This is a genomic window from Candidatus Polarisedimenticolia bacterium (assembly GCA_036001465.1).
In the GTDB taxonomy this organism is placed as follows: Bacteria; Acidobacteriota; Polarisedimenticolia; order Gp22-AA2; family Gp22-AA2; genus Gp22-AA3.
Map to the genome: position 1 here is coordinate 57672 of DASYUH010000060.1, position 57671 is coordinate 115342.

Below are 57671 nucleotides of genomic sequence, written 5' to 3' on the forward strand. Positions count from 1 at the left end.
CCTCCTGATGTTCCCGCAGGACGACGGCACGGCGGCTCTGTCGTCCCACCTCGATCTCCGTCTCCTGGCGTTCAACTTCGGCGTGGCGCTCCTGACCGGACTGGGGTTCGGCCTGCTGCCGGCCCTGCGGGCGACCCGGCCCGACCTGGTCTCGGCGATCAAGGACCAGAGCGCCGGGGCCGGGACGGGGGCCGGGCACGTCCGTTTGCGCAAGGGGCTGGTCGTGGCCCAGATCTCCCTCACCGCGGTCCTTCTGATCACCGCGGGGCTCTTCACCCAGAGCCTCCGCCGGCTCAAGCAGGTCGACCTGGGGTTGTCCATCGACAACCTGCTGGCCGCGTCCATCGAGCCGCAGCTGAACGGCTACACGCCCGAGCGGACGATCGCCCTCGTCGATCGGATGAGCCGCGATCTCGCGGCCCTCCCCGGCGTCACCTCGGTCTCGGCCGCGAAGATTGCCCTCCTGACCGACAGCAACGAGGGCTCGAACGGGACCATCGAAGGCCTCACGCCCCAGGAGAACGAATCGTTCCATCCCCTCAAGAACTGGGTCGGGCCGGGCTACTTCGCGACCCTCGGCATTCCGCTTCTCGCCGGCCGCGAGTTCAGCGAATCCGATTCCGCCGGGAGCCCCAAGGTCGCTGTGATCAATCAGACCATGGCCCGGAAGTTCTTCGCGGGCCGGGATCCGATCGGCGTGCGGTTCGCCTTCGGCGCGGGAAACGGCGTCAAGCCGGACATCGAGATCGTCGGCGTGGTGCGGAACAGCAAGCACAGCACGGTGCGCCAGGAGGAGCGCCCCTTCGTCTGCATGCCGTACGCGCAGCATCCGGGCCTCGGGGAGGCGACCTTCTACCTGCGATCGGCGCTCCCCGCCACAACGCTCGCCCCGGCCGTGCGGGAGGCGGTGCGCCGGATCGACGCCAATCTCCCGGTGTTCGACGTGCGGACACTGGCCCTGCAGCTCGACCAGTCGCTCTACGGCGAGCGGCTGCTGATGGCGCTGTCGATCAGCTTCGGTCTCCTGGCGGCCCTCCTGGCCTCGATCGGGCTCTACGGGATGATGGCCTACAGCGTGGCGCGGCGCACCTCCGAGATCGGCCTGCGCATGGCCCTCGGGGCGAGCGCCCGGCACGTCCGGGGCCTGGTGCTGCGCGAGGCGATGACCATGGCCGCGATCGGCCTTTCGATCGGCCTCCCGGCGGCGTTCGCGGCCGGACGCCTGGCCCGCTCGCTGCTGTTCGGCGTCGAACCCGGCGACCCGCTGCTCCTGGCCGCGGCCGGCCTGCTTCTGATCGGCGTCATGCTCCTGGCGTCGTACGTGCCGGCGCGGCGCGCCACGCGGATCGATCCGATGGCCGCTCTGAGGAGCGAATGAAACCCTCGTGAAGGAGGCTTCATGGAGAGCTTGATCCAGGACGTGCGCTACGGCTTGCGGATGCTCGTGAGGAACCCCGGCTTCACCCTGGTGGCGGTGGTGTCTCTCGCCCTCGGGATCGGGGCCAACACGACGATCTTCACCCTGGTGAACACCGTCCTGCTCCACCCGATTCCGGTGCGCGATCCGCAGCGCCTGGTGTCCGTGTTCATGACGGACGAAAAGAACAAGGACAACCAGTTCAACCTGTTCCAGATCTCGCACCTGAACTACAACGACTACCGCGACCAGAACACCGTGTTCGAAGAGACGACCGCATACCTGGGATCCGCCATCAACCTCTCGGGCGGCGGGGAGCCGGAGCAGATCGGCGGCGATCTCGTCTCCTGGAACTTCTTCTCCCTCCTCGGCGTCCGGCCGGCCGTCGGCCGCGCCTTCCTGCCGGAGGAGGACAAGGTGGACGGCGCCAATCCGGTCACGGTCCTGAATGATCGGCTCTGGCGGCGCCGCTTCGCCGCGGACCCGGCCATCCTCGGAAAGCCGATCACCCTGAACGGGCACAGCTTCACCGTCGTCGGCATCGCTCCGCCCGGCTTCGAGGGGGTCAACACCCTCGGCGGGCCCGACCTGTGGGTCCCGCTCGCGATGCATGATCAGATCCTGACTGGCTTTCTGGCCGAGAACTTCAACGACCGCCGCGCCCTCCTGTTCAACGTCGTCGGCCGCCTGAAACCGAGGGTCACCATCCAGCAGGCCGAGAGCGAGCTCCGGACGATCGCGTCGCGGCTCGAGAAGGAGTACCCGGCGCCGAACGCCGGCCGGAGCATCACGCTCATCCCCATGTCGCAGGCCACGGTGAACCCGAACATCAGGCGCGTGTTCGTCGTCGCCGGCGGCCTCCTGATGACGGTCGTCGGCCTGGTCCTGCTGATCGCCTGCGCCAACGTCGCCAACCTGCTCCTGGCGCGCGCCACCGGCCGCCGCAAGGAGATTGCCATACGCCTGTCGATGGGGGCCGGCCGCTTCCGGCTGGTGCGGCAGCTCCTGACCGAGAGCGTCGTCCTGTCCCTCCTGGGGGGGGCCGCCGGGCTCCTGGTCGCCTTCTGGGCGCGCGATCTGCTCCTGGCCTTCAGGCCGCCGCAGTTCTTCTTCGGCGAGTTCGGGCTCAACCTGGACGCGCGCGTCCTGCTGTTCACCCTCTTCGTGTCGCTCGCCACGGGGGTGGTGTTCGGACTGGTGCCGGCCCTGCAGGCCTCGCGGTCCGATCTGGTCGTCGAGCTGAAGGAACGGACCGGACAGCCCGGTCACGCGGGGCGCCGTGTGAACCTGCGCAGCATCCTGGTGGTCGGCCAGGTGGCGCTGGCGCTCGTGTCGCTCATCGGTGCGGGGCTGTTCCTGCGCAGCCTGCGCAATACCGAGCGGATCGATCCCGGCTTCGACGCGAAGAACCTCCTCACCCTGAGGTTCGACGTCGGCGCCCTGGGGTTCGATCGGGTCCGCGGCGAGGAGTACATGCGGAACCTGCTCGAGACCGTGCGGGCCATTCCGGGGGTGCGGGCCGCCGCCCTGTCGGCCAATCTCCCGATGGGAGGGGGGATCGGGCGGACCGTGTTTCCCGAGGGGCAGGAGGCGGCGGCGGGGGCGGTCGGCCAGTTCACCACCGCCAACGAGATGAGCGTCGGCTATTTCGACACCGTCGGGATCGCGATCCGGCGCGGCCGGGACATCACCGAGATGGACCGCGAGGGGGCGCCCCTGGTCGTCGTGATCAACGAGGCGATGGCGAAGCAGTTCTGGAAGGACCAGGACGCGATCGGCAAGCGCTTCAAGTTCTTCGGCGACCAGGAATTCCGCCAGGTCGTGGGGGTCGTCGAGGACACCAAGATCTTCACCCTGGGGGAGGAGCCGCAGCCGCAGGCCTACATCCCGGTGCTCCAGTTCTACAACTCGGGGATGACCTTGAATGTGCGCGCCGCGGCAGACGGCGCGACGCTCCTCCCCACCGTGCGGCGCGCCGTGCAGGCGCTCCAGCCGACCATGCCCCTGACCAACGTGCAGACGACCGAGGAGCTGATCGGGCAGGTCCTCTGGGCCCCGCGCATGGGGGCGGCCCTGCTCGGGATCTTCGGCCTGATCGCCCTGACCCTGGCGGCAATCGGGATCTACGGGGTGATGTCCTATTCGGTGAACCAGCGGACCGTGGAGTTCGGGCTGCGGATGGCGCTGGGGGCGAGTCCCCGGGACGTCCTGCGGATGGTGCTGCGCCAGGGGATGCTGATGGTGGCGTGCGGGCTCCTGATCGGCATCCTCACGGCGCTTCTCGCCACCCGCCTGGTCGGCGCGCTCCTCGTCGGCCTCAGCGCCACCGACCCTCTCACCTACGCCCTGATCTCCGCGCTCCTGGCCGCCGTCGCCGCCCTGGCCGGCTACGTCCCCGCGCGCCGCGCCACGCGCGTCGATCCGATGGTGGCGCTCCGGAGCGAATGAGGAGGTTGCGATGATCGACAAGACCGCCTTGATCCTGATCCTGATGGCGCTGCTCATCCTCTTCCTGCTGGGACACTGACGATGGACACGCTCGTCCAGGACATGAAGTACGCCCTGCGCGCGCTGGTGCGAAACCCCGGCTTCACCCTGGTGGCGGTGGTCGCGCTGGCCCTGGGGATCGGCGCCAACAGCGCCATCTTCAGCGTGGTGAACGCGGTCCTCCTGCGGCCGCTGCCGTATCCCGAGCCCGACCGCCTCATGTCGGTCTGGCAGAACAACCGGGTGCGGGGCTGGCACCAGGACGTGGTCACGCCGCTGGACTTCATCGAGTGGAGGGACACCAGCCGCTCGTTCGCCTCCATGGCGGCCTACTTCGGCGCCGGGTTCAACGTGAGGACCGGCACCGAGGTCGAACGACTGCGCGGGGCCGACGTCTCGGTCGATTTCTTCCGCGTGCTCGGCGCCCCCCCGGTCACCGGGCGCGATTTTTCCGCCGCGGACGAGGGAAGCTCCGGCGGCCGCGTCGTCGTCCTCGGCCACGCCCTCTGGCAGCGCCGCTTCGGCGGCGATCCGCACGCCGTCGGCTCCTCGGTGACGCTCAACAGCGAGAGCTTCACGATCGTGGGGATCGCTCCACCGGGGCTCCAGTTCCCCGAGAAGTCCGATCTCTGGACCCTGGCGAAAAACCGCATCCCGACGAACCCGTTCGTGCCGGCCGACACCGACATCACCAAGATGAGGGGCCTCCACTACCTGTACGCCATCGCGCGCCTCAAGGACGGCGTGCCTATGACCCAGGCCCAGGCGGAGATGGACACCATCGCCGCGCGCCAGGAGAAGGAGAACCCCCAGACCAATTCCGAGACGGGAGTCGAGATCATTCCACTGCACGAGTCGATCGTCGGCGAGGTCCGGCCGGCGCTCCTGATCTTCCTGGGGGCCGTCGGGCTGGTCCTCCTGATCGCCTGCGCCAACGTCGCCAACATGTCGCTGGCGCGCGCCGCGGCGCGCCGGCGGGAGATCGCCGTCCGCACAGCGCTCGGCGCCTCTCGCCGGCGGATCGTCCGCCAGTGTCTGACCGAGAGCGTCCTTCTCTCCCTCGTCGGAGGCGCCGCCGGGCTCCTCTTCGCGCTGTGGGGCACGGACCTCCTGGCGGCCCTCGCCCCCGAGGCGATCCCGGGGGGCCAGTCGGTCGGCATCGACCTGTGGGTCCTCGGCTTCACCCTGGCCCTGTCGGTCCTGACCGGCGTCCTGTTCGGCCTGCTGCCGGCCCTGCAGGCCTCCGCCGCCGAGCCCCAGGACGTGTTGCGCGAGGGGGGACGCACGTCGTCGGCCGGACGGCGCGCGCGCCTCATGCGCGGCTCCCTGGTGGTTTCCGAGATGGCGGTCGCGCTCGTCCTCTTGACGGGGGCCGGGCTCCTGGTGAAGAGCTTCCTGCGGCTGCAGCGGATCGACCCGGGGTTGGCGATCGACCGGCTGCTGACGCTCCGCATCCGGATTCCCGACGCGCGCTACAGTCAGCAAGAGAAGCAGATCCGCTTCTACGACGACGTCCTGCGACGGATCCAGGGACTACCCGGCGTCACGGCGGCCGGTCTCACCAGCGATCTTCCGCTCGGCGGCACCGACTCCTTTCTGGGCTTCGGGATCGAGGGAAGACCCCAGGAAAAGCTGGGCCAGGGGCCCGAAGGGGGATGGCACCAGGTCAGCCCCGACTACTTCCGGACCATGGGCATTCCGCTGCTGCGCGGGCGCGGGTTCGATGCGCGCGATCTGCGGCAGGCGCCGGGGGTCGCCGTCGTGAGCCAGACGCTCGCCAGGCGCTACTGGCCCGGAGAGGACCCGATCGGCCGGCGCATCACCTTCGGGACCGACGACAAGGGGGAGTCCTACTGGACCACCATCGTCGGTGTTGTGGCCGACGTGCGCCAGAAGGGCCTGCACGCGGAGCCCCGGCCCGAGATCTACGTGTCGTCCATGCAATCACCGTCGCGCTACGCCACTCTGATCGTGCGGAGCGGCCTCGACCCGGCGGGCCTGGCCGCCTCGGTGCGCCGCGAGGTGCAAGGGGTCGACCCTGACATCCCCCTGTACGACGTCAAGACCATGCGCGAGGTGCTGGACGGATCGCTCGCCGCGCGGCGTTTCAACATGGCGCTTCTGGCCTTGTTCGCCGCGGTGGCGGTCCTTTTGGCAGGCGTGGGGCTGTACGGCGTCCTGGCGTACATGGTCACCCAGCGCACGCACGAGATCGGGGTCCGCATGGCGCTCGGCGCGAGGCCTCGCGACGTCCTCCGGCTGGTCGTCGGACAGGGGATGGCGCTGGCCCTCGGAGGCGTTCTCCTCGGGATCCTGGGCGCCCTGGCCCTGACGCGCGTCCTGTCGACCCTCCTGGTCGGCGTCGCGGCGACCGATCCGTGGACGTTCGGGATCGTGGTGCCGCTCCTGTCGGCGGTGGCCCTGCTCGCCTGCTACGTCCCGGCCCGCCGGGCCGCGCGGGTCGATCCCTTGATCGCGCTTCGTTACGAGTGAGGACGCTCCGATGAGCGGCCTGCTCAGGGACCTGCGCTACGGACTTCGGACGATGCGGCGGAGCCCCGGTTTCGCGGCCGTCGCGATCCTGACCCTGGCGCTCGGCATCGGCGCCACGACGGTCATCCTGAGCGTGGCGCGCGGCGTCCTGTTCCGGCCGCTCCCCTTCCGCGAGGCCGATCGCCTCGTCCTGATCTGGGACCACCAGCCCCCCTCGTCCGACACGCCGGTCTCCTACAGCGAGTTCCTGGAATGGCGGGAGCACATCTCGTCCCTCGAGAGCGTGGCGGCGTACTTCGGCACCTCCTTCACCCTGACGGGGGAGGGCGAGGCGGAGGAGATCTGGGCCGAACGAGTCTCGGCCGCGCTCCTGCCGATGCTCGACATCGAGCCGGTCCTCGGCCGGCCGTTCCGCCCCGAGGAGGATCGCCGCGATTCGGAGCCGGTGGCGATCATCAGCCACGCCCTCTGGAAGCGCCGCTATGGCGCCGATCCGGGCATCTGCGGCCGCACGATGAACCTGAGCGGAAAGGTGTTCACCATCGTCGGGGTCCTGCCGCCGCGCGTGGCGGGGGTCCTGCCCCAGGACTCGCTCCTCGGCCAGCATCGCGACATCTGGGCGCCGCTGCGGCTGGATTCGACCGTGGCGCCGCCGGACACGCATTTCCTCAGGGTGATCGGCAGGCTGCGACCCGGAGTCCCCGCCCCGCGCGCCCTCGAGGAGGCCCGGGCGGCCGTGGCGCGCCTCGAGCGCCCCGCGGGCGCCGATCACAGCGTGAGTTTCGTGCCCCTCCAGGAGCACGTCGTCGGCCGCCTTCGTCCCGCCCTCCTGGCGCTCCTGGGGGCCGTTTCGCTTCTCCTCTTGATCGCCTGCGCGAACGTGGCCGGCCTCCTCCTGGCGCGCGCCACCGCCCGGCGGAAGGAGATCGCCCTGCGCATGGCTCTGGGGGCGGGGCGGCCGCGTCTCGTCCGGCAGCTCCTCACCGAAAGCCTGATGCTGGCGGCGCTCGGAGGGGGCGCGGGACTCCTGCTCTCCTTCTGGGGGCTCGACCTCCTCGTGGCCGCATGCCGCGACTTTCTGCCGCGGGCCGACGAGATCGCCATCGACGGCACCGCGCTCCTGATCACGATCCTGATCACCGTGGCGACCGGCATCCTGTTCGGCCTGGCGCCGGCCGCGCAGGTCGACGGCGCGGGATTGGAGCGCAGCCTGCGGGAAGGCGGGCGGTCGGCCGGGTCCGGCGGCGTGCGCCAGAGGCTCCGCGGTGCGATCGTGGTCGGCGAGATCGCCCTGTCGCTCGTCCTCCTGGTGGGCGCGGGGCTTCTGGGAAAGAGCTTTGCCCGCCTGCTGACAGCGGACAAGGGGTTCGATCCTGAAAATGTCCTGTCGTTCTCTCTCTTCCTCCCGTTCCCGTCCTATCCGCTGCCCGAGCAGCAGACCCGCTACTTTCAGCAGGCGCTCGAGACCGTCAGCGGTCTTCCCGGCGTGACCGGCGCCGCCGCCATCAGCGAGCTGCCTCTCAGTGGAGCGGGCACCAACGGGGGGATCCACATCGAGGGGCGCACCGACCCCCCGGGATCGGAGCCTGTGGCGGAGAAGCGCATCGTCACCCCGGATTATTTCGGTGTCCTGAAGACGCCCCTGTTGAAGGGGCGGGCCTTCCTGGAAGAGGACCGCGCCTCCTCCCCCGCCGTCGCCATCGTCAACGAGGCCCTGGCGCGGCGTTTCTTTCCGGGGCAGGATCCGATCGGCCGGCGGATCGATTTCAACTGGGAGACGAAGGGCTGGCAGGAGATCGTCGGGGTGGTCGGCAACGTCAAGCAGTACGGGCTTCAGGAAGACGCCCTCCCGGCCATCTACGTCCCGCACGCCCAGCGCCCGGAGCCGGCCATGACCGTCGTCGTCCGCTCGACTCTCCCTCCGGCCGATCTCGTCCCGGCGATCCAGAGGCGGCTGGCGGCCATCGATCGGGACCGGCCGATGGTCGAGGTGCGCACGCTGGACCAGGTGGTCGCCGACTCGGTGGCCGATCGCCGCCTGCCGATGCTCATCCTGGGAGGCTTCGCCGCGGCGGCGCTCCTGCTGGGGGCGATCGGGGTCTACGGCATCGTCGCCTACTCGGTGGCCCAGCGCACCCAGGAGTTCGGCCTCAGGATGGCGCTCGGCGCGCGCCGCGGGGACGTCGTGCGCCTGGTGCTGGGACAGGGCCTGAGGCTGGCGCTCTGGGGGCTCCTGATCGGCCTTCTCGGCGCGTTCGCCGCGGCCCGTCTCATCGCCGGGCTCCTGTTCGGAACCGGCCCGTCCGATCCGGTGACTCTCGTGGCGACCTCGTTCGTGCTGCTCGCGGTCGCCCTGCTCGCCTGTTACGTGCCCGCCCGCCGGGCGGCCCGCGTCGACCCGATGGTCGCGCTCCGTTGTGAGTAGGAGCGTGTCCGGGCATCCGGTCTGTGCACCCATCGCGCTGTCGGTTGCGGCCGGCGTGTTCCTTCTCGCCTGCGCGCGGCACGAGCCCCCCGTTTCCCGTGAGGCGGAGCGCGCCGTCATCGGCGCGCAGGCGGTCAGGCGTCACGTCGAGACGCTCGCGAGCGACGTCTACGAGGGGCGGGGGGCGGGCTATCCGGGAGAGGAGAAGGCCGCGGCGTACATCGAGGCGCAGTTCATGGAGATCGGCCTCGTCCCCGCGGGGGATTCCGCTCCCGACGGGCGCTCCTTCCTTCAGAAGTTCCCGTTCCCTCCGCGCGGACCGGAGGTCCCGGGCCAGATTCTGACGTCCCGCAATGTCGTCGGCCTCCTGGACGGGGACGATGCGTCCCGGCGCGACGAGATCGTCGTCCTGGGGGCGCACCACGACGGGCAGGGCCTCGCCGGCCAGGCGGACACCGATCGCTATCCCGCCAAGGATGGTCCGGCGGACGATGCCATCTGGAACAGCGCCGACGACAACGCGTCGAGCGTCGCCGCCCTCATCGAGGTGGCCCGGTCGATCGCGCGGGACCGGCTCCGCCACCACCGGACGCTCCTGTTCGTGACGTTCGGGGCGGAGGAGCATGCGCTCAACGGCTCGGTGCGCTTCGTGGCCCATCCACCCGTCCCGCTCGAACGGCTCGTCGCCATGGTGAACCTCGAAAAGATCGGCCGGGCGGTGGATCAGGACCTGGCCGCCGCGGCGACCGGAACGTGCGCCTGCTGGGATGCCATCCTGGCCGGGGCGAACGCCGCGACCGGCTTCAAGGTCGCCTCCGCCATCGCGGAGGTCGTCCCGGACACGGACCACTATCCCTTCGCCGCCCGGGGGATTCCCGCCATCGTGCTCGGGACGATCCACGAGGAGGACACGCACCGCCCCTCGGATTCTTCCGACCGGATCGACTACGACAGGCTGGCCGCGCGCGCCCGGTACGCCCGCGCCGTGATCCTCGATCTGGCGAACCGGCCCGAGCCGCCGCGCTTCGCGGTCGGGAAGGGGCACGATCTGGGACTCGTCCCGGTCGTCGCGTCGGAGTCGGAGCTCCGGGTCCTGGACCTTCCCGCGGGATCGCGGGCGCTCAAGATCTCGGCGGTGATCCCGGGCCTGCGGGCCGACCGCGCGGGGCTGAGGCCCGGTGACGTGGTCTTCGGGATCAATGGCCGGGCCATGCCGAAGGATGCGGACCGGGAGGCCCTGCAGCAGGCGGCCGACGCGTCGGCCGCTGGCGTCCGCGTCTCGGTCGCGCGGCAGGGACGGCGGGACGTGGTCGACCTCCCGCGCGGAGGCGCCTGAGGCCCGCGTCGGCCATGGGGTAGAATGACGCCGCCGCATCGACGATGACCATGACGACCCGTTCAGCGAGCGCCCGCATCCTGGTCGCCGACGACCAGCAGGACGTGCGGGAGGCGTTGCGACTCCTCCTCAAGGGGGAGGGGTATGCCCTCGACGTCGCCTCGTCCCCCTCGGCGGTCCTCGACCAGGCTCGCACCCGGGACTACGACGCCCTCCTGATCGATCTCAACTACACCCGCGACACCACATCCGGACGCGAGGGGCTCGATCTTCTGGGGCGCCTCCAGGCCCTCGACCCGACCCTGCCGGTCGTGGTCATGACCGCCTGGGGGAGCGTCGAGGTCGCGGTCGAGGCGATGCGGCGCGGGGCGCGCGACTTCGTGCAGAAGCCGTGGGACAACCAGCGTCTCCTGTCGATCCTGCGCACCCAGGTCGAGCTCGGCCGCGCGCTCAGGCGGGGCCGGCGCCTCGAGGCGGAGAACCTGGTCCTGCGCGGCGACGGCGGGCCCCGCCTCATCGCCGGATCGGCCGCCATGCGGCCGGTCCTGCAGATGATCGAGCGCGTCGGCCCCTCCGACGCCAACGTCCTGATCACCGGCGAGAACGGGACAGGGAAAGGGGTCGTGGCGCAGGCCCTGCACGCCGTGTCGCGCCGCTCGACCGCCCCCCTGGTGACGGTCAACGCCGGCGGGTTCTCGGAAGGGGTGTTCGAGAGCGAGCTGTTCGGGCACGTGCGCGGGGCGTTCACCGACGCCAAGGCCGACCGCGTCGGACGCTTCGAGATGGCCGACGGCGGGACGCTCTTCCTGGACGAGATCGCCAACCTGCCATCCGGCCTCCAGGCCAAGCTCCTGCGCGTCCTGGAGACGGGCGAGTTCGAGCCGGTCGGATCGTCGCGCACCCGCAAGACCGACGTGCGCATCGTCTCCGCCACGAACGCCGACATCGGCGCCGAGGTCGCTCAGGCGCGTTTCCGCCAGGACCTCCTGTTCCGTCTCAACACCATCGAGATCGCCGTCCCCCCCCTGCGCGACCGGCGCGAGGACCTGCCGCTCCTGGCCGCGCATTTTCTTCAGCAACACGCGGCGCACTACCGCAAGACGATCACCGGATTCGACGAATCGGCCCTGCGGGCGCTTCTCGAGCACCGCTGGCCCGGCAACGTCCGCGAGCTGGATCACGCCGTCGAGCGGGCCGTCCTGATGAGCCCCGGGCCCCTGGTCCGCGTCTCCGACCTGGCGCTGCGGCCCTCCGCCGACGGCCAGCCGAGTCTCGAGGAGATGAGCCTCGAGGAGGTGGAGTCCTTCCTGATCCGCAAGACTCTGGCGCGCTGCGACGGCAACGTCAGCCAAGCCGCCGACGCCCTCGGCCTGAGCCGGAGCGCCCTCTACCGCAGGTTGCAGCGGTACGGGTTGTGAACGGCAGGACCGGCCCGCCAAGACGCCGCCGGGCGCGCGATCCGGTCCTCTCCCACGAGCGTCGCGTCCTCCTGCAGGCCTTCCTGACCGGGGCGGCCGGCGTCGTCGTGTCGCTGGCGATCCTCTGGACGGGCGATTTCAGCGCCAAGGTCCAGTGGACCCTCTCGGCGATCATCCTGGTGGCCTGGATCGGCTTCGCCTTCGCGGTGCGCGAGCGCGTCGTGCGGCCGCTCCAGATCGCCAGCAACCTCCTGGCGGCCCTGCGCGAGGGGGACTTCTCCATCCGCGCGCGCGGCGCGCGGCACGACGACGCCCTCGGGGAGGTGATGCTGGAGGTGAACGCGCTCGCCGAGACGCTGCGCCAGCAGCGCCTCGGCGCGCTCGAGGCGACGGCCCTCCTGCGCAAGGTCATGGAGGAGATCGATGTCGCGGTCTTCGCCTTCGATGGCGACGACCGCCTGCGGCTGGCCAACCGCGCGGGCGAGCGGCTCCTGGCGCGGCCGATCGAGCGGCTGATCGGCGCGGACGCCGCCGAGCTGGGGCTCGGCGCCTGCCTGCGCGCCAACGCGGAGCCGATCCTCGACCTGGCGTTCCCCGGGCGCACCGGGCGCTTCGAGGTCCGCCGCGGCACCTTCCGCCAGGGAGGGCTGGCGCACCAGCTCCTGGTGCTTTCGGATGTCAGCCGCGCCCTGCGCGAGGAGGAGCGCCAGGCCTGGCAGCGGCTGATCCGCGTGATGGGGCACGAGCTGAACAACTCCCTGGCGCCGATCAAGTCGCTCGCGGGGAGCCTCGAGCAGCTGATCGGCCGCGACCCGAAGCCCGCCGACTGGGAGGACGACATGCGGCGCGGGCTGGGGGTGATCGCCACGCGCTCCGAGTCGCTCAGCCGCTTCATGGACGGCTACGCCCGCCTCGCCCGCCTGCCGCCCCCGCGCTTCCAGAGCGTCGAGGTCGGCCCGCTCGTGAGGCGGGTCGCCTCCCTCGAGACGCGGCTGAGCGTCTCCCTGGTCCCGGGGCCCGAGACGACCCTCAAGGCCGACGCCGACCAGCTCGAGCAGCTGCTGATCAACCTGGTGCGAAACGGCGTGGACGCCGCCCTCGAGACGGGCGGTGGCGTGCGCTTCGGCTGGCGCCGGGTGAACGGCGCCCCGGCCACCCTCGAGGTCTTCGTGGAGGACGACGGCCCGGGCGTGCCGAACAGCTCGAACCTGTTCGTGCCGTTCTTCACCACGAAGCAGCAGGGGTCGGGGATCGGGCTGGTGCTGAGCCGCCAGATCGCCGAGGCCCACGGCGGCACCCTGACCCTGCTGAACCGGGACCCCGAGCCGGGCTGCCGTGCCCGGCTGCGGCTGCCGCTCTAGAATGGGTGGACGGGCTCCCGGCCGCACGGGACCCTGGGACGAGGGAGACATGGGCGGACTGAACCGGCGCGAGGCCCTCTGGCGGATGGGATCGGGCGCGGCCGGCCTGTTCTGGCTCTCCGGAACGACGGCCCTGGCGGGCGCGGCCGGCGGCCTCGATCGCGGCGGGGCCGATTCTTCCGGACTGGCCGAGCGGCTGTGCGCTTCATCCGCCTCGGGGGCGTTCGATGTGGCCGCCGGGGCCATCCGGTCGGGGGCGGACCATGGCGCCCTCCTGGGGGCGATCTTCCTCTGCGGCGTGCGGGACATACGGCCGAGACCCCATGGAATCCTGCATGCCGTGATGATGGTCGCATCGTCCTTCCAGCTGGCCGAGTCCGTCCCGCCTTACGAGGCCTGGCTTCCCGTCCTCTACAACCTGGACGATTTGAAGCGGGCGCAGGAGGGCGACCGGCGCGACGACGGCGACTGGTCGCTCAAGCCGCGGCCGGCGCCCCGCGGCCCGGGCGCCGGCAGCGCCCGGCGCGAGTTCCTGGCCGCGATGGAGGCCTGGGACGCCGAGCGCGCCGACCGGGCGATCGTCGAGCTCCTCCCCTACCACGACCGTGCGTCGCTGTACGAGATCCTCTGGCCGCTCGCCGCGCGTTGCTACGCCTTCATCGGGCACAAGATGATCCACGCCGCGCAGATGGAGCGCGTGGTCGGGCGCATCGGATGGCGGCACGCGGAGCCGGCGCTGCGGTCGCTCGTGATGGCCTCCCTGGTCAACCGGGATACGGCGGCTTTCGAGAGGAGTCGCGAGCTGGCGCGGGCCCTGCCCGACCGCTGGCTGGAGGGGAAGGAAGAACCGGAGCAGAGCAGGCTCCTGCTCCGGGAGCTCGCGGTCCGCGGGCCGCGCGGCGCCCAGGACCTGGTCGTCGATTCTTTCAAAGATGGCCTGGGCCCTCGGACGGTCTGGGACGCCCTGCGTCTCCTCGGATCCGAGATGATCCTGAGGCGCCCCGGACGGTCGGCGTCCGCCGGCCGCACCGCCCTTCTGCCGGTGCACGCCCTCACCGTGACCAACGCGCTCGGGCACGCCTGGCGCTCCACCAGGCTCGAGGGGACCAGGCGCCTCCTGATCCTGCAGGCGGCCGCCTGGCTGGCTGCGATGCGGGATGATCTCATCGATCTCGTCGGGCTCTCGATGGCCGGACCGGGCATCGACGCGCTCGGCGCATCCTCTGAAGAAGATGTCCCGGATCTCGCGCAGATGCTGGAACGTGCCTCCCCCGGGCAGGTACGGGCCTGCCTCGATCGGGAGCCTGCGAGACGGGCCGGCTACCTGGCCGGGCTCCGGACCGCGCTGTTCCATAAAGGACAAGAACATCATCAGCACAAGTATGCCGCCGCCCTGGAGGAGGAGAGTCGCCTGGTCGACGCCCGGTGGGCCTCCCGCATCCTGGCCCCGGCCGTCGACTATCTGGCCCATCCGGCGGACGCCGAGACGGAGACGTACCGCCGCTCGGTCCGCGCGCTGCAGAAGGCGGGCCTCCGCCCGTCAGGAAGCTGAGGGAGCCGTGCAGATACTCACGAAGGCCAAGGCGCCGCGCTACATCCGGCCGGAGGGGATCACCTCGTACCTGCTCGCCTCGCCGCGAACCGCCCAGGCGAAGCATCTGACGACCACCCTGGTCCAGATCGAACCCGGGGGAGAGCAGCGTATCCATGCCCACGCACCCGAGCAGGTGTATCTGATCCTGGACGGCGGCGGCACGATGACCGTGGGGACCGAGACGCAGGACGTGGCCGCGGGCGACTGCATCTTCATCCCCTCGGATACGCCCCATGGCATCAGGAACACGGGACAGGACCTGCTGCGTTACTTCACCGCGGCCGCGCCGGCGTTCGAGACCAGCGACCTCCTCGCGCTCTGGCCCCTGGCCAGCGAGAGCGAGGACCTCGGAGCGTCCCCGCCCTGATCCCCGCGCGTCCGATGGCAGAAACTGTGGGAACATTGTCATTGTCTCCTGCCGTCGTCGGCCGCATACTCCCGGAATGACGCGGCGTATCGCGATGCTGGCGTACCCGGACGTCCAGGTCCTGGACGTCACGGGCCCGCTCGAGGTGTTCGCGCGGACGTCGCGCTGGCTGCGGGACAACGGGAAGCACAAGGGGGACGCCTACCGCATCGAGATCGTCGGGCTGAAGCGCGGGGTCTTCCGGGCCTCATCGGGGCTGCGCCTGCACGCCGATCGGAGCTTCGGTGAGGTGCGCCGGGGGCTCGACACGCTCCTGATCGCCGGCGGGATCGGGACCCGGCGGTACTGCGAGCACCCTCCCCTGATGCGCTGGATCAGGCGGCAGGCCGGCTGGGTCAGGCGGCTCGCTTCGGTCTGCACGGGGGCCTTCTTCCTGGCCGAGGCGGGCCTCCTGAAGGGCCGGCGCGCCACGACGCACTGGAGCTGGTGCGCGCGGCTGGCGCGCCGCTACCCGGACGTGAGGGTCGAGCCGGACACGATCTTCGTCAGGGAGGGATCGATCTACACCTCGGCCGGCGTGACCGCCGGCATGGACCTGGCGCTGGCCCTGGTCGAGGAGGACCACGGACGCGAGGTCGCGCTGCACGTGGCCAGGGAGCTGGTCCTGTTCCTGCGGCGCCCGGGCGGGCAGTCGCAGTTCAGCGCGCAGCTCGCCGTCCAGTTCGCGGAGCGCGAGCCGCTGCGCGAGCTGCAGGCCTACATCCTCGAGCACCCGCGCGCGGACCTCTCGGTGGAGACGCTCGCCGGCCGCGTCAGGATGAGCCCGCGCAACTTCGCGCGCGTCTTCACGCGCGAGGTGGGGACGACCCCGGCGCGCTTCATCACCTCCGTCCGCGTGGAGACGGCCCGGCGTCTCCTCGAGGAATCGTCGGACGACCTCCGGGCGATCTGCGACCTGACCGGCCTGGGCAGCACCGAGTCGATGCGCCGGGCGTTCCTGCGCACCCTCGGTATCCCGCCCAGCCGTTACCGTGAGCGTTTCAACCGTCACCCCCATTCGGGCGCGGGGGCCTGATCGTCCCCCCGCCGCCAGGAGGCTCGCATGACACACCCCGTCCGGTCCGCGTTGTCGATTCTGATCGCCCTCGCGCTCGTCGTTTCGGCGGCCGCCGCGACCGCGGCCCCGTCCGAGACCCCGCAGGAGGGGAAGCGCTACGTGTGCCCGCCGTGCGGCATGGACTGCGATCAGAAAGTCTTTGATCGGCCGGGACGATGTCCCGCCTGCGGCGCCCGGCTCGTCGAGCAGGCCTCCCGGAAGAAGGCCGCCATCTTGATCTTCGAAGGGGTGCAGATCATCGACTACACCGGACCCTACGAAGTGCTCGGACAGGGGGGATTCGAGGTCTTCACGGTGGCGGGAACAAAAGCCACGTTGACCACCTCCATGGGCATGAAGGTCGTGCCGGAACACACCTTCGCCGACGCGCCGAGGGCGGACGTCCTGGTCGTCCCCGGAGGCAACGTCGACGGCCCGCGGAAGAGCGCCGCGACGTTGAAGTGGGTGAAGGAGGCGAGCGCGGCCGCGCAGCACACCCTGTCGGTCTGCAACGGCGCATTCATCCTGGCGAGCGCCGGCCTGCTCGACGGTCTCGGCGCGACGACGTTCCACCGCATGATCGACGATCTGAAGGCCGAGTACCCGAAGACCAGGGTGGTCTCCGACCAGCGCTTCGTGGACAACGGGCGAATCATCACCACCGCGGGGCTGTCCTCGGGGATCGACGGGGCGCTGCATCTCCTGTCCCGGATGCTCGGCAGGGGGAAGGCCCAGACGGTCGCGTTGAACATGGAGTACGACTGGCGTCCCGACTCCCGCTATGCCCGCGCGGCGCTGGCCGATCGGCTCATCCCCGACATCGACCTGGACCGGCTCGGTGAGTGGAGCATCGTCAGCACCCAGGGCACGACCGAGACGTGGGACATCGTCGTGCGCGGGACCACCGACCTCGGCCGCGCGGAGCTTCTGGACCGCGTCGGCCAGGCCTTCGCGAAGCAGGGCAAGTGGTCCGGGGCCAAGCGCGGCGCCGCGGCCGTCCCCTCGACGCCGCGCACCGACTGGACCTTCAGCGGCCCCGACGGCCGGCGCTGGGCCGGGACGCTCGGCGTGGAGGCCGTCACCGGCCGGGACAAGCAGTACACCCTGTCGCTCCACATCGCGCGGCTCGGCTGAGCGCCTCCGGGCCGTCCGCGAGCCTCAGAAGTGCCCGAAGCCGAAGCGCCGCCGTCCTCCCAGCGATCGGCCCATCGACAGGTAGATGGCGTCGTGCCCCCCGTCCGCGTGGCCGTACGCCAGGAAGAGCGGGCCGAGGAACGTGTCCGCTCCGATCACCAGTGTCGCCGCGTAATGCAGATCGCCCGTGCCGACGTCGCGGCTCGTGGCCCAGGCGTTGCCCGCCTCCAGCCAGCCGCCGAGATAGATGGCCTGGCCGGAGATCCCCGAGAGCTTTCCCGATCGCCTGTAGTATCCCGCTCGTGCCACGCCGAAAAGCTGGCCGCGCAGCTGCCCCTGCTTGAACCCGGAAAGGGAAAACAAGCCTCCAACGGGGAACTCGTCGTAGAACGGGATCGCGCTTCCCAGGTTGGTGCCGCCCTCGAGACCCATGAACACATGATGGCGGCCGGCGCCGAAGACCTGGACGATGGATCCCTGGATCCGGTCGTAGGAGACATCCGAACCGAGTCCTCGCCGCGGCAGGTAGACGTCGAGGCCGGCCCCGCGACCGCGGTGCGGGAAGTTCGGGTTGTCAAACCGATCGACCACGAAGCGCCCCGCGTACGCGGCCACCGGGACGTCCAGGACCGGCAACCCCGGATCGCCGACCCTCGGCCGGGCCCATACCCGTCCGCGGATGACCCCGATGCGCGCCTCGCCGTAGCGGCCGAGCTGCGCCCCCAGGGCCAGGGATCCCGAAACCGAGCGCGTCTGGTAGTCGGCGATCCGATCGTCCCCCTCGAACACCCCGACGATCGCGTTGGCGTAATCCACGCTCGGCGCGACGAAGAAAGTCCCCGAGAAATCGAGCGGCTGATAGAACTCCGAGGAGACCCGCCGCGTCTCGCCGACCTCGACGTCGCTGCGCCATTCGGCCCCCAGAGGGTCGATCCGTGTCATGGTCAGCCTGGAGATGATGTTGAAGTCCGTGTCCCCCTGGAAGTCGTTCCGCAAGTTCAGGCCGAAGCGCAGGTAGTTCGGTCCCCACGACTTCTCCCGGGTCCGGATCACGAGCTTCGTCCGGTCCCCCTCCTGCTCCAGGGCGTAATCGACCCGCTCGAAATCTCCCAGCTCGTAGATTCGTGCCAGGTCGGACTTCAAGGTCTGAATCTCGAGCGGGCCACCGGCCCGGGTCTTCAGCCGCTTCTCGATGATGCGCCGATCGACCCGCGTGTACCCCTCCACGGTGACCGCGTCGATGCGGGGCGGAGCGGAGAGCGGCGCGCGCGCGCGCGCCAGATGCTCACGGAACGCGTCGTCCGTGAGGGCCAGGCGGCCCAGCGCCTCCGGCTGCGCGAGGGCCGCGGTGGTGCCGGCCTCGAGGATGTCATCCGCCCGTGCGTAGTCGGTCGCGGTGATCGTCCCCAGCTCGGGGACGATCGCGATGTCGGCATCCTTGATCTGCTCCTCGACGTTTTCGTGCGTCATGATCCCCGTGACCTGCAGCGTGATATTCGGAAGGGAGCGCAGCTCCTCGGGGGAAAAGAGCGGCGAGCTCACGTCGACCGCGATGACCACATCGGCTCCCATCGAGCGCGCGACGTCCACCGGCAGATTGCGCACCAGCCCGCCGTCCCCGAGGATTCTGCCGTCGATCTCGAACGGCGCGACGATGCCGGGGATGCTCATGCTGGCGTGCAGGGCGTCGGCGAGGTTGCCGCTCCGGAGGACCACCATCTCCCCGGTCCCCAGGTCGGTGGCGACGGCCCGGAACGGTGTCGGCAGGCGGTCGAAATCGCGCACGCGCGCCGCCGGCAGCGTGAGGGATTGCAGGGCGAAGGCAATCTTCTGGCCGGCTACAAGCCCCCGGGGCAGGAGGAGCCGGCCGTTCCGTATCCCCATCTCCAGCTTGATCAAATCGCTCGCATCGTCCTCCTTCCGCCGGTAGCCGAGATCGCGGCGCGCAGGCAGGTCATTGAAGGTGTCGGGCCAGTCCACCTCCAGGAGGGCCGTGCGGATCTGCGCGGGAGAGAGCCCCGAGGCGTACAGCCCCCCGACGATGGCGCCCATGCTGGTGCCCGCCATGCAGTCGATCGGAATCCGCTGCGCTTCCAGGGCCTCGAGGACCGCAACGTGCGCGATGCCGCGCGCGCCGCCCCCCGAGAGGGCGAGGCCGATCCGGGGACGTGAGGGAGGGGCCGCGCCGCCGGCCAGGAGGAGCACGAGGAGCCCGAGAGCCGCCGCCCCCGCGCGGGCGCGATCGGTTCCCGCGCTCAAGGCTGCGCGGGGACCTGCGTCGTCAAGGTGACCGCCTTGCCTCCGCGCAGGACGACGACGGCCACCTGCTCGTCCGGGCCGAGCGCCGTGATCTTCTGCCGGACCATCGCGAGGCTGTTCGGCTCGGCGAGGGACGTCCCGAGGATCGACAGGATGATGTCCCCGCCCACGACCAGGTCCTCGCCGCCGATGCTGGCCCGGGTCGTCCCCCCCTTCAGCCCGAGCCGCTCGGCCGGGGACCCCGCGGCCACCCGCTGAATCAGGAGGCCGACTCCGGGAGGCGGGACGTTGAACACCTGCGCCAGGTCGCCCGAGAGCATGAAGCCGTTGACCCCGCTCCAGAACGATTTCTGCTCCAGGAGCTGGCGCGCCACCCTGGAGGTCACGGCGAACCCGAGCCCCTCCGATCCTCCGGAGTGGGACAGGATGTGGCTGACGATGCCGATCACCTCCCCCTGCATGTCGAACAACGGCCCCCCGGAGTTCCCCTGGTTGATCGAGGCGTCGGTCTGGAAGAATTCCGCGCGCGACATGCCGCTGAAGGTCGAATTCGGCTTGCGGCGGGCGCTGATGTGCCCGGCGGTCAGCGTGTGGCTGGCGCCCAGGGGCGCCCCCACCACGAAGACCGGGGCGCCGATCTCGACCGCGTCCGAGTCGCCGAGCCTCGCGACGAACGGCCCGCGCGGCGGTTTCTCCAGCTGCAGGACCGCCACGTCGGCCGAGGGCTCGGACGACAGGACCCGCGCCTTCACGACCTCCCCGGTCAGGAACTCGACCTCGATCGCGTTGGCCGTCTGCACCACGTGCGCGGCGGTCAGCACCTTGCCGTCCGGCGTGATGAGGACGCCGGAGCCCAGACCGGACACGCTGACCGGCAGGCTCTCCGGGCCCGGCGGCAGATCGACCTCCGTGGTGTGGATCTCGACGACCGCCGGATCCACCCGCCTGAAGACCTCCGACAGGGTCGGCGGTCCTTCGGCCGCTCCCGCGGCGGGGCCGGCGGCCCACAGCATCACGATGGCGATGCAGACCGCAGCGCATGGCTTCATCATGGCGATCTCCGTCTCGAGAGCGGGCGCGTCTCCTGCCTGTCGGAATCGGCGGCGATGGTAGCCTCGGCCCGGCTCGGAGTCAACGCACGGCGGAGAGATCTCCGTGCGTCGCTCCGACCATCGCATCCTCACCATGGAGATCTCGGCACCGCCCGCGCTTGACGGGGGCGCGGCGTTGGCGGTACCTTGCCGCGTTCGTCACAATCGACGTCCACCCATCGGAGAGGCCTCCATGACTGCGCACTCCCCCAGGCGCCCGTCCCTGACCGTTTTCCTCATCGCCCTGATTCTCGCGCTGGTGGCCGGCCCCGCGGCGTGGCACCGGATCGAGGCGGCCGCCGCGACGCCGAAGCCCGGCGCGAAGAGCCCCACCGTCGCCGAGGCGACCGCCTTCATCGAGGCGGCCGAGAGCCGGCTTCAGGACCTGGCGATCAAGTCCGACCGGGCCAACTGGGTCCAGTCGAACTTCATCACGGAAGACACCGAGAAGATCGCCGCCGACGCCAACGAGGCGCTCATCGGGGCGGTGGCCGAGAATGCCCTCGCCGCCCGGCGCTTCGAGGGGCTCAAGCTGCCTGCCGACGTGGCGCGCAAGTTCGCGCTCCTGAAGGTGGCGGTGGAGCTTCCGGCTCCCAGCAACGAGTCCGAGCGCGGCGAGCTGACCGAGATCGCCGCGTCGCTCGAGGGGGCCTACGGACGGGGGAAATACTGCCCGCCGGCCACCGCGGCCGCCCCGGCCGGCGGCGGCGCGGAGGGCTCGGGCGACGGCTGCCTCGACGTCAACGCCATCACCAAGATCATGGCGGACAGCCGCGACCCGAAGCAGCTGCTCGATGTCTGGCGCGGCTGGCACACCATCTCGCCGCCGATGCGCCCGAAGTACCAGCGCTTCGTCGAGCTGGCGAACAAGGGGGCCCGCGAGCAGGGCTTCAAGGATCTCGGCGCCCTGTGGCGCTCGAGCTACGACATGCCCCCCGACGCCTTCGCCGCCGAGGTCGAGCGCCTGTGGAACCAGGTCGCGCCGCTCTACTGGTCGCTGCACGCCTACATGCGCACCCGGCTGGTGAAGCAGTACGGCGCGCAGGTGGTTCCGCCCGACGGCCCCATTCCGGCGCACCTGCTCGGAAACATCTGGGCGCAGCAGTGGGGCAACCTCGAGCCGCTGGTCGCCACGCCGGGCGGCGGCCTCGGCTACGACCTGACGAAGATCCTGGTCGACCGGAAGGTGGACGACCATCAGATGGTGCGCTTCGGCGAGGGCTTCTTCACGTCGCTCGGTTTCGATCCGCTCCCGGCGACCTTCTGGGAGCGGTCCCTGTTCGTCAAGCCGGCCGACCGTGACGTCGTCTGCCACGCCAGCGCCTGGGACCTCGACGCCCAGGAGGACCTCCGCATCAAGATGTGCATCGAGATCAACGACGAGGATTTCCGCACCATCCACCACGAGCTCGGGCACAACTTCTACCAGCGCGCCTACCGCCGCCAGCCGGCAATGTTCCGCGGCGGCGCCAACGGCGCCTTCCATGAGGCGATCGGCGACACCATCGCGCTGTCGATCACGCCGGCCTACCTGAAGCGGATCGGGCTTCTGGACACCGTGCCCCCGCCGACCGGCGAGATCGGCTACCTGATGAAGATGGCCCTCGACAAGGTCGCCTTCCTGCCGTTCGGCCTGCTCATCGACCAGTGGCGCTGGAAGGTCTTCTCCGGGGAGGTCACGCCGGCGAGCTACAACCGGGCCTGGTGGGACCTGCGCCTCAAGTACCAGGGGGTCGCGCCGGCCGTCGCGCGGACCGAGTCGGACTTCGACCCCGGCGCCAAGTACCACGTGCCGGCCAACGTGTCCTACACCCGCTACTTCCTCGCCCACATCCTGCAGTTCCAGTTCCATCGGGCGCTGTGCCGCGAGGCCGGGTTCCAGGGTCCGCTCTACCAGTGCTCGATCTACGGCAACGAGGCCGCGGGAAAGAAGCTGCGCGCCATGCTCGAGATGGGGCAGAGCCGCCCCTGGCCCGAGGCGCTCTACGCCCTGACCGGCGAGAGGCAGATGGACGCCACGGCGATCCTCGACTACTTCGCGCCGCTCAAGAAGTGGCTCGACGAGCAGAACCAGGGGAAGAAGATCGGGGTGTAGCGCCGCGACCCCATCCGGTAATCCACTCCGCGTCACCGTGTACAATGGGCGTCTCATGAATCCCGAACGGTTCGTCGCCCGCCTGGGGGAAGCCCGCGCCTCGGCCATTCTCCGGTGCCCCTCGCGAGAAGCCGCCGCCTCCGCCATGGAGGCGGCCGTGCGCGGCGGCTTCCGGATCGTCGAGTTCACCCTGACGATTCCGGGGGCCCTCGACCTGGTGGAGGAGTTCGCGCGCCGCGAGGAGCTGATCGTCGGGGCCGGCACCGTCCTGACGACGGACGAGGCTCGCGCGGCCGTGAAGCGCGGCGCCCGGTTCCTCGTTTCACCCGTCATGGATCCGGCGGTCATCGCCGCCGGGCTGGCCGCGGGGGTCGCCGTCATCCCCGGCTGCCACACACCGACCGAGATGCTCGCCGCCCATCGCGCCGGAGCGCCGCTGCAGAAGCTGTTTCCTGCACCCGGGATCGGCCCGGCGTACGTGCGCGCCTGTCTCGGCCCCCTGCCGTTCCTGAAGCTCGTTCCGACGCACGGGATCGATGCGGCCAACGCCCGCGCCTGGCTCGACGCGGGGGCCTTCGCCCTCGGCTTCACGCAGGCGCTGTTCGACGCCGAGGAGATCAAGGGCGGCCGGTTCGATCGAGTCGAAGAGCGCGCCCGGGCCCTGCTCGCCGCGGTGCGGTAGGCGCGACCGGCCCCCATGCTCGGTCAGGCACCTGGATCACCGGGCCGCAGGCAGGATATCCTCCGCGCGCCATGCCGCTGACTCCCGGCACCCGACTCGGTCCCTACGAAATCCTCGGCCCCATCGGCGCCGGCGGGATGGGAGAGGTGTATCGCGCCCGCGACGCCCGCCTGGCGCGTGACGTGGCGGTGAAGGTCCTGCCGGCCTCGTTCGTGGCCGATCCCGAGAGGCTGCGCCGCTTCGAGCAGGAGGCGCGCGCCATGGGGCAGCTCAACCACCCGAACATCCTGGCCGTGTTCGACACCGGAACGCACCAGGGGGCGCCGTACGTCGTCGAGGAGCTGCTCGAAGGGGCGACGCTGCGCGACAGGCTGGCCGGCGGCCCTCTCCCCGCCCGCAAGGCGCTGGACTATGCCAGGCAGATCGCCCAGGGGCTGGCGGCGGCTCACCAGAAGGGGATCGTCCACCGCGACCTGAAGCCGGAGAACCTGTTCGTCACGGGCGACGGCCGGGTCAAGATCCTCGATTTCGGCCTGGCGAAGCTGGCGCGGCCCGAGGGTCCGGCGGCCGCACTTGCCGGTGGCGCCGGCCCGGCGACGGACGGGGCGCTGACCGGGCTCCCGACGCGGGTCGAGACCGGGTCCGGCGTCGTCCTCGGAACGGTCGGATACATGTCGCCGGAGCAGGTGCGCGGCCTGCCGGCCGATCACTGGTCCGACCTGTTCAGCTTCGGCTGCATCCTCTACGAGATGCTCGCCGGCCGGCGGGCGTTCGCGGCCTCCTCCTCGAGACGAGGTCTGGTTAAGCGCCGGCAAGACCGGGAACGTCCGGTCGGTGTACGCCGTCGACCTGGCCGGAAACGTCCGGATGGTGGACGGCGCCCCCGCCGACATCGCCCTGTCGGACGTCTCGGCCTCGGGCAAGGTGCTCGTCATGAGGAACACGGCGCGCCGCGGGATTATCGGCACCATGCCGGGGGACGCGACGGAGCGGGATCTTTCCTGGCTCGACTGGTCCCGTCCCAGCGCCGTCTCGGCCGACGGCCACTGGGTCCTGTTCGAGGAGCAGGGGCAGGGAGGGGGCTCGGGCTACTCGGTGTACGTGCGCAAGACCGACGGATCCCCGGCCGTGCGGCTGGGGGACGGATCGGGAGCCGACCTCTCCCCCGACGGTCAGTGGGCGGCGACGATCTCCATCGCCAAGCCGGATCACTTCACCCTCCTGCCGCTCGGACCGGGCGAGGCCCGTACGGTGATGGTCCCCGGCCTCGCGCTTTTTTCGGTGAACTGGTTTCCCGACGGCCGGCGGTTCCTGCTCAGCGGCAACGAGAAGGGCAAAGCGATGCGCCTGTACGTCATGGACGGAGAGAACGGAACGCCGAAGCCGATCTCCCCGGAAGGGGTCCGGCTCCCAGGCGTCATCTCTCCCGACGGTCGCCAGATCGCGGTGGCGATGAACGCCGGGCCTCCGCTGGTTTTCGCGGTGGAGGGGGGAGAGGGACGGATCGTGCCGGGCTCCGTGCCGGGCGAGAATCCAAGGAGGTGGAGCTCGGACGGCCGCTCGCTCTACGTCGTCTCCCGGGACGCCCCCGGCAGCCGGATCGACCGCCTCGACCTGGCGACCGGGAAGCGGACGCCGATCAAGACCCTGATGCCGGCGGACCGGGCGGGACTGATCGACCTGTCGTTCGTCAACCTGTCCGACGACGCCCGCTCGTATGTCTACAGCTACCGGCGGGTCCTCTCGACCCTTTACCTGGTCGACGGCTTGCGCTGACGCTCAGCGGGCGAACAGGTTCTTCAGGACGAACAGGACGTTGGCGGGACGCTCGGCCAGGCGCCGCATGTACCAGGGGAACCAGGCGTCGCCGTAGCTGATCAGGACCCGGAACGCGTGGCCCTGCGCCGCCAGGCGCTCCTGCTCCTCCCGCCGGATGCCGTACAGCATCTGGAACTCCACCTCGCACGGTTTCAGGCCGGCCCCCCGTGCCGCCTCCTGGATGCTCCGAATCATCGCCGAGTCGTGCGTGCCGAAGATGACCCGCACCCCCGCCCGGCGCGCTTCCTTTTCCAGAAGCCTTCGGGCCAGGACCAGGTAGTTGGCGTCCACGTCCGTCTTCCTGGGAAACGCCTTGTCGGGCGGCTCGCGGTACGCCCCCTTGACCAGCCGCAGTCCCCCGCCCAGGGGGATGAGACCGTCCAGGTCGCGCGCCGTCCGGTGCAGGTACGCCTGCACGCAGACCCCCACGTTCGGGAATCGCGCTTTCGCGCGGCGATAGATGTCGAGCGTCGCGTCGGTGTAAGCGGTCGACTCCATGTCGATCCAGATCCAGGTGCCGTCCGCTCGCGCCCGCTCGAGGAGCGACGACAGCCCCGCCTCGCAGGCGGCGGGGTCGAGATCGAGCCCCAGCTGCGTGAGCTTGACGGAAACCTCCGCATCGAGGCCCATCTCCTTGTTGCGGGCCAGGACATCGAGATAGTGGCGCGTGACCTGCTGCGCCTCTCCGAGCGCCGCCACGTTCTCGCCGAGGTAGGTGAGGACGCTCCCCATCCCCTTCTCTCGCAGCCGACGCGCCGCCGCCAGAGCCGCGGCGAGATCTTCACCCGGCATGAAGCGCGCCACCGCCCGCTTCACGAAGCCGTACCGGACGGCGCGCTCGCGCAGCCAGCGGCTCTGCGAGCCGGCGAGGAATGCGCTTCGGATCAGACCCATGGATTCAGCCTCCTCGAATCGCCGCGATGATACGCAAACCGGTCCGTCAGTGTCCATCATCGGTGCGCCGGCGCGCTCCCGCCGTCAGAAATCCGTCGTCCTCGCCGGCCGGCGCGCCGCCGAGCCTTCGCCCGGGCCCGTGTCGTCGGCGTAACTCGCAAATCTTCCGGCGCGCGCGTGCCGACTCACGATCCGACATCTATATTTTCACGAGGCTGCGAGCTTCGAATCGGGAGCGGCCGGCGCGTTCGGAGACCGGACTCAGGGAGACCACATAATGATGATACGGCGGTGGGGAGGGATCGGGGCCATTCTGATCGGCTGTGCGCTGGCCGGCGCGTGCGTCACCACGGGCACCAGCTATCACGAGACCGTCTCGATGGGGACCACGGCCCCCATCGCCCGTCCAGGCGGATGGGACCAGCCGTTCTACAACGATCTGGCGCCGCACGGCAGGTGGGTCTTCGTCACGGGCCCCGGGTGGGTGTGGTCGCCGGACAACGTCCAGGTCGGCTGGCGCCCGTACCAGGTCGGTCATTGGGTGTACACCGACTACGGCTGGACCTGGGCCTCCGACGAGGAGTGGGGCTGGGCGGTCTATCACTACGGCCGCTGGCACCTCGACAACTCGTTCGGCTGGGTCTGGGTCCCGGGGACCGAATGGGGCCCCGCCTGGGTCGCCTGGCATGAAGGCGGCGGCTACGTCGGCTGGGCGCCGCTCCCGTGGCAGGTCACCGTGCGCGCCGGCGTCGGCCTCGACTGGGGCGGCGTCAGCGTCTCCATCTCGCCGTCCTGGTGGTGCTTCGCCAGCACGCGCTACCTGGTCGATCCCGGGCTGCGGACCCGCATCGTCCCGGTCGAGCGCAACACGGCGCTCATCCGCGTCACCCAGAACGTCACGAACTACACCTACATCGACAGCCGTGTCATCAACCAGGGCGTGCGGGTCGAAAAGGTCGGCCGCGCCGTCGGACACACCATTCCCCGCTACCGCGTGGCGCAGGACGACGCGCCCGAGGTGTCGCGCGGCGGCAAGGTGCGCGGGCAGGACTTCGTCGTCTACCGGGCCGACCCGGTTCGCGGCCGGAACTCCCGCGGACGGGGCCCGGATGGCAGGGACCAGGACGACCGGAGCGGTCGCGGCCGGGTGACGGAAGAGCGCGACCCGCGCGGCCAGGATGAGCGCGAGGTGCGCGGGCGCGATCAGAATCCGGGAGACGACGCGCCGCAGGAGCGGGATGCACGTGACGAGGATTGGCGCAACCGGGGACCGAAGGATCGCGTCGCCCCGCCGGGCCGCGACGACCGCGATCGGGCTCGCGACGACCGCCCGGGGCGGCCGACGACCGAAGCCGACACGCAGGAGAGTCAGCCCGAGGACACGCAGGCCCCGCCCGACAACACCCCACCGGCGACCAACCGCGGTCAGGAGCGGAAGGACCAGGGTCGCGATTCACATCCCAGCCGCGGCCGCAGGCTCATGGACGATCTGATGGGGAAACAGCCCCCCGCCCGCTCTCCGCAGAGATCCTCGCCGGCGCAATCCGGCGGATCGAGCGCGGGGCCGAGCGAGCCGGACAGCCCCTCCGACCCGGGCAATCGCCCGGGTACGACGACCCCGCCGGCGAAGTCCGATCCGGTGAAGACGCAGCCCGCGCAGGAGAGCGCGCGGGACAAGGCGAAGCCTGGCGGGGACACGGGGAAGGGCCGGAAGCCGAAGCAGGACGCGCCGAAGTCCGACAAGGCGGGCGACGCCAAGCCGGACGACGACAAGCCGAAAGAGAACAGGCAGGACCGCAAGTACTAGCGCCCGTCGGGCGGCGTCCCTGGCCCTGCCGCGGGACGCCGCCCGACGGAGCGATCCCTTCCTACCACACCTCGCAGAGCGTGCCGGCCGGGCGGACCATCGAGGCGCCGTCCTTGCAGCTGAAGGCGTCGTAGAACGCCGTCAGGTTCGACAGCGGTCCGATGACCCGGTACTTGGCGACCGGATGCGGGTCGCTCTGCACCATCAGGCGCTGCGTCTCGGGGCGGATGGCGTCGCCGCGGAACTGGCCCCAGGCCACGAAGAACTGCTGCTCGGGGGTGAAGCCGTCGATCGTCGGGGCGGGCGGCTTGCCGCGCTGCGAGATCTGCCAGGCTCGAAAGGCGATCTTCGCTCCGGCGAGGTCGCCGATCGACTCTCCCAGGACCAGCCTGCCGTTGTGGTGGATGCTCGGCTCGATGAAGTAGCCGTCGAACTGGTCCACCACGCACTGCGTCCGCCCCTGGAAGTTCTTCAGGTCCTCCGGAGTCCACCAGTTCTGCAGCCGGCCCTGCGCGTCGTACTGCGCGCCGGAGTCGTCGAATCCATGGCTGATCTCGTGGCCGATCACGACGCCGATCGAGCCGTAGTTCACCGCGTCCGTCGCGTTCATGTCGAACGCCGGCGGCTGCAGGATGCCGGCGGGGAACACGATCTCGTTCAACAGGGGGTTGTAGTAGGCGTTCGACGTCGGTGGCGTCATGCCCCAGCGGCCGCGATCGACCGACTTGCCGATCTGCGCCCAGTCGTCCCGCACCAGAAACCTCTTGCCGGCCGTCAGGTTCGCGAAATGCGCGTCGCGGCGGATGTCGACCTTGCCGTAGTCCTTCCACTTGTCGGGATAGCCGATCTTGGGATTGAACGTGGCGAGCTTCTCGAGCGCCTTCGTCTTCGTTTCCGCCCCCATCCATTCCAGGCCGTCGATCGTCTCCTTCATCCCCGCGAGCAGGTTCTTCACCAGGTCCTGCATCCGCGCCTTGGCCGCCGGCGGGAAGTAACGCTCGACGTACTTCCGGCCCAGCGCCTCCCCCAGGACCTGGTCGGTCGACTCCACGCAGCGCTTCCAGCGCGGCTTGATCTCCTTCGCCCCGCCCAGGTACTTCCCGTAGAACGCCTGGTTCTCGTCCACGAACGCCGCCGAGAGATCCGGCGCCGCCGCGTGGAGCACCTGCCACTTGAGGTAGGTCTTCCACTCCGGCAGGGGGGTCTCGCCGAGCCGACGGTCCACCTCCTGCAGGAACTTCGGCTCCCGCACGTTCAGGTCGGCCTTCGGCAGGCGGCCGGCCTTGAAATATCCGTCCCAGTCGAGCCGCGGCGCGAGCTTTTGCAGATCGGCGAAGCGGGTCTTGTGGTCGGTGTTCTTCGGGTCGCGCAGCGCCACGTTGTCGAGCGACGCGTCGGCCAGCTTCGTCTCGAAGCCGAACACCGTCTCCGCCGCCTTGGCCGCCGCCGCCTCGTCGTACCCCGCCAGCCCGAACAGGTTGGCGACGTGGGCCCGGTACTTCTCCCGCGCCTCCTTGAAGCGATCCTCGGTCTTGAAATAGTAGTCCCGGTCCGGCAGTCCGAGGCCGGCCGCGTAGATGTTGGCGACGACCTGTGTCGGCTCGTGGTTGTCCGAGTTGGCCCCCAGGCCGAACGGCACGAAGATCCCCTGCTCGTGCAGCCGCACGATCATCCTCTGCACGTCCGCCCGGCCCTTCATCGAGTCGATGTCGGCCAGAAGCGGCTCGACCGGCGTGATTCCCAGCGCATCGACGCGCGCCTGGTCCATGCACGCCCCGTAGTAGTCGCTGATCTGCTGCTCGACGCTCCCCTTCCTCCAGTCCTTCTTCGCCGACACCTCCTCGAGGATCGTCTTCAGCTGATCCTTGGCCGTCTCCCCCGCCGCCCAGCGCCGGCTCCAGCGCGTCATCGAGTCCGGAATCGGGTTGGCGGCCCGCCAGCTCCCGTTGGCGTAGTCGTAGAAGTTGCTGCACGGATCGGCGTTGCGATCCATGTCGCCGACGTACACCCCGCGCATCTCCTCCGTGCTGCCGAATGCGGGCGCGCAGAGAAGGGCCATGACCCCAAGGACCATCACGGTTCGCATGTCCATCGTTCCTCTCGGGAATAGGGTGGCGCCGCTCCGGCAGGCAGAGACGGCAGGTTCGGATCCCGGCGCATTCTGGCCCAATCCGCAGGATGAAACAAGCCGGGTTCGGATGGCAGGGTAGCGGTTCCCAGGCGACTGCCGCCTGATAGACTGCGCCCGGACATCCCTACTCTGGAGAGATGCATGCGCATGCGATCGTCCCTCGTGTTCGCCGCGGCCCTGGCAGTGGCACTGGCGGGCGGCCTCGCACCCTCCCGCGGCCTCGCCGCCACCGGGGCCCCGACTCCCTCGGCCGCCGCCGAAGCCTCCCCTCCCATCTACGAGATCGCCTTCCAGGAGGCCTGGATCCCGATGCGGGACGGCGTCCGGCTGGCCGCCGACCTGTACCTGCCGAAGGGGGGGAAGCCGAAGGACCGCTTTCCGGTCCTGCTCGAGTACCTGCCGTATCGCAAGACCGAGGGGCGCGGCGAGCGGCCCGGTCTGTACGGCTACTTCGTGAAGCGCGGTTACGCGGTGGCGCGCGTCGACATCCGGGGGACCGGCAACAGCGAGGGGCGCCTCATCGAGCACGAGTACTCCGAGCAGGAGCAGAAGGACGGCGAGGACGTGATCGCCTGGCTGGCGAAACAGAAGTTCTCGACCGGCAAGATCGGCATGTTCGGCATCTCGTGGGGCGGCTTCAACTCGATCCACATGGCGATGCGCAACCCGCCGGCGCTCAAGGCGATCATCGCGGTGGACGCGACCGACGACCTGTACCAGGACGACGTGCACTTCATGGACGGCGGCATGCACGTCGATTCGTGGGAGATGAGCATGGACCTGGCGAACGCCATGCCCGGGGCCCCCGACTACGTCATCGACGAGGCGTTCTTCCGGGACCGTTTCGACACTAGGCCGTGGATGCTCACCTACAAGCGCCAGCAGCGCGACGGACCGTTCTGGGACCGCACCGCCCTGAAGACGCGCTACGACTCGATCAAGATCCCGACCTTCGTGATCGGCGGCTGGTACGACGGCTACCGTGACAGCGTGCCGCGCATGCTCGAAAACATGAAGTCCCCCGTCAAGGCGATGGTCGGCCCCTGGTCGCACGCCTTCCCGCACGACGCCTACCCGAAACCCCAGATGGAATGGCGCCACGAGGCGGTCCGCTGGTACGACCAGTGGCTGAAGGGGAAGGACACCGGGATCATGTCCGAGCCGCGCTTCGCGGTCTACGTGCGGCGCTGGCACCCCCCCGAGACCGACCTGAAGGAGGTCCCCGGAGCGTGGCGCTGGGAGGACGGCTGGCCGATCGCCCGCATCCAGACGCGCACGCTCTACCCGCAGCCCAACCACACGCTCGGCGCGGCGCCGCCGTCCGCGCGCGCCGCGCACTGGCTGCGCTACGTGCCGACCTCGGGCACCGAGCCGGGCGGCCCGGTGATGTGGTGGGGGGACGTGGCCCCCGACCAGCGCCCGGCCGACGCCTTCAGCCTGGTCTACGACTCCGACCCTCTCGAGGAGGAGGTCGAGATCCTCGGCCTGCCGCACGCCATCCTGAACGTCGCCGCCTACGCCCCCATGGCCCACTGGTTCGTGCGCCTGTCGGACGTCGCCCAGGACGGCAGCGTGACCCTGGTCGCCGGCGCCGGCTTCAACGGCGCGCACCGCGAGTCGGCCCGCGACCCGAAGCGTCTCGAGGCCGGGCAGGTCGTCCCCCTCGACATCGAGATGCACTTCACCTCCTGGGTCTTCGAGAAGGGGCACCGCATGCGCCTCGCCGTCGGAAACGCCATGTGGCCGATGATCTGGCCGACCCCCTACAAGATGACCAACGCCCTGCACCTGGGCGGCGACGCCCCTTCGCGGCTCCTCCTCCCCGTCGTCCCCCCCGGCGATCGCCCCGTGCCGAAGTTCCTCCCTCCCGAGGAGGATCCCCCGCCGCTCGCCGGCTTCGGCACCCTCGACGCCGGGACCGTGTCCGGATACGGCGAGATCGCCTCGATCGATCGGATGCCGCCGCGCCGCGCCACCCGGATCGTCGCGACGAACGCCGGCGGCTCGAAGTACCCCTGGGGGACCGAAAGGACCACCGAGTCGATCACCCACGAGGCGCAGGACGAGCACCCCGAGGCGACTTCGGTCACGGGGGAGTACAGCACGACCGTCCAGCTCGCCGATCGAACCCTGCGATGGGAGGCCCGCCTGACCTTCAAAAGCGACCGCGAGAACTTCTACTACACCTACGTCCGCCGGCTCCTCAAGGACGGCACGCTCGTCCGCGAGAAGACATGGGAGGACACGATCCCGAGGGATTTCCAGTAGAGCCCGCAATCCGCAACTCTTGCGATACAATCAGCCCTGAAAGTATCATTGGCTCCGAGTTGGAGCACTTGGGTATCGCAAGATGCAAGACGAAGCCTTTCAGTCAGATAGGGCAGGAAGGCTGGTTCGGGCTCCGGCCGGGTATTGGGCCTTCGTGCCAAACCCCCTCCCGCCGCAGCTCGATCTCGACCGATCCCATGTCCTTCGACTCTCTGAAGCGGAGCGGGCGATCGGGCGCCTGGCCGGCGTCGGCGCAACCCTTCCAAACCCCTACCTGCTGATCCATCCGTTCATCCGGCGCGAGGCCGTCCTGTCGAGCCGGATCGAGGGGACCCAGGCCTCACTCTCGGATCTCTTCTTCTTCGAGGCAGCCCCGTCCCTGCCCGCCAGGGCGACCGACGTTCGAGAGGTCGCCAATTACGTCAGGGCGATGGAGGCGGCTCTCGCCCCGAATCGCGAGCTGCCCCTCAGCCTGAGGCTCATTCGCGAAATGCACCGCATCCTCATGACGGGAGTGCGCGAGTCGCACCTGACACCGGGCGAGTTCCGTCGATCCCAGAACTGGATTGGGCCGGCCGGGAGCAAGCTGAACGACGCCATCATCGTCCCTCCGCCGGTCGCCGATATGCATGCAGCGCTCGACGCTCTCGAAAGGTACCTGTACGCTGAGAGCGACCTGCCGGTGCTGGTTCGTCTCGCGATGATTCACTACCAGTTCGAGGCGATTCATCCCTTCCTCGACGGCAACGGCAGGATCGGACGCCTGCTCGTCAGCCTGCTGCTCTGCGAGTGGAAAGTCCTTCCTTCGCCGCTTCTGTATCTGAGCGCGTTCTTCGAGCGGCACCGGCAGGACTATTATCGCCTCCTGCTCGCCGTCAGCCAGAAGGGTCAATGGGAGTCCTGGGTGCAGTTCTTCCTGTCGGGGGTCCTCGAACAATCGCTCGATGCGATCCAGCGTGCGGCCCGGTTGCGTGCGCTTCGCGATGAGTATCAGGCCGGCCTTCAGCAAGCCCGCTCGTCGGCACTGCTCCTCAAACTGGTCGACGGGCTGTTCCATCACCCTGCCATCACGGTGCCCGGAGCAGCCAGGCAGCTGAAAGTGACGCAGCGGGCGGCCTCCCAGAACATCGGCAAGCTGGTGCGCGCCGGAATTCTCACCGAGGCCACGGGACGACCCCGCAACAGGATCTTTGTCGCCGATGGCATCATCCGTGCCATAGACGAGGACCTTTCCACGGCGGACAAGGACGCCTCGTGATGCCGTTCTTCGGCGTCGCCGCCCTCGTCGCGATCATCCTGCTCGTCCGGCACCTCCAGAAGCGGTTCTTCCTCGTGCAGTACCTGTTCTTCTGCCGTTTCCCGATCCTGCTCGGCCTGTTCATCGGCCTGATCCTGCCGGCCGCTCTGGTCACGTTCGGCAGGGACATGATCGGAAATCTCGGCGTGCTTGGTCCGTGGCACATCTCGCTGGTCGCCCTGGTCGCGACCCTCGCCGCCTGGGTCGTCATGTTCTCCATCGCTCTGCTTCTGGACTGGATCCCTTACAAGGCGAGGCTCGGCTTCTACCGCACCCCCTCCCGCTTCGGCCGGCAGCCGGCGCATGCGCGAGCCCCGAAGGAGCGCCGGGCGCAAGGACCATGGCGCTGGCTGCGGACCCGGCCGCATGTCTGGACGCACCAGATTTACAGCGCCTGCCGGTTTCCGGATCACGACCGGTGGACCTACCGTCCCGCCCTGTTCCTGCTTTTGGCCGTGTTCCTCATCGGGGTGGTCGTCTGGAAGTCCGCTCCCCTGGCGAGAGAGGGGGGCATCGGTTTCCTGGGCCGGGACGCGGGACGGTTGCTGAAGAACCTCGGGCGCGCGGCCCTGGGAGTCGGCGCGGCATTCGGGCTGCGCTTCCTGAGCGCCGGCCTGGCGCGCCCCCTGTCGGCCACCTGGGCGACGCATCGCCCCGAGGTGCCGCACCAATGGGCTCTCCAGAAGCTCAGGAGCATGAGCCCGCGGGAGTCCCCGGAACGAATCCTCCTGGGCAGGGCCCGGACGGCGGCCCCTGCGACGCTCTTGTCGCGTGTGCGCGGTGCTGTCGGATTCCTCCTGCTCTGGTACGTCCTCTACTTCACCGGCTACTGGTGCTTTCATCCCGTCTGGGCTTCGGGGGGGCCGTCTCTCCTGCTGATCCTGATCCTCGCCGTCATCGTCGGCCTCGCCCTGACCCTGGCGGCGGCGTTTCTCGACACGTTCCGCGTGCCGGTGCTCCTGCTGATCGCCGTCCTGGTGGGGCTGGATTACCGGCTGTCGGGCGTCGATCACTATTATTCCGTGACGACGGCGGCCGCCGGGTCCCCCCCGGCCTCCGCCCCGCCGAGTCCGCAGCAGGCGTACGAGGCCTGGAGATCGTCACGGGCCCCGGGGCCGTCCCCCGTCCTTGTCGTCGTGACGGCCAGCGGCGGCGGGATCACCGCGGCGCGCTGGACCGCGGAAGTCCTCACGCGGATCCAGGACGCCACCCCGAGATTCGGCGAGTCGCTGGTCTTTCTGAGCACCGTTTCCGGCGGCGGCCTCGGGGCGCTCTATTTCGTCGACGCCTACCGGGATGGACGGGCCCCCGACGGGAAGGTCGACCTGGAGCGGCTCAGGGACCAGGCCGGCCGATCCAGCCTGTCCGCGACCGCGTGGGGAATCGTCTACCGGGACATCTGGCAGGGACTCCACATCCTGGACGAGACGCGCGATCGGGGATGGGCCCTGGAGCAGAGCTGGATCCGGCGCATGCAGGACAAGGAGGCCACGCTCAGGCGGTGGGCTGGGGACGCTGGAGCAGGCCGGCGCCCGATCCAGATCTTCAACACCACCGAGGCCGAAACCGGCGAGCGTCTGCTGCTGGCGCCGATGAGCCTGATGCGGGCCCGGGGCCGCCCCGAGGCGCCCGGGCCGTGCGCGCCGGAGGACGGCCCGGGCGGCGCCGTGTGGCGGGTGAAGAACTTCCTGGACGCCCATCCCGGCGCCGACATGCCGATCGCCACCGCGGTGAGGCTCTCGGCGACCTTCCCCTTCGTCAGCCCGATGGCGCGGCCGGCCGCGGGGGCCGTCCCGGACGGCGCGGCCTATCACCTGGGGGACGGCGGCTACTACGACAATCACGGCGTGGTCAGCGCGATCGATTTCCTGCGCGACGTCCTACCCGCCCACTTCGAGATGACCCGAACGGACCCCGGAACGAGGCCGAAGGTGATTCTGATCCAGATCCGCGCCTCGGAGCTGCGCGACCGGCCGGCGCGCAGCGGTCATGGATTCCGCTACGCGACCTTCGGCCCCATCGACGCGCTCCTGAACGTCCGGACGACCAGCCAGGCGCTGCGGGACGACATGGACGTGGATTTCCTCCAGTCGGAGTGGGCCGGCAGGGTGGACGTCCTGTCCTTCACCTTCACGCTGCGCGACGCCGACGCACCCCTGTCCTGGCACCTGACCCGCGACGACATCGCGCACATCGTGAAGGGATGGACGCGCGAGCACGACGACCAGCTGAGGTGCATCAAGGACGCGCTGGAAGCCGGCTGAACGGTTCGCCACGGGCGGGCAGGAGCCCAGACGGCGCCGAGGCCGCTCAATGGAACCTGTCCACGTACTCCACGAGCCGGGTGAACGAGTCGCGCGGCATGAGAACGATCGCCTCGGGGGCCTTTCCGGCCATGATCTCGTAGTCGATCATCTCCGAGATATAGCCCCCGTCGATGATCGCCCTGAGGGTCTTGAACTCCTTGTCCTTCCCGTGGACCACGTACATCGCCAGCAGGCCCTCCTTCTCCTCCTCCATGCAGACGATGAGCTTCTCGTAGTCCGGCCCTGCGGTCGCTTCCTTGTAGCCGGGCTCGTGGGCCCAGACCGCCTTCACGATGGCGTACGGCATCCAGTCTTCCTGGAAGACTACCTTCACCTTCCCTTCGACCTTCTCGACCCTGTACCTGGGGCTGAAGGTCCAGTCGTTCCAGGGGCGCTTGATCTCCTTGCGCATGGCCGCGAGGCGGTCGCGCATCATCTGATGATTGACATTGAAAAGATGCGCGGTCGTCATCCTGCGCACCGCCTCCCCCCGCTTCCCCGTCTTCCACAGGGCGTCCGCGAGGAACCAGTGGGCGGCATAGTCGGCGAAATTCCTGTCGATCGCCTTCTCGAACCAGGACATCGCCTCTTTGAGGTCCCCCTGGAAGTAGTGGATGTCTCCGATCAGCGTCAGCGCGTGGTGATACTCCGGGTCCATTTCGTGGACCTTGGTGTACAGCTTCAGCGCCTTTTCATAGTCCTTCTTCTCGAAGGCGTCCAGGCCTTCCTTCAGCACCCTGTTGCCGTCGGGGGAAAGCGGCAGCGTCGTGAGCGTGCTCGCGCCATCCGCCGACGACTTGAGGTAGGTGTAGTCCGACAGCACACGTCCCTTCTCCGTCGGTTGCGTCGCAATGTCCTTGTCGACATCGAGCTCGTAGACCACGGAAGACTTCTCGAGAATGTCGAAGATTTCGGCGGGCGTGTGCAGCTTCGACCTCTTCTCCGGCTTGGCCGGCTCGTCGAGGGCGATCGCGGGGTTGAAGCAGCAGGACACCAGGGCCAGCGCCACGGCCGTCGGGAGTTTCATGATGTCTCCTTCTCGCTCTTGGCAAGGATGCTACACGGCGGCCCCTCCGGGTCGCAAGGCCCGCGCGCCGCCCGGCGCTGAGCGGCGACCGCCCGCGGCGCGGCAACGGTGCCGCAGGCGCTATGATTCCCGTTCTCATGTCTTCGTACGACGCCATCATCGTGGGCGCCGGGGTGTCCGGCCTGGCGGCGGCCCGTCGGCTGCTCGCGGCGCGACGTCGCGTCCTGGTTCTCGAAGGGCGCGATCGCGTCGGCGGCCGCGCCTGCACCGACGCGACGACCTTCCGACGGCCCTGGGACCAAGGCTGCCACTGGCTGCACTCCCCGGACGAGAACCCGTTCACGCGCATCGCCGACGACCAGGGGTTCGTATACGCGCGCGAGGCGGCGTCCGGGGGGATCTACGTCGACGGCGCCAGGATGTCTCCGGCCGAGGAGCAGGCGGCCGTGGAGTTCCGCGAGCGCACCTTCGCCGCCGTCCGGCTCGCCGGCCGCGCAGGCGCCGGCGACGGGGCCGATCGGCCGGTCTCGGAGGTCATCGACCGGGCCCACCCCGCCGCGGCCTACGCGGCGCACGCCTTCACGGCCAAGATGGGGATCGAGCCCCGGCACGCCTCGACCCGGGACTTCGCCAATTACCGGTGGATCGGCGAGGACCGCCCGGTGCGCGACGGCTTCGGGGCGCTGGTGCGCCGCGTCTTCGCCAACGTGCCGGTGACCCTGGGCACGCGCGTGCGCCGCATCGCCCTGACCGGGGCGCGCCCGCGCGTCGAGTCGGACGCCGGCGCCGCCGAGGCGCCGCAGATCCTCGTCACCGTCTCGACCGGCGTCCTGCGGGCCGAGGCGATCGCCTTCGCGCCGCGCCTCCCCGACTGGAAGCTGCGGGCGATCGAGGCGCTCCCGATGGCCCGGGCGCTGAAGGTGGGGCTTGAATTCACCCGCGACGTGACCGGCCTCGAGGGCCCCGCCTTCCTGACGGCGATGACCGGGCACGGCGGCGACGCCATGGACGTCGAGATCTGGCCGCCCGGCTGGGACGGCGCGACCTGCTATCTCGACGGGGACCTGGCGCGCCGCCTCGAAGAGGCCGGCGGCCGCGCCGTCGAGGAGTTCGCCCTCGACACCCTCGCCGGCATCTTCGGGACGTCGGTCCGCGATGCGCTAAGGACCAGGGCGCGCACCGGCTGGAACCAGGACGACCTCACCCGCGGCACCTACTCGGCACCCCTCCCCGGCCACGCCGACGCCCGTGCCGCACTCGGCCGCCCCCTGGACGGCCGCCTCTTCTTCGCGGGCGAGGCGATCTCGATCGCCTGGGCGGGGGACGCGCACGGGGCCTACCAGAGCGGGACTGACGCCGCCGAGGCGATGCTGCGCTCGGGATAACCGGATTGGCTTGCGCCGTGCCTGCGAAGCCCCTGCCGCAGCTTGAACTGCCCCAGCGACACCCGGTCGATCGTGATCCCGATCACCAGCAGCAGGACGATCAGGGTGATCGCGGCGGCGTGGAGCCGCCGGTCCTTCGAGGCCGAGCACGAGGCGAAGGTCGCCACGGCGATCACCTGCAGGATGCGGAACGGCACGAAGAATGCCCGCAGCCCCATGATCGGCTCGAGGAACATTGCCCAGGCCGCGGCCACCGTCAGGATGCCGAAGAACAGCGGGCTGGTATCGAAGTAGTGCCGCTCGATGTCGATCCGGTTATCGATGAGCTCGGGAATGATGATGTGGCTGGCGATCACCAGCGCCCCGGGCCCTATCAGGACGTAGACGAAGATGGCGTACGTCCAGTCGGCCACCCCGCGCAGCGCCCAGAACGACCACCACATGTGCAGGTGCAGGACGATGAGCAGCAGCACCCACAGGCTGTGCAGCCAGTAGAGCCTGACCCGCCGCCGTATCTGCACCAGGTTCCCGATCCCCGCAAAGAGCTGCGTGAGCCCCAGCCCCAGGACGATCGAGACCATCACCGACAGGTAGCTGAAGCCGTCCATGTCCCCACCCTGGCCCTTCGCGATTGCCTACCTTCGCCCGACCGATTATCGCAGCATCCCGGAGCGGAAGTACCGCGTTCCCCTCCCTCCTGGACATACCGGGGATTCACCGGCTCGCAAATGCGGGGATCACCTGCTTGCGGCCGACAGGCTCGCGGCACATCGTTCGGCAGTTCAACGGGAGGGAATGCCGATGCGAGCGGAAAAGTCGGTCGTTGCGTCCGTTTGGGCGCGTGTCGCGCTCGTCCTCATCATGGCCGTTGCCGGGGGCTCGGAGCGGAGCGCCTTCGCAGCTACGGGAGATATCACCTGGTTGAACCGGATCGATCTCGGATGGGAAAAAACGTACGCCGGGCCGATCACCGCGGACCGGGGGAAGATCTTCGCGGCCGGGGCTGGGCCCTTCAGGTTCTCACCGTCCAGCGACGCCATGATCCATGTCGTGGGCTACGACAACCGAACCGGGCAGATCCTGTGGCACAACGTGTGTCTCGGAACCCACTGGGACGATCACGCCAAGGACATCACGGCACGCGGCGGCATGGTCTTCGTCGCCGGCATCGGCAACCTGAACACCGCCTATCCCGGGAAGGCCATCCTGGTCTGCGCCTTCGACGCCGATACAGGGGTGCGTGTCTGGGAGGACCGGCGCGACGGGGAGGGATCCACCCAGGCAATCGTCGCCCATGCCGGCCGTGTCTTCGTGAGCGGCGGATGGCCGACCCGTCCCGTCCTGCGAGCGTACGACGCCGAAACCGGCGTCGTCGCCTGGGAAGCCGAGGCCGGCGGCTCGATCTCTCCTTACTCCGATGTCGGTGGATCGATCGCGATTCACGGCAATCTGGTGTTCGCCATGGGGCGCGATGCCGCGGGCGGCCTCCATCTCCGCGCCTACGACGCCCAGACGGGGGCGCCCTCCTGGGAGACGGAGCCGCTCGGCGACACGGAATCGGCACGCTCCCTGCATGTCGCGGCCTCGGCGGGGGTCGTCTTCGCCGTGGTGACCGACGCCGCCGGACCCCGGATGAGCGGCTTCGATGCGGATACAGGGGCCCCTCTATGGCAGACCGACACCGGCGGCCCCGTCGCGGCGCTCGCCGCGGAAGGCGGTCGGGTCTTCGCATCCGGGGTGGGCTCCGGGCTCCGGGCCTACGCCGCCGCCAGCGGCGAGATCCTGTGGGATTCGCCCGGGGGAGGCATGAAGATCGCGGCCGGCGGCGGCACGGTCTCCGTCGTCGGGGGGAGCGTCCAATCGTTCGACGCGGCGAACGGAGAGCGCCTCATGCAGGCCGGGATCTCGGGGTCCATCGAAAACGGCGGCGGCATCGCCTGGAGCAGCGGCCGGGTCTTCACCAGCGGAACGACGTGGTCTCCCGTGTATTACACCCACACGGAATGGATCGTGGCGGGCTACGACGCGAAGTGATCGGCGGCCATCCGGCTCTTATCTGGATGCCCTGGACCAGCGACATCGGAGAAACCCCGGCCTCGCGTTCAGGTTTTTCCCCGCTTCGATCCAGCGGTTTCCCCGATTGCGGGCCTGTGCGTCCCGGCGCATTTTGGCGCCCGGCATTCTGAGGGCCGTTCCGTCAACCGGGGTTCGATACCAGGAGGAGACACACCATGCGGCGTCTCGCCATCGTCGTCCTCACGCTGTCCGCGCTCGCGTTCGTCCCAGTCGCCTCGGCCGACGTGGACTCCCCACAGGGGTACATCGTCGTGCTGAAGCCCGGCGCGGATCCCGCGCTGGTCGCCGCCGTGCACTCCGTGCGGCTCGGACTCCAGGTCGGCTTCGTCTACACGCAGGCGCTGCAGGGTTACTCGGCTCTCGTGCCCGCAGGCGCCCTCGACGCCCTGCGCAACGACGCGCGCGTGGCCTACGTCGAGCGCGACCAGACGATGCGGGCCGTCACCACGCAGCCCGGCGCGACGTGGGGCATCGACCGCACCGACCAGCGCGCGCTGCCGCTCTCCGGCACGTTCACGTACACCGCCACCGGGACGGGCGTGACCGCCTACGTGATCGACACGGGCATCCGGAAGACCCACGCCGAGTTCGGCGGGCGCGCCGTGCACGGCTTCGACGCCGTCACCGCCGGACTGAGCTCCGACGATTGCAACGGGCACGGCACGCACGTGTCCGGGACCATCGGCGGGGCGACCTACGGGATCGCCAAGGGCGTGCGGCTCGTCGCCGTGCGCGTGCTCAACTGCGCCGGCATCGGGCTCACCTCGGGCGTGATCGCCGGCGTCGACTGGGTCACGGGCAACCACGCCCCGGGCGCACCCGCGGTCGCGAACATGAGCCTCGGCGGCGGCCAGTCGGCGGCGCTCGACCAGGCCGTGCGCAACTCGATCGCCGACGGCGTCACCTACGCCGTCGCCGCCGGCAACGACACCGCGGACGCCTGCGCCGGCTCCCCGTCCGGCGTGACGCAGGCGATCACCGTCGGCGCGACCGACGCAGCCGACGGCAGGGCGAGCTTCTCGAACTTCGGCTCGTGCGTCGACTGGTTCGCCCCCGGCGTGAACATCACGTCGGCGTGGTGGCTGACGGACACCTCGACGAATATCATCAGCGGCACGTCGATGGCGACACCGCACACCGCCGGCGTGGCCGCTCTGTACCTCCAGGGAAACCCGGGGGCGACGGCGCAGCAGGTCCGCGACGCGCTGTTCAACCTGACGACCAAGGGCATCGTCACGAGCGCGCAGAGCGCCAACAATCATCTGCTGTTCACGAGCTTCTAGCGAGGCTTCACCGGGCGGGCCGGGTCTCCCTGACGCTGGGGCGCTCCACGACGCGCCCGGCCCAGGACTGGACCGCCGGGCCTGGAGTCACGTCCAGAGTCGGGAGGAACTGCAGGAACGGCGCGTAGCACACGTCCGCCAGCGTGAACCGGTCGCCGGCCAGATACTCCTTCCCCTGGATCTCCCCTTCCAGGATCGACAGGTGCTTCTCGATCTTCACCCTGGCCTTCTCCATCGGCTCGAGGTTCCAGCGCTCTCTCGGAAGGAACCGCTTGGGAACGAGGATGGTCCGGGCCGGCCCGGCGAACTCGAGGTCGCACAGCTTCATGTGCATCCCCACGCGCGCCCGGCCGCGCGGGTCCGGCGGCAGGAGCGGCGGCGAGGGCCTTGTGGCTTCGAGGTACTCCAGGATCGCCGTCGACTCGTACAGCACCCAGCCATCCTCGTCGATCGCCGGCACCCGTCCGTACGGGTTCTTCGACAGGTACTCCGGCTGGAACTGGGCGCGCGCCAGGAGGTCGACCTCGATCAGCTCGGCGGGAATGCGCTTCTCGAGCAGCGCGATGCGCACCCGCTGCGAGAAGGTGGACAGAGGGTGATGGTAGAGCCTGAGCATGGCCGGCCCTCCGGACGATTCTATTCCGAGGCCTTCCCCCCGCCCTGCTCCGCCGTCATCGGCAGCCCGCGCTTGCGCATCAGGGCCGCGATCCCCGGGTCCCGGCCGCGGAAATTGCGATAGTCCTCGGCGGGATCGATGGTGTTCCCCGTCGAGAAGACGTTGTCGCGCAGGCGCTTCGCGACGGCCTTGTCGTACGGTCCGCCGGCCTCCACGAACGCCTCCCAGGCGTCGGCCGAGAGCGTGTCGGACCAGAGGTAGCTGTAGTAGCCGGCGGAGTAGCCGTCGCTCGAGAAGATGTGGCTGAACTGGGTCGTGCGATGGCGCATGACGATCTCCTTCGGCATGCCGAGCGCTGTGAGCGTCTCGCGCTCGAAGACCTGGGGATCGATCGTCCCGTCCGCCGTGGCCGCGAGATGGAGCTTCATGTCGACCAGGGCGCCGGCGAGGTACTCCACCGTGATGAACCCCTGATTGAACTTGGAGGCGCGGTCGATCTTCTCCACCAGATCCTTCGGGATCGGCTTGCCCGTCTTGTAGTGCAGGGCGAAGCGGTTGAGGATCTCGGGCACGGACATCCAGTGCTCGAGCAGCTGCGACGGGAACTCGACGAAGTCGCGCGCGACGTCGGTCCCGGAGAGGGACGGGTAGTTCACGGACGACAGGAGCCCGTGCAGCGCGTGCCCGAACTCGTGGAACATCGTCGACGCGTCGTCCCAGCTGATCAGGACCGGCTCCCCCGGCTTTCCCTTGACGAAGTTGGCGTTGTTCGACACGATCGTCGTCACGACACCGTCGAACTTCGACTGGTTGCGGTACGCGTTCATCCAGGCGCCGGATCTCTTGCCGGGGCGCGCGTACGGGTCGAAGTACCACAGCCCGACGTGCTTCCCGGCGGCGTCCGTCACCTCCCACACGCGGATGTCCGGATGTGCGATCGGAACGCCCCTGGTCGGCTTGAACTGCAGCCCGAAGAGCCGGCCGGCGTTCCAGAAGATCGCCTCACGCATCTTCTCGAGCTGCAGGTACGGCGTGACGGCGTTCTGGTCGAGGTCGTACCTGGCCTTGCGGACCTTCTCGGCGTAGTACCGGTAATCCCACGGCTCGATCGTGACCCTCGTGCCCCCCTGGGCGGCCGCCGCGTCCGCCACCGCCTGCATGTCGGCGACTTCCTCGCGCACGCGGGCGACCGCCGGCTTCCAGACCGCCTCCATCAGCTCCATGGCGCGCTCGGGAGTCTTCGCCATCGAATCCTCGAGCCGCCAGTGCGCGTGCGTCGCGTAGCCCAGGAGCTTCGCCCGCTCGGCACGCAGCTTCAGGACCTCGGAGATCGTGGCGTTGTTGTCCTTCGCGTCGCCGTTGTTGCCGCGGCTGTAGTAGGTGCGCCATACCTTCTCGCGCAGATCGCGACGATCGGCGTACGTGAGGAACGGCTCCATGCTCGAGCGCGTGTTCAGGATCGCCCACTGCCCCTTGCGCCCGCGCGCCTCGGCGGCCTCCGCGGCCCCGGCCCGCGCCCCGGTCGGCAGCCCCGCGAGATCCGATTCCTTCTCGAGGTAGAGCACGTAGTCCGTCTCGTCCGCCAGGAGGTTCTGGGAAAACGTGGTGAACAGGGTCGCGAGCCTCTGATTGATCTCCGCCACGCGCTGCCGTGCGGCCCCTTCGAGGCGCGCCCCGGCGTGGACGAAGGTCGTGTAGTCCAGCCAGACCAGCCGCTTCTGCTCCGGCGTCAGGCCGCTCGACTCGCGCGCGTCATAGACGGCGGCGATCCGCGAGAACAGCTCCCTGTTCTGGACGATCTGATCGTTGAAGGCCGCGAGCTTGGGCGCCATCTCCGTCTCGACCTTCTGGAACTCGTCCGTGCTCATCGTGGACCTGAAGACGTTGTAGATCGGGGAGATCCGCTCGAGGGCTTTTCCCGCCCGCTCGAACGCGGCGATGGTGTTCTCGAAGTCGGGCTTGGCCGGGCTCTTCGCGATCGCGTCGATTTCCTTCAGGTTCTCGGCCATCGCGGCTTCGAGCGCCGGCTTGAAGTCCGCGACCTTGACCTTGTCGAACGGCGGCACCCCGCCGTACGGTCCGGACCACTTCTGGAGCAAGGGGTTCTCGGCTTTCAACGGCGTGGCCGCGAGCACGGCGACCGCGGCGGCGACCACGAGCAAACCGGTCTTCGGCATGGGCAGGGCTCCTTATCATCGAGTCAGGCCAGCGATTTTATTACGGATCGGGTCCCGCGTCCGCTGTCAGCCGGCCCTCCCGGCGAAGTGGCCGTACCGCGAATCGTGTCCCGACCCCTATTTCTTCGACGGCCGCATCGCCGCCCGGAGCTTGTCGGCAAGCGAGCCGAAGCCCTCGGCCTGCGCCTGGTCCTGCTGGGCCGCGTACTCGCGGACTTCACTCTTCTCCCCGGCCTCGAGGACCGCCTTGCGACTCAGCTGGATCCGTCGCCCCGCCGGGTCGACCTCGAGCACGATCACCTCGACCTCGCTCCCGAGCGGAAACGCCTTCCGCAGGTCGCCCCCCCTGTCGACCCCGGTCTCCGAGAGGTGGATGAGACCCGTGCGCCCGGGCGCCAGGAATACGAAGACACCGTACTTCTCGATACGCTCCACCTTCCCCGTGAGGCGGGCCCCGGCCACGATCTCCACGCGGGGCTGAGGCTGCGGGGCCTGGGACTCGGCGGCATGCCCGGTCGCACCCTGGGCCCTTACCGACCCGGCCTCCAGCACCGCGACTCCGATCCTCTTCTTCTCCGGATCGATGCTCAGGATCTCGACCGCGACCGTGGCCCCCGGCGGGACGGCCGCCTTCCATCCATCCCGCTTCCCCGTCGGCGCGAACGCGGAGACGTGGGCCAGCGCTTCGATCCCCGGCTCCAGCTCCACGAAGACGCCGAAGTCGGCGATGCGGGTGACCTTCCCCTTCAGCGCCTGGCCGGTTTGATACTTCCCGGCCACCGTCGACCAGGGATCGGCCTGCAGCTGCTTGAGGCCGAGCGAGATCTTCCGGCCGTCGTCGTCCACGCGGAGGACCCTGACCGTGATCGCGTCACCCGGCCGGACCACGTCCGCCGGATTCTCCACCCGCGACCAGCCCATCTCCGACACGTGGAGGAGGCCCTGGACCCCCCCGCCGAGGTCGACGAACGCGCCGTATGCCATCACCGACGCCACGCGGCCCGGCAGGTCCGCCCCGGGGACGACGGCCCGGCGGATCGCCTCGGCCTTCTCACTCTCCTCGTCCTTGAGGAAGGCGCGCCGGGAGACGACGATGTCCTTGCCATCCTCCTTGAACTCGACGATCCGGAACGTGTAGCCCTGCCCGACGTGGACCGCGGGATCGTCCGTGAAGCGAGTGTCGATCTGCGAGATCGGACAGAAGGCGCGCTGCCCGCCGATTCGAACCTCGTACCCCCCCTTGATCGCCTTTTCGACATGACCCTCCACCGGGAGGCCGGCTCGGAACGCATCGTTCAGTCGCTGCCGTGTGACCGCGCCCCGGGCGAGCTTGTGCGACAGCTTCAGGCCGCCGACGGTCGAGACGACGACCGCCTGGACGGTGTCTCCCACCTTCACCTGGACTTCGCTGTCCGGGTCCGCCAGCTCCTCGACGTCGATGGTCGCCTCACCCTTGCCACCGATATCGACGAACGCCACCTCGGCCCCGATCGCGACGATCGTCCCCTGGACCGTCTCCCCCTCCTGGTGAAATGTCGGGGCGAGCGATTCCTCCATCATCCGTGCGAACTCGTCCTTTTCATCGGGATCGGAGCGCGGGAGGTCCATGGCTCGCATCTTATCAGCCCCCCGCCCGGCGGGGCCAATGGCCATTCCGGGCGGCTGCGGACCGCCCGACGTGTCGCGACTGCAGGTTGCACCGCGCCCGCCCGGATCCGGAGAATACGGGATCGGATTGCCTTGACCAGGCACCGCCTGGAAGGGAGATCACGCTCCCCGGCATGTGCACGTTTACCGGGACCGGCGGTTCGTCGTTAAGCGGGACCTCGACAACTGGAAGCCCATGAAGGGCAAAGCCCCTCGTCGAGTTCTTGAGCTCATCGAGGCGCTGCAATCGGAGGGCGCGCTGTGAAGATTCGAAGCGTAGCCTTCAATAACCGGAAGAAGGGGTTTGAGGTCCGCACTTCAAAGGCGGCGTTCTGGTTTCCGTACGCCAAGCTCGAGATCCAGTCCACTTCGGACGACCCGGTCGTCCGGGCCGTCGTCGACGCCGAAATCGGCAGAGAAGGCTTCAGCTATGCCCTCGCCTCCGGAAAGGAGGGCACGGTCCACATCGATCGGGTGCTCGAATACGATCAGGACCCGGAATATCTCCGGGACCGGCTCCTCTATAGACTGACGCTCGAAGCGCAGAGGAGAGTCGCCCGAAGCAGGTTGAGCCGGCGCGAGATTATCCGGCGATTGGGCACCTCGGCGACACAGTTCTACCGCTTGCTCGATCAAACCAACTACCGCAAGTCGATTGATCAACTGCTCTCGCTGCTTCACGTTTTGGATTGCGATGTCGACCTGGTTGTACGCGCGAAGAGCGCCTGACTGAGTGGATCAGCGCACAACGCCGCAGGCTTTCAGGCCTCGGACCACTCCGCCCTGAAGATCGGGCTTATGGCGAGCGGCAGGATGACGAGGATCATAGAGGCAGGCGTGTTCCGGATCACGTAGAGGGTTCCGCAGACACCCGCAGACACCCCTTCAGCGGCAGCGGGCGGCCACCAGGGTGATGTCGTCCGCCTGCTCGCCGGCGCTGAATTCCCGGACCGCCTGGAGGACGGCGGCCACGAGCGCCGGCGCCTCCGCGTGGCGATGGCGGCGCAGCGTCTCCAGGAGGCGCGCTTCGCCGAACTCGTCGTCCTGGTCGCCTCTCGCCTCGGTGATGCCGTCGCTGTACAGCAGCAACGCGTCCCCGGGCGCGAGAGTCGTCTCCGCCACCGTGCAGTCCCACGCTTCGAAGGCACCCAGGATGGTGGCCGTGGCCGCGAGGCGCTCCACGCTGCCGTCCGTGCGCAGCAGGATGGGCGGGTTGTGCCCGCAGTTCGTGTAGCGCAGGCGGCGCGTCGTGTCCTCGTAGCAGCCGAAGAAGAGCGTGGCGTACCGATGGTCGGCGATCGACTCGCGCATCGCCTGGTTCAGCCTGCACAACATTCCACGCAGGTCCTCCTGGGCCAGGCCCGACTGGCTGCGCAGGTTCGCCTGCAGGGTGGCCATCATCAAGGCCCCGGCGATCCCCTTTCCGGCGATGTCGGCCAGCACCAGTCCGACCCGGCCGCCGCCGAGCTCGAGGAAATCGTAATAGTCGCCGCCGACGGCGCGCGCCTGCAGGCAGTGGCCGGCGCAGTCGAGTGTCTGCAGCCGCGGGACGCGGCGTGGCAGGAGCCGTGACTGCACTTCCTTCGCCAGCTCCAGCTCGACCGTGGCCCGCCGCTCGGCCTCCAAGCGCTCGGCCATCTGCCCGGCGAGCCGGATGTTCTCCAGCGCCAGCGCCGCCTGGCTCGCCACAGACGTCAGCAGGAGCCGGTCCTCTTTCGAGTACGGCTCCTCGGAGAGACGCTCTCCCAGGAGGATGACGCCGGCCTGGCGTCCGTCCCTTCCGAAGAGCGGCACGCGGCGCCCGGAGTCCGTCACACGGTCCATGGACGAGCCGGCCGGCGGGATCCGTTCCGGGCCCCCCGGCGATGCGCCGTGCACCGCCACGAGAGAGCCGCCGCAGTCTTCCAGATAGATCGCCAGCGTGCTGGGATGAAGCGCCTGCCGGATGTGGCCGGCCAGGAATGCTCCCAGCTCCTCCCGCGTGGTGGCCGCGGACGTCTTCTCGGCCAGCGCCTGCATGATCTGCCGGGCGTCGTAGGCGCTGCGGAAGAAGGCGCGGTCGATCCTCTCCGTCACCCGTGTCCGCAGCCGCGTGCCCGTCCACACGAGAGCGATGCCGAATCCCGCCCCGAGGGTGGTGCCGGCGGCCGCGCCGAGATCCAGGCGGGCCAGCAGGAATCCCGAGGACCAGCGGGCGAAGAGAACCGTCAAGGCGAACCCCGCGACGATGAGCAGCAGCGTGAAGCCGCGCTGCACCAGCAGGTAGCGCGCCCCCCGCTTCAGGAGCAGCGGGATCTCCAGGACCCGGTGCATGATGATGGCGTAGGCGAACGACAGCGGCAGCAGCAGGACGGCCAGGACACTCGGCGACCACACCCAGAAGGGGAAACTGTACGGGTCCCGATGCGTGAGGACGGCCGCGGCGTTCAGCGCCATGAAGGGCAGGACACCCGCGACCGTGCCCCAGACGATGACCCTGGTCCTGCGTCGCGCCTCGGCGGCGGGAGCGCTCAGACCGTTCCACACCAGCGAGGCGAGAGCGAGCGCCGTGGCTCCGAAGAAGTAGATCGCGAGACCTGCGGCGGTCGCCGTCGGACCGATCCGATCGGCGAACCGGAACAGGGGGGCGCGGCCGCCGGCCCAGTAGGCCGCGATCCCCAGCGGCACGACCACGGCCGCGGCCGCCGCCAGCAACCACGATTTCAACCAGGGCACTCGTCGATCGATCGGAGAGGGAACCGGGAAGACCGCGCAGAAGTAATAGGCAAAGGCCCCGAACAGGCCATTGAAGATGATCTTGTAGGCGGCGGCGAAGCCGCGCAGGGAACGCGGGATGACCCCCTCCAGGTTCAGCATCGGCGCGACCGCGATGAAGCTGGCGAACAGAAGCGCCAGCAGCCAGGCGTTGCGATCCTGCAGGCGCATGAACAGGACGAAGAACCCCACGGCGAGGAACATCACGGGGAAGGAGCCGACGGCCTGTGTGGCGATAGCCTGCGCCCGCGTCCGCTCGCCCCGCCCCGCGGGCGGCGGGCCAAGCATCACCGGCAGGACCCTGGGAGCGGACTCCCCGGGTCTCTCGATCGTCAGGCGTACGACGTCGCCCGGCCAACCGCGGGTCACCGTCTCCGGAAAAGAGGTGTAGGCCACGACGGTCCAGCCGTCGATCGCGCGCACGATGTCTCCCGGCTGCACTCCGGCCGCCTTCGCACCGCTGCCTTCGATGACCTGGCTCACGCGCAGAGAGTCCGCGCCGTGCGGGTCGTCGAACTGAATGCCCATCACCGCCCGCGGCTGGGCGCGAATGCAATACATCCACAGGCCGCTGTAGAGGACGGTCGCCGCGGCGAGCAGCATCGCCGCGAATCTCAGAAGAGGCAGTGGCAGAGACGTGAATCCGCGCATGTGTGGGCGGATTATATCTCCGGGCCCGGGCGGGCCTTCAGCGGCTCCAGTTTGCGAGGGGCGAGGTCTATCTCGTGTCCTTCGATCCCACCGTAGGCGCGGAGATCAGGAAGACTCGACCCGCTCTCGTCATCCAGAACGACATCGCCAACCGCTGGAGCCCGGTGACGATCGTCGCGGCCATCACATCGCGGCCTGACGGAACCGTCTATCCCGCCGATGTGCGCGTCGATCCGCCGGAGGGGAGCCTGAGCGTCCCCTCGGTCGTCCTCCTGAACCAGATCCGCACGATCGACAGGCGTCGCCTGGTGAAGCGGCTCGGTCGATTGCGGCCCGATACCATGAAGCAGGTGAACCGCTCGCTCCATCTCAACCTCGGCCTCGCCGGCCTCTGAGGCCCTCGGCATTCCACACGACTCCCACGACCGATCTTCGCCTACCGTCTTTCCCTGTTCGTCCTCGACCATTCGCAGCGCCGCGGCTTCGTCCTCTGGGACGCCTTATGGGTCGGTGTCGGACTGGATGACCTGGGCGGCTTCTCCGCGCACCCCATCAATCCAGGATTGGCGCTCCGTTTGCACCACCTCCCCTGGAGGCATCGCGCATCCCCTCTTCGTGGTCGCCTGCGTGCTTCGAAGCGCAGCCTGTGTAACAGCTCGCTACTACCTCTGTATCGATGAGACATCATGTCTTGACTTTACATCAACTATGACTATGATCTCCTTTGCGAGTCGAGAGCCATTGAGTCCGCCGGATGCCAGGCGGCTGATCCTAGAGATCCTGACTGGTGGCGAGGTCGTTTCCTCGAGGCATGCTGCGGATGAGATGGCGAAGGACGACCTGACGATGGTCGATTGCGTCAATGCCCTGCGTGCCGGGTTCGTCGAGCCTGCCGAGATGGAGCGCGGGACCTGGCGCTATCGCGTCAACGCGCGGCGAATATCCGTCGTCGTGGCATTCCGATCCGAGACAAGCCTGGTGGTCGTGACCGCCTGGAGGTCCAGGCGATGAGGTCAATGCAATGAAATGCCCCCAATGCAGCCACCAGATGAAGACGGGCCGCGAGAACTATCTGTACAAGGAGAGCGGCCTGCCCAACGTCACGCTGGTAGGTATCGAGGTGAGTCGCTGCCCTTCCTGCGGTGAGCAGGAGGCCGTGATCCCCAGGATCGAGCAACTCCACCGCGTCATCGGCACCGCGATCGCTCGAAAGCGACCCGGCCTGACCCCGGCGGAGATCCGCTTCTTGCGAAAGTGCCTCGGCTGGTCGGGGTCCGAGTTCTCGGCGCACATGGGTGTGTCGGCCGAGACGGTCTCCCGCTGGGAGAGCGGGTCGGCCACCATGGGGTCGGCGGCGGAAAGACTCCTGAGGCTGGCCACCCTGACGCGGGAACCGGCGGCCGATTATTCGCTCGGACTCCTGAAGGACATGGCACGGACGGAGCCGGTCGCCCAGCGACTGCAAGTGCGCGTCGAGAAGGGCCGCTGGAGCGCCGAGGCGGCGTAGTGCGTTCCACGGGCGAGCTCGATCCCGTTTCCCGAACGGCATGTCGCGACGATCCGGGCACTGCAGTGTCTTTGGAGCCCGGGCCAGTTCATCGTCATCGGAGCCGCCGCCATCGCACGACATCAGGATTTCCGCTGGCGCGGGACGATCGACCTCGATCTTTCGGTCGCGCCGCGGTGGCCTTACGAAGGTGTGGAGGGCTGGTTCTCCGCTTTCCGCCGCCCGGCCTGCATCGAACGCATGAAATAGACCCAGACCCCGAGCATGAGGAGGATCGGGAGCCAGCCAAGAATGTTGATGAGCGGGCTGGACTCGCGGGGTGAGCGAAATTCGATGGCGACGTTCTGCCTTAGCAGGTCGTCCATCAGGTCCCGGTACGCAGGGGTGGCGATGAGGAAATGCGCCGGCTTCCCATCGGGGCCGGCCTGGGCCAGATCGCCGCCTATCGTCGCGTCCATCGGAAGCGTGACCCGGGCGATCTTCCCTGCCCGCAGGGCGTCCGCGAATCGGCCCGAGTCCATGATGGCCGGTGCGGTCGATGGCTGCTGCAGGAACTTGTAGAAGAAGAGAACGGCCAGGATGATCAGCGTCCAGAAGGCGATGTTCTTCAGAAGTCGGTCCATCGTGAGGCTCCTCTCCGGCTAGGTCTGCCGCGGCGATCGCCGCCCTTACTTCTCCGACGCCTTCCCGAAGATGTGCCGGAGCACGACGCTGCTTTCCCTCTCTGGCAGTCCCAGGATGGTCCTGTAGATATTCGATACCGTATGGCACCATCGCTTCTTGTCAAACCCCGGAGTCTCCGGCGCGCGCAATTCGACCGGCCCGAGGCTGGCGTCCGTCGTCAACCTCTCCATCGTGTGCGCGCGCAACGACTCGGCCTCGGTCGCATCCGGCGGCGCTTGAGGCGCCGTCAGCGCGCTCTCCAGCACCCCTGTCATCGCGTCCATCAAGGGATTCAGGCCGTCCTTCCCAAGGACGCCCGTCAGCGGAATGACCCGGCCCTGCGGATTCAACCAGTCGTAACAGATCTCGGAGGGGTCCGCCTCCAGCTTCTCGAGAACAGCGACCATTTCCTTCCCATACCTGATGATCGCCTCGTCGGAGCAAATCGGGACGTAGCCTGGGAACACCTCTGCAATGATGGCCGCGCCGGGATTGACGTACGAACTCCCATGTGAATCGGACTTGTTCTTCTCCGCGACGATCATGGCCTGTCTCAGCCGATCGTGCAGCTCCGGCCTGGTTTTCACGAGGAGACTGAGCAGCCGATTGCCCGAAATCTCCCGGTCGGCGCGTCGCGGCGCCGTCCACGCCGACCACATCTGAACCCCCAGCGGCGCGATCAGCACAATGATGATCCAGGCGAATCGCTTCTTCGTCCGCTGGTCAATCTCAGGGCTTCCGTGCCACCTCCATGCCCCTATCCCTATCAGGCAGGCAATCAGGGCGCCCAGTCCCACCTTGACCCGAGGATCCGCCGATCGCTCGAACGCCGCGTAGAGGCCCATGAAAGCGAGCCCGGCAGGAATCGCAAGCCAGCGAGGGAACATCGATCGAGTCCGGGCCTCGATCGGCCCGAACCGCTGCACGAGAGCGCAGAAGTCCTCGAATCTCTCCAGCGTGTCGGGAACGACCATCGCCGGTTGGGCACGTCCCGTGTAGATCAGCAGCCCCCGCCCCGGTATCCTGACCATCCGGCTGATCGCCGAGGCGCCTACCCTCACGTCATCAAAGCCTTCCTGGGTTCGAGTGACCTGATCGCTCGATATGGCGACCCGGAACGTCTGCCATCGGGCCACCTGCTTCTTCCAGCCCCAGTACATCGTGATCGCAAGGACCGCCGTCGTGATCGCGCCGACGACGATCGTCGACACCCACCCACCGGCGCTCCTTCGCCCGGATAGAACTCCGACGACAATCGACGCCGGAATGATGACGACCGTCGTCCACAGCATCGTGCGCCCGAGCCTCTGGAAATAGGCCGGCGAGAGGGCGAACGTCTCAGGACTTGGCTCAGTCATTCTTCCACTTCAAGGGTGGCGGGAGCGACCAGGGCGCCTCTGAGCGCGGCGAGGATGAGCCATGGTTCGATTACCAGGTCGGTCAGGGCATGGCTCGCGATCGCCGGCATCAGGCTTCGCCCACTCACCAGGTAGAGCCCCCCGTAGAGCGCGCGGCTCTGATGACACCCTGCGCTTGGTGGGCCCATCCTACCAACTCCCCCGTCACACGCACAACCCACGCGAGCAAGGGTAGCGCGGTCGCTGCCGCCTTCGCGTTCGCCGCCGCCTCTGCCGGGCACCGGCAAAAGTTTTCAAAAACAATCGTTGACTTGCGTTCGCGCATTCTGTATATTTACACCTGCCCGCGTCGATCTCTCTGGCCTCCTCGAAAGGAGGGTTCCGTGTCCCGGCCAGGTATCGATGCTTCCGCTTTCGGCTCTGTGCCCGACATCGTGCCCGCCGCCGAGCGGCGTCTGCTGGCCGCTCGCCTCCTGGAGTCCACGCTCCTCCGGCTCGGCCGCGCCGGCGTCGCGATCGAGCGCCGCCTGGCTCCCGGACTGTCGAGGCTGCACCGGCGCCGGCTCTACACTCATCTTGGATACGTCCGACTCGCCGACTATCTGACCGAACGCCTGGGAATGGGCCTGCGTCGCTGCCAGGCCATCCTCCGACTCGAGCGGGCCCTCGCCCCCCTTCCCCGGCTCGCCCGGGCGCTCGCGGCCGGCGAGATCTCCGTCTCCAAGCTCGAGGTCGTCGCCTCCGTGGCAACGCCCGAGACCGAGACCCTGTGGCTTGAGCGCACGACCCGGCTGCCGCTGCCGACCCTGCGCGCCGCCGCGCGCGCCTTTGCCACCGCAGCCGACCCGTTCGCGACGGGCGCGGCGGAATCCCCCGCTCCGGCGGGCCCCTCGGGCCATCCCCGCACGCTCATCCAAAACGACTCCCCGCTCATCGAGCAGGATGAGCCGGGGCGCATCATCTCCTTCACCGCACCGGCGCCCGTCGTCGCAATCTGGCACTGGGCGCTCGACCTGGTCCGCCGCGTTGCCGGCCAGCAGGAGCCTGCCTGGCGCTGCGCCGAGTACCTCGCCGCCGAATTCCTCTCCGGCGCCCCCGAAACCGCCGGCGAGTCGTCCCGCGTCCCCTCGGACCCGCCGTCAGCGGCCATCCCCAACTCCGATCCCACCGACCTGGAGTCCACCGCCCCCGAGCCACGCCGACGCACCGGCTCAGTCCCTTCCGATTCGGATGAGCGAGGGACGTCCGCATGGCTCGATGCAACCGCCGCGGTGCGCGAGGCGCTCGCTTCGATCGGTGCGTCCGCCGATCCGGAAGCCATCCTCTCGGAGAGCCGGCCCGCCGGCCCGCGGCCGGCCTCCGACTCTGAGGGCCCCCCAACCGGCCAGCGGCCTGTTTCCGAAGCGGAGTCTCATCCCGACGACGATCTCGACGCCTGGGATCTCGACGCCCACCTGCGCCGGCTCGTGCGGTTGCGACAATCGCTCGCCTGGCGGCAGGGCCGCCTGCTCGCCGCGGTCGCCAGGCTGAACCTCCACCACCTCCTCGGGTTCGACACCTTCGATGCCTGGGGCGAGGATCGACTCGCGATGTCTCCCCGCCGGGCGCGCTACCTCGTGTCGCTCGACCGCCGCCTCCGCGACCTCCCCCTCCTCGCCGACGCCTACCGGCGTGGCCTCGTATCGTGGTGCCAGGCCCGGCTCCTGATCCGCGTCGTGCGCCCGCCCACTCAGTCCCGCTGGATCCGCTACGCCCGCCAGGTGACGGTGCGCCGTCTCGAAGACGTCATCATCGATTGCGAGATACGCGCGGCAAATCCCCCGGCCTCGCCCGCCCCCTCCTCGCCGGCACACGTCAGCGCCGCGCCCCTGCCCCCAGTTGAATCGTCCCCGACCGAAGCGCCGCCCCGGCACATTTCGGCGCATCCTGTCCCCACTCCCCGGCACACGTCGGCGCCCCCTCTCGCCACTCCCCGGCACACATCAACGCCCCCTCTCGATCCTGCATCCATGAAGCCGGCGAGTTTCAGCCTGATGAGCCGGAGGCAGATCTCCTTCTGGTGCCCCCTGGACGTCGCGTCCCTCTGGGACAGCGCCCTCCGCTCCTGCCGTACCGCCGCGGGAAGCCATCTCGAAGACTGGGAGTGTTTCCTGCTCTTCGTCCAGGCCATGCGCGAGACCTGGGAGAACCAGGAGGACCCGCACTGGCGCCGCCGCTACCGCATCTTCGAGCGCGACGGTTGGCGCTGCAAGGTGCCGGGCTGCACGTCCCGCAGCGGACTGAACGAGCACCACATCACGTTCCGCTCCCAGCAGGGGACCGACGACACGGCCAACCTGGTGACGCTGTGCGTCGGGCATCATCAGCAAGGGCTGCACGAGGCGCACCTCCGCTGCTTCGGGAGTGCGCCCGACGCTCTATGGTGGGATCTGGGAGTGCGGCCGGGTCGCGAGCCCCTGACACGCTACTTCGGCGACCGTCTCGTCAAGCGCCGACCGTTCGTGCCCGCGGGACTTCATCAGCGGGCCGCGCCACCCGCTGAGGTCCACCGATTCGAAGGAGCGGCGGGATGAACGGTTCCGCGCCCGTGAGGATCGCGGCCCTCCGCCGGGTAGAATTCCTCCAAGACTCGGCCGTGCCTGTGCTGATACAAGGATGCTCGAAAGGAGCCGGCTCGCCGTGCTGAAGCGACTGCGTGAGCAAGCGGTATGGAAGTTCTTCGCCGTCCTTCCCAGGGCGGACCGGGGGCTGGCGACCGTCTGGTGGGGCATCCTGCTGTTGCGCGGCTTGCTGCCGGCGCTGTTCGCCGTGGGGATGGGTGGCCTGGTCGCGGCGGTGCAGCAGGGGGAAAGCCTGGCGGGGCCGCTCGGCGCCGTCGGAGCGGTGTTCGTCCTCCTCCAGGTCCTGGTGCCATTGCATCAGGCGGTGAGCGCCAATCTGGGGAGCCGGGTGGCGGCCTGGCTCTACGACCGGCTGGCCGAAGCGTGCGTCCGGCCGCCGGGGATGGGGCATCTCGAAGACCCGGAGCTCGCCTCCGACCTGACGGTGGCGCGCGAGTTCGACCTCGGGATGACCGGGCCGCCGATGCACATCAACATGGAGTTCATCGCGGCGGAGCTGGTGCAGACGGTCGTGGGGCTCGCGTGCGCGGTCGTGCTGGCCGGCTTCGCATGGTGGGCTCCCCTGGTGCTCTGCGGGGCGTGGCTCCTGACGCACCGGCTCCTGCGCGAGAGCGCCGTCTGGCGGGACCGCAACACGCCGGAGGTCCGCGAGGCGCAGCGTCACGCGGAGTACGCCTACCGGCTCGCCGTGGATCCGCCGGCGGCGAAAGAGCTCCGGCTGTTCGGGCTCGCCGACTGGGTGATGGAGCGGTTCGTCGGCCGCCGGACGCTGCTTCACGAGCTGCAGTACCGGGCGACGCGCCTGCGCGAGCGGCCGCTCCTGTGGAGCCTGCTGCTCGTCACCGCGGCCAACGTGCTCGTGTTCTGGTCGCTGGCGTCCGCGGCCCTGTCGGGCCGGGTCGATCTCGGGCAGGTCGTCCTCTATGCCCAGGTGGCGGTGGGCGTGAGCGCCGTCGCCTTTGGCGGGCTGAGCTGGGCGATCGGCGGTGCCTCCGCTCCCGTGGCGGCCGTGCTGCGCCTGCAGCCTGCGATGGCGGCGCGGGGGGCGCTTACTGTCCCGGGGGCGGCTGCGGCCGCGGCGGCGCTCGCGGTGCCGGGGGCGCCATCGACTCCGGCCGCGCTTCGCGGGACGCTCGCGGTGCCGGCCGCGCCGCGCCGCGCGCAGGGTCTGCCCGCGCGCCACATCCGCTTCCGCGGCGTGGCGTTCGCCTATCCGGGCAGCGGCCGGCGGGTGCTCGACGGCTTCGACCTGACGGTGCCGGCCGGATCGTCGCTCGCCATCGTCGGCCTGAACGGCGCGGGGAAGACGACGCTCGCCAAGCTGCTGTGCCGGCTGTACGAGCCGCAGGACGGCGCCATCGAGGTGGACGGCGTCGACCTGCGCGACCTGGATGTCGACTCGTGGCGGTCGCGAATCACGGCCGTGTTCCAGGATTTCGTGCGCTTCGAGCTGCCGCTGCGCGACAACGTCGCGCCGGGCGGGGCTCCCGACGACGTGGTGCGCGCGGCCCTGGAGGAGGCGGGCGCCGCGGGGCTCGCCCGGCTCGACACGCCCCTGGCGCGCGGGTACGAGGACGGCACCGATCTCTCCGGCGGGCAGTGGCAGCGTGTGGCGCTCGCCCGGGCGCTCTGTGCGGTGCGGATGGGGGCCGGGCTGGTGCTGCTCGACGAGCCGACCGCGCAGCTGGACGTGCGCGGCGAGGCCGAGATCTTCGACCGCCTCCTGACCGCGACGCGGAAGGTCACCACGATCCTGATCTCCCACCGCTTCTCGACGGTGCGCCACGCCGACCGCATCGGCGTGATCGAGGGGGGCCGGGTGGTCGAGCTGGGGACGCACGACGATCTCATGTCCCTGCGCGGCCGTTACCGGGCGATGTTCGACCTGCAGGCGCAGCGCTTTGCCGCCGACACGGACGAGGAGGGGACGGTCTATGAAACCCTCTCCTGAGCGCCTGCCCCCCGCGCTCGCTTCGATGTGGCGCGTGTTGAGGCTCGGCTACCGCCACGAGCCGGGGATGATGCTCGGCGCCTTCGCGCTGTCGCAGCTCGCCGCGCTCCCCGATGCGCTGCTCGCTCTGTGGCTGAAGCTCCTGGGCGACGCGGTGATCCGGGGGGACCGCCCGCTGC

Annotated in this window: 41 protein-coding genes (2 of these 41 cut by a window edge); 28 read left to right on the forward strand and 13 right to left on the reverse strand. The window is 69.4% G+C overall.

Annotation, left to right across the window (positions count from 1 at the left end):
• From VGV60_12395 to VGV60_12445, 11 genes are all read left to right on the forward strand, one after another.
• A protein-coding gene (locus VGV60_12395) for an ABC transporter permease (GenBank protein ID HEV8702064.1) crosses the window boundary here: on the forward strand, positions 1-1378 show its 3' portion. Its footprint begins 1133 nt before the window's first position; the window shows 1378 of its 2511 coding nt (coding positions 1134-2511); its start codon lies off the left edge, out of view; its stop codon occupies positions 1376-1378.
• Between the two features lie 21 nt (positions 1379-1399).
• On the forward strand, positions 1400-3865 hold the full coding sequence (locus VGV60_12400) for an ABC transporter permease (protein HEV8702065.1): 2466 nt from the start codon (positions 1400-1402) through the stop codon (positions 3863-3865).
• Between the two features lie 81 nt (positions 3866-3946).
• Positions 3947-6397, forward strand: a complete 2451-nt coding sequence (locus VGV60_12405) for an ABC transporter permease (protein ID HEV8702066.1) — start codon at positions 3947-3949, stop codon at positions 6395-6397.
• A gap of 10 nt (positions 6398-6407) precedes the next feature.
• The gene (locus VGV60_12410; protein ID HEV8702067.1) at positions 6408-8822 is read left to right on the forward strand and encodes an ABC transporter permease; all 2415 of its coding nucleotides are present in this window, start codon (positions 6408-6410) and stop codon (positions 8820-8822) included.
• A 4-nt stretch (positions 8823-8826) separates the two neighbouring features.
• Entirely contained in the window at positions 8827-10158 is a 1332-nt protein-coding gene (locus VGV60_12415) for a M28 family peptidase (GenBank protein ID HEV8702068.1), read from the forward strand.
• Positions 10159-10208: 50 nt separating this feature from the next.
• Positions 10209-11576, forward strand: coding sequence for a sigma-54 dependent transcriptional regulator (locus VGV60_12420; protein HEV8702069.1), 1368 nt, complete (start codon positions 10209-10211; stop codon positions 11574-11576).
• Entirely contained in the window at positions 11573-12937 is a 1365-nt protein-coding gene (locus VGV60_12425; GenBank protein ID HEV8702070.1) for an ATP-binding protein, read from the forward strand. Before VGV60_12420 ends, VGV60_12425 begins: the two co-directional genes overlap by 4 nt.
• A 49-nt stretch (positions 12938-12986) precedes the next feature.
• Positions 12987-14489: a hypothetical protein gene (locus VGV60_12430; GenBank protein ID HEV8702071.1), complete on the forward strand. Its 1503-nt coding sequence runs from the start codon at positions 12987-12989 to the stop codon at positions 14487-14489.
• A gap of 7 nt (positions 14490-14496) precedes the next feature.
• Entirely contained in the window at positions 14497-14898 is a 402-nt protein-coding gene (locus tag VGV60_12435) for a cupin domain-containing protein (protein HEV8702072.1), read from the forward strand.
• Between the two features lie 76 nt (positions 14899-14974).
• The gene (locus VGV60_12440; protein HEV8702073.1) at positions 14975-15973 is read left to right on the forward strand and encodes a GlxA family transcriptional regulator; all 999 of its coding nucleotides are present in this window, start codon (positions 14975-14977) and stop codon (positions 15971-15973) included.
• A 27-nt stretch (positions 15974-16000) separates the two neighbouring features.
• Positions 16001-17128 carry a DJ-1/PfpI family protein gene (locus VGV60_12445; GenBank protein HEV8702074.1) on the forward strand — a complete coding sequence of 376 codons (1128 nt, stop codon included), beginning with the start codon at positions 16001-16003 and terminating at the stop codon, positions 17126-17128.
• Positions 17129-17152: 24 nt separating this feature from the next.
• Here VGV60_12445 and VGV60_12450 read toward each other — a convergent pair whose 3' ends face one another.
• Both VGV60_12450 and VGV60_12455 read right to left on the reverse strand, forming a co-directional pair.
• Positions 17153-19387: a patatin-like phospholipase family protein gene (locus VGV60_12450; protein ID HEV8702075.1), complete on the reverse strand. Its 2235-nt coding sequence runs from the start codon at positions 19385-19387 to the stop codon at positions 17153-17155.
• Positions 19384-20439, reverse strand: coding sequence for a trypsin-like peptidase domain-containing protein (locus VGV60_12455; GenBank protein ID HEV8702076.1), 1056 nt, complete (start codon positions 20437-20439; stop codon positions 19384-19386). The genes VGV60_12450 and VGV60_12455 overlap by 4 nt, the downstream gene beginning before the upstream one ends.
• Before the next feature lie 232 nt (positions 20440-20671).
• Between VGV60_12455 and VGV60_12460 the strand changes: the two genes are divergently transcribed.
• Complete coding sequence (locus VGV60_12460; GenBank protein HEV8702077.1) at positions 20672-22573, forward strand: M2 family metallopeptidase; 1902 nt, start codon at positions 20672-20674, stop codon at positions 22571-22573.
• Positions 22574-22628: 55 nt separating this feature from the next.
• Positions 22629-23255, forward strand: a complete 627-nt coding sequence (locus tag VGV60_12465; GenBank protein ID HEV8702078.1) for a bifunctional 4-hydroxy-2-oxoglutarate aldolase/2-dehydro-3-deoxy-phosphogluconate aldolase — start codon at positions 22629-22631, stop codon at positions 23253-23255.
• A 23-nt stretch (positions 23256-23278) separates the two neighbouring features.
• On the opposite strand, the gene VGV60_12470 is transcribed toward VGV60_12465, so the two are convergent.
• The gene (locus VGV60_12470) at positions 23279-23965 is read right to left on the reverse strand and encodes a hypothetical protein (GenBank protein ID HEV8702079.1); all 687 of its coding nucleotides are present in this window, start codon (positions 23963-23965) and stop codon (positions 23279-23281) included.
• A 124-nt stretch (positions 23966-24089) separates the two neighbouring features.
• Between VGV60_12470 and VGV60_12475 the strand changes: the two genes are divergently transcribed.
• Positions 24090-25031, forward strand: coding sequence for a hypothetical protein (locus VGV60_12475; protein ID HEV8702080.1), 942 nt, complete (start codon positions 24090-24092; stop codon positions 25029-25031).
• A 3-nt stretch (positions 25032-25034) separates the two neighbouring features.
• Here VGV60_12475 and VGV60_12480 read toward each other — a convergent pair whose 3' ends face one another.
• Positions 25035-25967, reverse strand: coding sequence for a proline dehydrogenase family protein (locus VGV60_12480; protein HEV8702081.1), 933 nt, complete (start codon positions 25965-25967; stop codon positions 25035-25037).
• Between the two features lie 277 nt (positions 25968-26244).
• On the opposite strand from VGV60_12480, the gene VGV60_12485 reads away from it, so the two are divergent.
• Positions 26245-27774, forward strand: coding sequence for a DUF6600 domain-containing protein (locus tag VGV60_12485; GenBank protein HEV8702082.1), 1530 nt, complete (start codon positions 26245-26247; stop codon positions 27772-27774).
• A 61-nt stretch (positions 27775-27835) separates the two neighbouring features.
• On the opposite strand, the gene VGV60_12490 is transcribed toward VGV60_12485, so the two are convergent.
• Positions 27836-29866: a M13 family metallopeptidase gene (locus VGV60_12490; protein ID HEV8702083.1), complete on the reverse strand. Its 2031-nt coding sequence runs from the start codon at positions 29864-29866 to the stop codon at positions 27836-27838.
• A gap of 180 nt (positions 29867-30046) precedes the next feature.
• On the opposite strand from VGV60_12490, the gene VGV60_12495 reads away from it, so the two are divergent.
• The 3 genes from VGV60_12495 to VGV60_12505 all read left to right on the forward strand — a co-directional run bounded on the left by VGV60_12495 (position 30047) and on the right by VGV60_12505 (position 35734).
• Positions 30047-32173, forward strand: coding sequence for a CocE/NonD family hydrolase (locus VGV60_12495; GenBank protein ID HEV8702084.1), 2127 nt, complete (start codon positions 30047-30049; stop codon positions 32171-32173).
• Positions 32174-32327: 154 nt separating this feature from the next.
• The gene (locus VGV60_12500) at positions 32328-33431 is read left to right on the forward strand and encodes a Fic family protein (GenBank protein HEV8702085.1); all 1104 of its coding nucleotides are present in this window, start codon (positions 32328-32330) and stop codon (positions 33429-33431) included.
• The gene (locus VGV60_12505) at positions 33431-35734 is read left to right on the forward strand and encodes a hypothetical protein (protein ID HEV8702086.1); all 2304 of its coding nucleotides are present in this window, start codon (positions 33431-33433) and stop codon (positions 35732-35734) included. Before VGV60_12500 ends, VGV60_12505 begins: the two co-directional genes overlap by 1 nt.
• 46 nt (positions 35735-35780) lie before the next feature.
• Here VGV60_12505 and VGV60_12510 read toward each other — a convergent pair whose 3' ends face one another.
• Complete coding sequence (locus VGV60_12510; GenBank protein ID HEV8702087.1) at positions 35781-36803, reverse strand: tetratricopeptide repeat protein; 1023 nt, start codon at positions 36801-36803, stop codon at positions 35781-35783.
• Positions 36804-36940: 137 nt separating this feature from the next.
• Here VGV60_12510 and VGV60_12515 point away from each other — a divergent pair, with 137 nt between their 5' ends.
• A complete protein-coding gene (locus tag VGV60_12515; protein HEV8702088.1) occupies positions 36941-38188 on the forward strand; it encodes an NAD(P)/FAD-dependent oxidoreductase in 1248 nt (415 codons plus the stop codon).
• Here VGV60_12515 and VGV60_12520 read toward each other — a convergent pair.
• Positions 38140-38796, reverse strand: a complete 657-nt coding sequence (locus VGV60_12520; GenBank protein ID HEV8702089.1) for a hypothetical protein — start codon at positions 38794-38796, stop codon at positions 38140-38142. The two genes, VGV60_12515 and VGV60_12520, sit on opposite strands and share 49 nt — an antisense overlap.
• A 193-nt stretch (positions 38797-38989) precedes the next feature.
• On the opposite strand from VGV60_12520, the gene VGV60_12525 reads away from it, so the two are divergent.
• Entirely contained in the window at positions 38990-40222 is a 1233-nt protein-coding gene (locus VGV60_12525) for a PQQ-binding-like beta-propeller repeat protein (protein ID HEV8702090.1), read from the forward strand.
• Between the two features lie 197 nt (positions 40223-40419).
• Positions 40420-41547, forward strand: a complete 1128-nt coding sequence (locus VGV60_12530) for a S8 family peptidase (GenBank protein HEV8702091.1) — start codon at positions 40420-40422, stop codon at positions 41545-41547.
• Positions 41548-41554: 7 nt separating this feature from the next.
• Here the strand turns inward: VGV60_12530 and VGV60_12535 are convergent, their stop codons facing one another.
• From VGV60_12535 to VGV60_12545, 3 genes are all read right to left on the reverse strand, one after another.
• Complete coding sequence (locus VGV60_12535; GenBank protein HEV8702092.1) at positions 41555-42163, reverse strand: glutathione S-transferase family protein; 609 nt, start codon at positions 42161-42163, stop codon at positions 41555-41557.
• A 20-nt stretch (positions 42164-42183) separates the two neighbouring features.
• Entirely contained in the window at positions 42184-44340 is a 2157-nt protein-coding gene (locus VGV60_12540) for a M3 family metallopeptidase (protein ID HEV8702093.1), read from the reverse strand.
• A 117-nt stretch (positions 44341-44457) separates the two neighbouring features.
• The gene (locus VGV60_12545) at positions 44458-45948 is read right to left on the reverse strand and encodes a S1 RNA-binding domain-containing protein (GenBank protein HEV8702094.1); all 1491 of its coding nucleotides are present in this window, start codon (positions 45946-45948) and stop codon (positions 44458-44460) included.
• A 300-nt stretch (positions 45949-46248) separates the two neighbouring features.
• Between VGV60_12545 and VGV60_12550 the strand changes: the two genes are divergently transcribed.
• Positions 46249-46716 carry a hypothetical protein gene (locus tag VGV60_12550; protein ID HEV8702095.1) on the forward strand — a complete coding sequence of 156 codons (468 nt, stop codon included), beginning with the start codon at positions 46249-46251 and terminating at the stop codon, positions 46714-46716.
• Between the two features lie 156 nt (positions 46717-46872).
• Here the strand turns inward: VGV60_12550 and VGV60_12555 are convergent, their stop codons facing one another.
• The gene (locus VGV60_12555) at positions 46873-49344 is read right to left on the reverse strand and encodes a SpoIIE family protein phosphatase (protein HEV8702096.1); all 2472 of its coding nucleotides are present in this window, start codon (positions 49342-49344) and stop codon (positions 46873-46875) included.
• 50 nt (positions 49345-49394) lie between these two features.
• On the opposite strand from VGV60_12555, the gene VGV60_12560 reads away from it, so the two are divergent.
• The 3 genes from VGV60_12560 (at position 49395) to VGV60_12570 (ending at position 50899) form a co-directional block, all read left to right on the forward strand.
• Entirely contained in the window at positions 49395-49787 is a 393-nt protein-coding gene (locus VGV60_12560; protein HEV8702097.1) for a type II toxin-antitoxin system PemK/MazF family toxin, read from the forward strand.
• Between the two features lie 319 nt (positions 49788-50106).
• Complete coding sequence (locus VGV60_12565) at positions 50107-50403, forward strand: DUF4258 domain-containing protein (GenBank protein HEV8702098.1); 297 nt, start codon at positions 50107-50109, stop codon at positions 50401-50403.
• Positions 50404-50413: 10 nt separating this feature from the next.
• Positions 50414-50899 (forward strand): type II TA system antitoxin MqsA family protein, encoded by a 486-nt coding sequence (locus VGV60_12570; protein HEV8702099.1) that lies wholly within the window; start codon positions 50414-50416, stop codon positions 50897-50899.
• Positions 50900-51081: 182 nt separating this feature from the next.
• Here VGV60_12570 and VGV60_12575 read toward each other — a convergent pair whose 3' ends face one another.
• Both VGV60_12575 and VGV60_12580 read right to left on the reverse strand, forming a co-directional pair.
• The gene (locus VGV60_12575) at positions 51082-51522 is read right to left on the reverse strand and encodes a hypothetical protein (GenBank protein ID HEV8702100.1); all 441 of its coding nucleotides are present in this window, start codon (positions 51520-51522) and stop codon (positions 51082-51084) included.
• Between the two features lie 45 nt (positions 51523-51567).
• On the reverse strand, positions 51568-52854 hold the full coding sequence (locus VGV60_12580) for a hypothetical protein (protein HEV8702101.1): 1287 nt from the start codon (positions 52852-52854) through the stop codon (positions 51568-51570).
• Positions 52855-53303: 449 nt separating this feature from the next.
• On the opposite strand from VGV60_12580, the gene VGV60_12585 reads away from it, so the two are divergent.
• The 3 genes from VGV60_12585 to VGV60_12595 form a co-directional block, all read left to right on the forward strand.
• Positions 53304-55493 carry a hypothetical protein gene (locus VGV60_12585; GenBank protein HEV8702102.1) on the forward strand — a complete coding sequence of 730 codons (2190 nt, stop codon included), beginning with the start codon at positions 53304-53306 and terminating at the stop codon, positions 55491-55493.
• 82 nt (positions 55494-55575) lie between these two features.
• Positions 55576-57492, forward strand: coding sequence for an ATP-binding cassette domain-containing protein (locus tag VGV60_12590; GenBank protein HEV8702103.1), 1917 nt, complete (start codon positions 55576-55578; stop codon positions 57490-57492).
• Positions 57476-57671, forward strand: the 5' end (the start) of a protein-coding gene (locus tag VGV60_12595; GenBank protein HEV8702104.1) for a hypothetical protein. Its footprint extends 386 nt past the window's final position; 196 of the gene's 582 nt are visible here — the first part of the coding sequence; its start codon is at positions 57476-57478; its stop codon lies off the right edge, out of view. Before VGV60_12590 ends, VGV60_12595 begins: the two co-directional genes overlap by 17 nt.

Excerpts from the sequence above, each read along its gene's own strand:
- VGV60_12495 (HEV8702084.1), top strand. The coding sequence starts at position 30,047 with ATGCGCATGCGATCGTCCCTCGTGTTCGCCGCGGCCCTGGCAGTGGCA.
- VGV60_12445 (HEV8702074.1), top strand. The coding sequence starts at position 16,001 with ATGACACACCCCGTCCGGTCCGCGTTGTCGATTCTGATCGCCCTCGCG.
- VGV60_12520 (HEV8702089.1), bottom strand. The coding sequence starts at position 38,796 with ATGGACGGCTTCAGCTACCTGTCGGTGATGGTCTCGATCGTCCTGGGG.
- VGV60_12430 (HEV8702071.1), top strand. The coding sequence starts at position 12,987 with ATGGGCGGACTGAACCGGCGCGAGGCCCTCTGGCGGATGGGATCGGGC.
- VGV60_12460 (HEV8702077.1), top strand. The coding sequence starts at position 20,672 with ATGACTGCGCACTCCCCCAGGCGCCCGTCCCTGACCGTTTTCCTCATC.
- VGV60_12455 (HEV8702076.1), bottom strand. The coding sequence starts at position 20,439 with ATGATGAAGCCATGCGCTGCGGTCTGCATCGCCATCGTGATGCTGTGG.
- VGV60_12590 (HEV8702103.1), top strand. The coding sequence starts at position 55,576 with ATGCTCGAAAGGAGCCGGCTCGCCGTGCTGAAGCGACTGCGTGAGCAA.
- VGV60_12490 (HEV8702083.1), bottom strand. The coding sequence starts at position 29,866 with ATGGACATGCGAACCGTGATGGTCCTTGGGGTCATGGCCCTTCTCTGC.
- VGV60_12405 (HEV8702066.1), top strand. The coding sequence starts at position 3,947 with ATGGACACGCTCGTCCAGGACATGAAGTACGCCCTGCGCGCGCTGGTG.
- VGV60_12575 (HEV8702100.1), bottom strand. The coding sequence starts at position 51,522 with ATGGACCGACTTCTGAAGAACATCGCCTTCTGGACGCTGATCATCCTG.
- VGV60_12570 (HEV8702099.1), top strand. The coding sequence starts at position 50,414 with ATGAAATGCCCCCAATGCAGCCACCAGATGAAGACGGGCCGCGAGAAC.
- VGV60_12420 (HEV8702069.1), top strand. The coding sequence starts at position 10,209 with ATGACGACCCGTTCAGCGAGCGCCCGCATCCTGGTCGCCGACGACCAG.
- VGV60_12535 (HEV8702092.1), bottom strand. The coding sequence starts at position 42,163 with ATGCTCAGGCTCTACCATCACCCTCTGTCCACCTTCTCGCAGCGGGTG.
- VGV60_12545 (HEV8702094.1), bottom strand. The coding sequence starts at position 45,948 with ATGGACCTCCCGCGCTCCGATCCCGATGAAAAGGACGAGTTCGCACGG.
- VGV60_12580 (HEV8702101.1), bottom strand. The coding sequence starts at position 52,854 with ATGCTGTGGACGACGGTCGTCATCATTCCGGCGTCGATTGTCGTCGGA.
- VGV60_12410 (HEV8702067.1), top strand. The coding sequence starts at position 6,408 with ATGAGCGGCCTGCTCAGGGACCTGCGCTACGGACTTCGGACGATGCGG.
- VGV60_12400 (HEV8702065.1), top strand. The coding sequence starts at position 1,400 with ATGGAGAGCTTGATCCAGGACGTGCGCTACGGCTTGCGGATGCTCGTG.
- VGV60_12525 (HEV8702090.1), top strand. The coding sequence starts at position 38,990 with ATGCGAGCGGAAAAGTCGGTCGTTGCGTCCGTTTGGGCGCGTGTCGCG.
- VGV60_12555 (HEV8702096.1), bottom strand. The coding sequence starts at position 49,344 with ATGCTGCTCGCCGCGGCGACCGTCCTCTACAGCGGCCTGTGGATGTAT.
- VGV60_12465 (HEV8702078.1), top strand. The coding sequence starts at position 22,629 with ATGAATCCCGAACGGTTCGTCGCCCGCCTGGGGGAAGCCCGCGCCTCG.
- VGV60_12540 (HEV8702093.1), bottom strand. The coding sequence starts at position 44,340 with ATGCCGAAGACCGGTTTGCTCGTGGTCGCCGCCGCGGTCGCCGTGCTC.
- VGV60_12480 (HEV8702081.1), bottom strand. The coding sequence starts at position 25,967 with ATGGGTCTGATCCGAAGCGCATTCCTCGCCGGCTCGCAGAGCCGCTGG.
- VGV60_12505 (HEV8702086.1), top strand. The coding sequence starts at position 33,431 with ATGCCGTTCTTCGGCGTCGCCGCCCTCGTCGCGATCATCCTGCTCGTC.
- VGV60_12515 (HEV8702088.1), top strand. The coding sequence starts at position 36,941 with ATGTCTTCGTACGACGCCATCATCGTGGGCGCCGGGGTGTCCGGCCTG.
- VGV60_12440 (HEV8702073.1), top strand. The coding sequence starts at position 14,975 with ATGACGCGGCGTATCGCGATGCTGGCGTACCCGGACGTCCAGGTCCTG.
- VGV60_12510 (HEV8702087.1), bottom strand. The coding sequence starts at position 36,803 with ATGAAACTCCCGACGGCCGTGGCGCTGGCCCTGGTGTCCTGCTGCTTC.
- VGV60_12530 (HEV8702091.1), top strand. The coding sequence starts at position 40,420 with ATGCGGCGTCTCGCCATCGTCGTCCTCACGCTGTCCGCGCTCGCGTTC.
- VGV60_12565 (HEV8702098.1), top strand. The coding sequence starts at position 50,107 with ATGATCTCCTTTGCGAGTCGAGAGCCATTGAGTCCGCCGGATGCCAGG.
- VGV60_12485 (HEV8702082.1), top strand. The coding sequence starts at position 26,245 with ATGATGATACGGCGGTGGGGAGGGATCGGGGCCATTCTGATCGGCTGT.